At 66.4% G+C, this 57671-nt stretch carries 51 protein-coding genes (1 of these 51 running past the window's edge); 26 read left to right on the top strand and 25 right to left on the bottom strand.

The window, feature by feature from the left end:
• On the top strand, positions 1-467 hold the 3' end of the coding sequence (locus tag ABD301_RS10720; RefSeq protein ID WP_344309435.1) for an amidohydrolase family protein. It extends 514 nt beyond the left edge of the window; 467 of the gene's 981 nt are visible here — the last part of the coding sequence; its start codon lies off the left edge, out of view; the stop codon is at positions 465-467.
• Here the strand turns inward: ABD301_RS10720 and ABD301_RS10715 are convergent.
• The 3 genes from ABD301_RS10715 to ABD301_RS10705 form a co-directional block, all read right to left on the bottom strand.
• Complete coding sequence (locus tag ABD301_RS10715) at positions 464-1435, bottom strand: aldo/keto reductase (protein WP_344309433.1); 972 nt, start codon at positions 1433-1435, stop codon at positions 464-466. The two genes, ABD301_RS10720 and ABD301_RS10715, sit on opposite strands and share 4 nt — an antisense overlap.
• An 87-nt stretch (positions 1436-1522) precedes the next feature.
• Complete coding sequence (pdxR, locus tag ABD301_RS10710) at positions 1523-2863, bottom strand: MocR-like pyridoxine biosynthesis transcription factor PdxR (RefSeq protein WP_344309430.1); 1341 nt, start codon at positions 2861-2863, stop codon at positions 1523-1525.
• A 17-nt stretch (positions 2864-2880) separates the two neighbouring features.
• Positions 2881-3330 carry a carboxymuconolactone decarboxylase family protein gene (locus ABD301_RS10705; RefSeq protein ID WP_344309428.1) on the bottom strand — a complete coding sequence of 150 codons (450 nt, stop codon included), beginning with the start codon at positions 3328-3330 and terminating at the stop codon, positions 2881-2883.
• Positions 3331-3411: 81 nt separating this feature from the next.
• Here ABD301_RS10705 and ABD301_RS10700 point away from each other — a divergent pair, with 81 nt between their 5' ends.
• On the top strand, positions 3412-4266 hold the full coding sequence (locus tag ABD301_RS10700) for a sigma-70 family RNA polymerase sigma factor (RefSeq protein ID WP_344309426.1): 855 nt from the start codon (positions 3412-3414) through the stop codon (positions 4264-4266).
• Here ABD301_RS10700 and ABD301_RS10695 read toward each other — a convergent pair.
• Together ABD301_RS10695 and ABD301_RS10690 are read right to left on the bottom strand one after the other, a co-directional pair.
• Complete coding sequence (locus tag ABD301_RS10695) at positions 4250-5101, bottom strand: alpha/beta fold hydrolase (protein WP_344309423.1); 852 nt, start codon at positions 5099-5101, stop codon at positions 4250-4252. The two genes, ABD301_RS10700 and ABD301_RS10695, sit on opposite strands and share 17 nt — an antisense overlap.
• Positions 5098-5991, bottom strand: a complete 894-nt coding sequence (locus tag ABD301_RS10690; protein ID WP_344309421.1) for an alpha/beta fold hydrolase — start codon at positions 5989-5991, stop codon at positions 5098-5100. Before ABD301_RS10690 ends, ABD301_RS10695 begins: the two co-directional genes overlap by 4 nt.
• A gap of 92 nt (positions 5992-6083) precedes the next feature.
• Here ABD301_RS10690 and ABD301_RS10685 point away from each other — a divergent pair, with 92 nt between their 5' ends.
• Complete coding sequence (locus ABD301_RS10685) at positions 6084-6686, top strand: TetR/AcrR family transcriptional regulator (protein ID WP_344310016.1); 603 nt, start codon at positions 6084-6086, stop codon at positions 6684-6686.
• Here ABD301_RS10685 and ABD301_RS10680 read toward each other — a convergent pair.
• On the bottom strand, positions 6677-7405 hold the full coding sequence (locus tag ABD301_RS10680; protein WP_344309419.1) for a glycoside hydrolase family 16 protein: 729 nt from the start codon (positions 7403-7405) through the stop codon (positions 6677-6679). The genes ABD301_RS10685 and ABD301_RS10680 overlap by 10 nt on opposite strands.
• Before the next feature lie 189 nt (positions 7406-7594).
• On the opposite strand from ABD301_RS10680, the gene ABD301_RS10675 reads away from it, so the two are divergent.
• Positions 7595-7969: a hypothetical protein gene (locus ABD301_RS10675; RefSeq protein ID WP_344309417.1), complete on the top strand. Its 375-nt coding sequence runs from the start codon at positions 7595-7597 to the stop codon at positions 7967-7969.
• 43 nt (positions 7970-8012) lie between these two features.
• Here ABD301_RS10675 and ABD301_RS10670 read toward each other — a convergent pair whose 3' ends face one another.
• Positions 8013-8417, bottom strand: a complete 405-nt coding sequence (locus tag ABD301_RS10670; RefSeq protein WP_344309415.1) for an OsmC family protein — start codon at positions 8415-8417, stop codon at positions 8013-8015.
• A gap of 59 nt (positions 8418-8476) precedes the next feature.
• Between ABD301_RS10670 and ABD301_RS10665 the strand changes: the two genes are divergently transcribed.
• From ABD301_RS10665 to ABD301_RS10655, 3 genes are read left to right on the top strand one after another with little or no spacing between them, the layout of a single operon-like run.
• Entirely contained in the window at positions 8477-9322 is an 846-nt protein-coding gene (locus ABD301_RS10665; RefSeq protein WP_344309413.1) for a DUF6597 domain-containing transcriptional factor, read from the top strand.
• Between the two features lie 54 nt (positions 9323-9376).
• Positions 9377-10672, top strand: coding sequence for an FAD-binding oxidoreductase (locus tag ABD301_RS10660; RefSeq protein ID WP_344309411.1), 1296 nt, complete (start codon positions 9377-9379; stop codon positions 10670-10672).
• Between the two features lie 19 nt (positions 10673-10691).
• The gene (locus ABD301_RS10655) at positions 10692-11297 is read left to right on the top strand and encodes a dihydrofolate reductase family protein (protein ID WP_344309409.1); all 606 of its coding nucleotides are present in this window, start codon (positions 10692-10694) and stop codon (positions 11295-11297) included.
• Here ABD301_RS10655 and ABD301_RS10650 read toward each other — a convergent pair.
• Positions 11287-11634: a VOC family protein gene (locus ABD301_RS10650; RefSeq protein ID WP_344309407.1), complete on the bottom strand. Its 348-nt coding sequence runs from the start codon at positions 11632-11634 to the stop codon at positions 11287-11289. The two genes, ABD301_RS10655 and ABD301_RS10650, sit on opposite strands and share 11 nt — an antisense overlap.
• Positions 11635-11841: 207 nt before the next feature.
• Here ABD301_RS10650 and ABD301_RS10645 point away from each other — a divergent pair, with 207 nt between their 5' ends.
• Complete coding sequence (locus ABD301_RS10645; RefSeq protein ID WP_344309405.1) at positions 11842-12249, top strand: hypothetical protein; 408 nt, start codon at positions 11842-11844, stop codon at positions 12247-12249.
• Between the two features lie 83 nt (positions 12250-12332).
• A complete protein-coding gene (locus tag ABD301_RS10640) occupies positions 12333-12704 on the top strand; it encodes a hypothetical protein (RefSeq protein WP_344309403.1) in 372 nt (123 codons plus the stop codon).
• Here ABD301_RS10640 and ABD301_RS10635 read toward each other — a convergent pair.
• Both ABD301_RS10635 and ABD301_RS10630 read right to left on the bottom strand, forming a co-directional pair.
• A complete protein-coding gene (locus ABD301_RS10635) occupies positions 12665-13696 on the bottom strand; it encodes a polyprenyl synthetase family protein (protein ID WP_344309401.1) in 1032 nt (343 codons plus the stop codon). The two genes, ABD301_RS10640 and ABD301_RS10635, sit on opposite strands and share 40 nt — an antisense overlap.
• 195 nt (positions 13697-13891) lie before the next feature.
• Positions 13892-14299 (bottom strand): hypothetical protein, encoded by a 408-nt coding sequence (locus tag ABD301_RS10630; protein ID WP_344309399.1) that lies wholly within the window; start codon positions 14297-14299, stop codon positions 13892-13894.
• A 144-nt stretch (positions 14300-14443) separates the two neighbouring features.
• On the opposite strand from ABD301_RS10630, the gene ABD301_RS10625 reads away from it, so the two are divergent.
• The 4 genes from ABD301_RS10625 to ABD301_RS10610 all read left to right on the top strand — a co-directional run bounded on the left by ABD301_RS10625 (position 14444) and on the right by ABD301_RS10610 (position 20558).
• Positions 14444-15469, top strand: a complete 1026-nt coding sequence (locus ABD301_RS10625; protein ID WP_344309396.1) for an LLM class flavin-dependent oxidoreductase — start codon at positions 14444-14446, stop codon at positions 15467-15469.
• 142 nt (positions 15470-15611) lie between these two features.
• Positions 15612-18074 (top strand): hypothetical protein, encoded by a 2463-nt coding sequence (locus ABD301_RS10620; RefSeq protein ID WP_344309394.1) that lies wholly within the window; start codon positions 15612-15614, stop codon positions 18072-18074.
• Positions 18071-19804 (top strand): FG-GAP repeat domain-containing protein, encoded by a 1734-nt coding sequence (locus ABD301_RS10615; RefSeq protein WP_344309392.1) that lies wholly within the window; start codon positions 18071-18073, stop codon positions 19802-19804. Before ABD301_RS10620 ends, ABD301_RS10615 begins: the two co-directional genes overlap by 4 nt.
• 148 nt (positions 19805-19952) lie before the next feature.
• The gene (locus ABD301_RS10610; protein ID WP_344309389.1) at positions 19953-20558 is read left to right on the top strand and encodes a methyltransferase family protein; all 606 of its coding nucleotides are present in this window, start codon (positions 19953-19955) and stop codon (positions 20556-20558) included.
• Between the two features lies 1 nt (position 20559).
• Here ABD301_RS10610 and bla read toward each other — a convergent pair whose 3' ends face one another.
• Positions 20560-21435, bottom strand: a complete 876-nt coding sequence (bla, locus tag ABD301_RS10605) for a class A beta-lactamase (protein ID WP_344309387.1) — start codon at positions 21433-21435, stop codon at positions 20560-20562.
• Between the two features lie 104 nt (positions 21436-21539).
• Between bla and ABD301_RS10600 the strand changes: the two genes are divergently transcribed.
• The 3 genes from ABD301_RS10600 to ABD301_RS10590 are packed head-to-tail and all read left to right on the top strand — an operon-like array spanning position 21540 to position 25078.
• Positions 21540-22460 (top strand): LysR family transcriptional regulator, encoded by a 921-nt coding sequence (locus ABD301_RS10600; RefSeq protein ID WP_344309385.1) that lies wholly within the window; start codon positions 21540-21542, stop codon positions 22458-22460.
• Positions 22457-23365 (top strand): serine hydrolase, encoded by a 909-nt coding sequence (locus ABD301_RS10595; RefSeq protein ID WP_344309383.1) that lies wholly within the window; start codon positions 22457-22459, stop codon positions 23363-23365. The genes ABD301_RS10600 and ABD301_RS10595 overlap by 4 nt, the downstream gene beginning before the upstream one ends.
• A 51-nt stretch (positions 23366-23416) precedes the next feature.
• Complete coding sequence (locus ABD301_RS10590) at positions 23417-25078, top strand: restriction endonuclease (protein ID WP_344310014.1); 1662 nt, start codon at positions 23417-23419, stop codon at positions 25076-25078.
• 110 nt (positions 25079-25188) lie between these two features.
• On the opposite strand, the gene ABD301_RS10585 is transcribed toward ABD301_RS10590, so the two are convergent.
• Both ABD301_RS10585 and ABD301_RS10580 read right to left on the bottom strand, forming a co-directional pair.
• Positions 25189-26049 carry an RpnC/YadD family protein gene (locus ABD301_RS10585; RefSeq protein ID WP_344309381.1) on the bottom strand — a complete coding sequence of 287 codons (861 nt, stop codon included), beginning with the start codon at positions 26047-26049 and terminating at the stop codon, positions 25189-25191.
• A 62-nt stretch (positions 26050-26111) separates the two neighbouring features.
• Positions 26112-31586 carry an ATP-binding protein gene (locus tag ABD301_RS10580; protein ID WP_344309379.1) on the bottom strand — a complete coding sequence of 1825 codons (5475 nt, stop codon included), beginning with the start codon at positions 31584-31586 and terminating at the stop codon, positions 26112-26114.
• 264 nt (positions 31587-31850) lie between these two features.
• On the opposite strand from ABD301_RS10580, the gene ABD301_RS10575 reads away from it, so the two are divergent.
• Complete coding sequence (locus tag ABD301_RS10575) at positions 31851-33353, top strand: serine/threonine-protein kinase (protein WP_344309377.1); 1503 nt, start codon at positions 31851-31853, stop codon at positions 33351-33353.
• Between the two features lie 2 nt (positions 33354-33355).
• Positions 33356-34822 carry a serine/threonine-protein kinase gene (locus ABD301_RS10570; RefSeq protein WP_344309375.1) on the top strand — a complete coding sequence of 489 codons (1467 nt, stop codon included), beginning with the start codon at positions 33356-33358 and terminating at the stop codon, positions 34820-34822.
• Positions 34823-35083: 261 nt separating this feature from the next.
• Here ABD301_RS10570 and ABD301_RS10565 read toward each other — a convergent pair whose 3' ends face one another.
• Positions 35084-36325 (bottom strand): HNH endonuclease, encoded by a 1242-nt coding sequence (locus ABD301_RS10565; protein WP_344309373.1) that lies wholly within the window; start codon positions 36323-36325, stop codon positions 35084-35086.
• 477 nt (positions 36326-36802) lie between these two features.
• Between ABD301_RS10565 and ABD301_RS10560 the strand changes: the two genes are divergently transcribed.
• Positions 36803-38434 carry an NRAMP family divalent metal transporter gene (locus ABD301_RS10560; RefSeq protein ID WP_344309371.1) on the top strand — a complete coding sequence of 544 codons (1632 nt, stop codon included), beginning with the start codon at positions 36803-36805 and terminating at the stop codon, positions 38432-38434.
• 2 nt (positions 38435-38436) lie between these two features.
• Here the strand turns inward: ABD301_RS10560 and ABD301_RS10555 are convergent, their stop codons facing one another.
• The 3 genes from ABD301_RS10555 to ABD301_RS10545 all read right to left on the bottom strand — a co-directional run bounded on the left by ABD301_RS10555 (position 38437) and on the right by ABD301_RS10545 (position 40232).
• Positions 38437-39387: a VWA domain-containing protein gene (locus ABD301_RS10555; protein ID WP_344309369.1), complete on the bottom strand. Its 951-nt coding sequence runs from the start codon at positions 39385-39387 to the stop codon at positions 38437-38439.
• 73 nt (positions 39388-39460) lie between these two features.
• Positions 39461-39868, bottom strand: a complete 408-nt coding sequence (locus ABD301_RS10550) for a twin-arginine translocase TatA/TatE family subunit (protein ID WP_344309367.1) — start codon at positions 39866-39868, stop codon at positions 39461-39463.
• Positions 39869-39890: 22 nt separating this feature from the next.
• Positions 39891-40232 (bottom strand): ArsR/SmtB family transcription factor, encoded by a 342-nt coding sequence (locus tag ABD301_RS10545; protein ID WP_279582557.1) that lies wholly within the window; start codon positions 40230-40232, stop codon positions 39891-39893.
• A 115-nt stretch (positions 40233-40347) separates the two neighbouring features.
• On the opposite strand from ABD301_RS10545, the gene mgtA reads away from it, so the two are divergent.
• Entirely contained in the window at positions 40348-42843 is a 2496-nt protein-coding gene (gene mgtA, locus ABD301_RS10540) for a magnesium-translocating P-type ATPase (RefSeq protein ID WP_344309364.1), read from the top strand.
• A gap of 3 nt (positions 42844-42846) precedes the next feature.
• Here the strand turns inward: mgtA and ABD301_RS10535 are convergent, their stop codons facing one another.
• Entirely contained in the window at positions 42847-43746 is a 900-nt protein-coding gene (locus ABD301_RS10535) for a WD40 repeat domain-containing protein (RefSeq protein WP_163572605.1), read from the bottom strand.
• Positions 43747-44658 (bottom strand): WD40 repeat domain-containing protein, encoded by a 912-nt coding sequence (locus ABD301_RS10530; protein ID WP_344309361.1) that lies wholly within the window; start codon positions 44656-44658, stop codon positions 43747-43749.
• 166 nt (positions 44659-44824) lie between these two features.
• On the opposite strand from ABD301_RS10530, the gene ABD301_RS10525 reads away from it, so the two are divergent.
• Together ABD301_RS10525 and ABD301_RS10520 are read left to right on the top strand one after the other, a co-directional pair.
• Positions 44825-46078 (top strand): hypothetical protein, encoded by a 1254-nt coding sequence (locus ABD301_RS10525; protein WP_344309359.1) that lies wholly within the window; start codon positions 44825-44827, stop codon positions 46076-46078.
• Positions 46078-46788: a hypothetical protein gene (locus ABD301_RS10520; protein WP_344309357.1), complete on the top strand. Its 711-nt coding sequence runs from the start codon at positions 46078-46080 to the stop codon at positions 46786-46788. The genes ABD301_RS10525 and ABD301_RS10520 overlap by 1 nt, the downstream gene beginning before the upstream one ends.
• On the opposite strand, the gene ABD301_RS10515 is transcribed toward ABD301_RS10520, so the two are convergent.
• The 5 genes from ABD301_RS10515 to ABD301_RS10495 all read right to left on the bottom strand — a co-directional run bounded on the left by ABD301_RS10515 (position 46767) and on the right by ABD301_RS10495 (position 51054).
• Complete coding sequence (locus tag ABD301_RS10515) at positions 46767-47321, bottom strand: dihydrofolate reductase family protein (RefSeq protein WP_344309355.1); 555 nt, start codon at positions 47319-47321, stop codon at positions 46767-46769. The two genes, ABD301_RS10520 and ABD301_RS10515, sit on opposite strands and share 22 nt — an antisense overlap.
• Before the next feature lie 87 nt (positions 47322-47408).
• Positions 47409-48098: an AraC family transcriptional regulator gene (locus tag ABD301_RS10510; protein WP_344309353.1), complete on the bottom strand. Its 690-nt coding sequence runs from the start codon at positions 48096-48098 to the stop codon at positions 47409-47411.
• An 84-nt stretch (positions 48099-48182) separates the two neighbouring features.
• Entirely contained in the window at positions 48183-49145 is a 963-nt protein-coding gene (pip, locus tag ABD301_RS10505; RefSeq protein WP_344309351.1) for a prolyl aminopeptidase, read from the bottom strand.
• Between the two features lie 125 nt (positions 49146-49270).
• Complete coding sequence (locus tag ABD301_RS10500; protein WP_163572600.1) at positions 49271-49918, bottom strand: response regulator transcription factor; 648 nt, start codon at positions 49916-49918, stop codon at positions 49271-49273.
• Complete coding sequence (locus tag ABD301_RS10495; protein ID WP_344309348.1) at positions 49915-51054, bottom strand: sensor histidine kinase; 1140 nt, start codon at positions 51052-51054, stop codon at positions 49915-49917. The genes ABD301_RS10500 and ABD301_RS10495 overlap by 4 nt, the downstream gene beginning before the upstream one ends.
• An 84-nt stretch (positions 51055-51138) precedes the next feature.
• On the opposite strand from ABD301_RS10495, the gene ABD301_RS10490 reads away from it, so the two are divergent.
• Genes ABD301_RS10490 through ABD301_RS10475 form a run of 4 tightly spaced genes read left to right on the top strand, consistent with a single transcriptional unit; the run spans position 51139 to position 54382 of the window.
• Positions 51139-51927, top strand: coding sequence for an N-formylglutamate amidohydrolase (locus ABD301_RS10490; protein WP_163572599.1), 789 nt, complete (start codon positions 51139-51141; stop codon positions 51925-51927).
• Between the two features lie 51 nt (positions 51928-51978).
• Positions 51979-52422, top strand: a complete 444-nt coding sequence (locus ABD301_RS10485; RefSeq protein ID WP_163572598.1) for a MarR family winged helix-turn-helix transcriptional regulator — start codon at positions 51979-51981, stop codon at positions 52420-52422.
• Complete coding sequence (locus ABD301_RS10480; protein ID WP_344309344.1) at positions 52419-53813, top strand: MFS transporter; 1395 nt, start codon at positions 52419-52421, stop codon at positions 53811-53813. The genes ABD301_RS10485 and ABD301_RS10480 overlap by 4 nt, the downstream gene beginning before the upstream one ends.
• Positions 53814-53830: 17 nt before the next feature.
• Positions 53831-54382 carry a cysteine hydrolase family protein gene (locus tag ABD301_RS10475; protein WP_344309342.1) on the top strand — a complete coding sequence of 184 codons (552 nt, stop codon included), beginning with the start codon at positions 53831-53833 and terminating at the stop codon, positions 54380-54382.
• 30 nt (positions 54383-54412) lie between these two features.
• On the opposite strand, the gene ABD301_RS10470 is transcribed toward ABD301_RS10475, so the two are convergent.
• Positions 54413-57382 carry a S8 family serine peptidase gene (locus ABD301_RS10470; protein WP_344309340.1) on the bottom strand — a complete coding sequence of 990 codons (2970 nt, stop codon included), beginning with the start codon at positions 57380-57382 and terminating at the stop codon, positions 54413-54415.
• Between the last annotated feature and the right edge of the window lie 289 nt (positions 57383-57671).

Below are 57671 nucleotides of genomic sequence, written 5' to 3'. Positions count from 1 at the left end.
GCGACGCGTCGTACCGCGGCTTCGACCCCATGACGGACCTCGCGCTGGCGACCTTCGGCTGGGGATGGCACCTGGATGCCGCCACCGCCGCGCTTCGGCTGATTCTGCGGGGCACCTTCGACCGGCATCCGGACCTGCGGGTGGTGCTTGGCCACTGGGGCGAGATGCTGCTGTTCTGGTTGGACCGCGCCGACAGCCTTTCCCGCATCGCCGGCCTGGAACGGTCAGTGTCGGACTACGTCCGGTCGAACTTCTTCATTACCAGCTCAGGCATGCTCAATCCGGCGCTCCTACGACACGCGTTGTCGGTGACCACTGTTGACCGATTGATTTTCTCTACCGACTATCCGTTCCAGTCTCCCACCCGAGAAGACATCACCACATTCCTCGGGCATTTCGACACCGACGCCGACCGCGACAAATTCTCCTCCGCCAACGCGGCGGCTTTGTACGGCATCAGTTACTAGTCCACAGTGGACAGTCGGGCGATGTCGGTCAGGTCGGCGGCGGTTAGCGGCGGCCGGTCGAGGGTGCCGAGGTTTTCTTCGACCTGCGCGATGGTCCGACAGCCTGGGATCGGTACGGTCTGCCGGCTCCGGGCCAGCGTCCACGCCAGCGCGCCTTGCGCGAGCGTACGCCCACCGCCGGTGAGGATTTCCCGGATCGCGTCCCGGCGGCGCAAGAACTCGGCGTCCGGCCGGCCGTCGTGGAACCAGCGCAGCCACTCCGGCTGCCGGGCCCGGATGTCCGTGCCGCCAATGTGCGTCTGCGCGGTGATTTTGTCGCTCAGCAAGCCCATCGCGAGCGGACTGCGGTTCAGGCTGGCGAGCTCGCGCCGCTCACACAGCGCCAGCATTTGCGGCGCGTCGTCAAGGACGTTGAGCTGATGCTGGACGACCGACGCCTGCGCGTCGGCGAACCTCTCGGCCAGCGCGACCGTGTCCGTACTGCAGCCGTACGCGCGAATTTTGCCTTCAGCCAACAGTTTGTCGCACGTCTCGAGCAGGCCGTCGGCCACTGACACGGCAACATCGAGGTGCAACTGAAGAATGTCGACGTAGTCGGTTCGCAGCCGCCGCAACGATGCCGTGAGCGCGGTCCTGACATATTCCGGTGTCGCGTTCCACGGGCCCATCTCGCGGGTCGCCTCGTCGTACGTGTTGCCCCACTTGGTGGCGATCACCACGTCGTCGCGCCGGCCGGCGAACGCCCGCCCGATCACCGACTCGGCATGCCCGGCGCCGTACACATCGGCGGTGTCGATGAGGTTCGCACCGAGTTCGACGGCCCGGCGCAGCATCCGGACCGACTCGTCGTCGTCCACGTCTCCCCAGCCAAGCGGCTGGCCACCGCTGAAAAACGGGCCGCCGATGGCCCAGGTGCCGACGCCGATGGGACTGACCTCGATGCCGCTGCGGCCGATCTTGCGAGTCACTTGTCGCTCCTTCCGTCAGTGTTACCACCGTATGCCGGCCTGGAACGACAACCCCAGTCCACTTCGGCGGCCGGAAAGGCAGGCCAATCAGCGAGCCGCGGCAAGGATCCTTACGGCGTCCGGAAACGCGCTTTCACCGAGGTTCGCATAGCCGACCACGATCCCAGGCCACGGCTGTGGCCCGCGGTAATAGCGGCCGAGGCCGCTGACCAGCAGCCCAGCGGCCGCAGCCGCGCGTACGAGCGAATCCTCGTCGAGGTCGGCGGGGAAAGTCACCAACAGATGCAGCCCACCGGCGGCGCCGCAGACCTGGGCTTTGGGCAGCTGTGCGGCCAAAGCCGCGACCAAAGCGTCCCGGCGCCGGCGGTAGACGCGGCGGATCCGCACCAGATGCCGGTCGTAACCGCCGCTGTCGATCAGCCGCGCCAACGCCAGCTGCTCGACCACCGAGGGCGCCGTGCCGGTCACCCGCATCGCGTCCGCGAGCCGGTCCACCATGGCCGGTGGCGCCACCAGCCAGCCGACCCGGACCGCCGGAGACAGCGTCTTGCTGACCGATCCCAGATGGATGACCCGATCCGGTGCGTCGCCCTGGATCGCCAGTTGCGGACGCCCGTCGTAGCGATGCTCGCTGTTGTACGCGTCCTCAAGAATCCAGCGACCGCCGTTCGCCCACTCCACCAGTGCGTCCCGACGGGCCGCGGCCAGCGCCACCCCGGTCGGGAATTGGTGCGCCGGCCCGACAATCGCCGCCGACGCGGTGGCCGGCAGCTCATTCGTACGAACGCCAGCCTCATCGACCGGCACGGCGACGGTGTCCAGGCCGGCGGCAGCGACGGCCTCGGCGATCCGCGGCCAGCCCGGATCTTCCACCGCCACCACCGACGCGCCATCGGCCGCGAGCATCCCCGACATGAGTGAAATACCGTGCGTGACGCCTGCGCAGACCAAAATGGCGTCGGGATCGGCGCGGACACCTTTCACCCGCCCGAGATAGGCCGACAGCGTCTCGCGCAGTTCGGTGGCGCCGCGCGGATCGGGCTGGCCCAGGGCGGTCGCCGGCGCCGCCCGGACCGCGTCCCGGACGGCCGTCGCCCAGGTCGCGCGCGGGAAGTCGGACAGCCCCGGATAGCCCGGCCGCAGGTCGTACCGGACAGTCGACGATGGACGGTCCGGCGGCCGGGCGGATCCGCCGAAGACCACCCGCGTCCCGGAGCCGACCACCGCCTCCGCCCAGCCCTCGCCGACCAGTTGTTCGTACGCCATCGACACCGCCCAGCGCGAACAGCCAAGGTCGGCGGCCAGGGTCCGGGTCGCCGGCAGCCGCTCGCCGGGACGCAGCCGGCCTCGCGCGATGGCGTCCCGCAGGGCGGCGGCGATCCGTTGGTGCAGCGGGCCGGGACCGGCGAGGTCAAGGGCGAGATCCACCCCGTGAATCTATGCGGTCACCAGGTCTTGCCGGCCTGCTCCCTGATCGAACGGTTGATCCGGTTGAAGAAGTTGGTCATCGCGATGTGCAGGATGATCGCGGACAGCTGGGCCTGGTCGAAATGCGTGGCGACGCTGTCCCAGATCTCGTCCGTCACCCCCGCCTCGCCGTCCTGGATGCGGGTAGCGGCCTCGGCCAGCGCGAGCGCGGCCCGCTCCGGCTCGGTGTAGAGCGACGTCTCGCGCCAAGTGACCACGTTATGCAGCCGTTCGTCCGTCTCTCCGCGCTTCTTCGCGGCTAGTACGCCGGCGAAAACGCAGGGGCTGCAGCCGTTGATCTGGCTGGCCCGCAAATGCACCAGCTCCAGCACCAGCGGGTCGACGCCGCCGGCGTGAATCGCCTTGTGCAAATGCTGGATCGCGGTGGTCAGATCGGGATTCACCGGGCTGTTCATCCGTGCTTCCATCGAAACGCTCCTCATCGGTTACCTGAGCCCGTTCGGGCCCGTCATCACCCATGACGGAGCGGAATCGAGGAAGGTAACACCATGCCCGACAGCCCTGCCGAACCGATCGCGGCCGCGTTCCAGGCGCACCGCGATCGGCTGCGCGCGGTCGCGTACCGCATGCTCGGCTCGTACGCCGACGCCGAAGACGTGGTCCAGGAAGCCTGGCTGCGGCTCTCCCGGCAGGACACCGCGACCATCCACAACCTGGCCGGCTGGCTGACCACGGTCGTCGGCCGGATCAGCCTCGATGTCCTGCGGTCCCGGCAGTCGCACCCCGAGTCGTCGTACGACGACCAGGTGCCCGAGATGGTCGAGGAATCCGCGGAAGAGGACGTGGCGATGGCCGACTCGGTCGGGCTCGCGCTGCTGGTCGTGCTGGAGTCGCTCGGGCCAACTGAGCGGCTGGCGTTCGTGTTGCATGACCTGTTCGCGGTGCCGTTCGACGAGATCGGCCAGATCATCGGAAAGTCCAGCGACGCGGTGAAAATGCTCGCCAGCCGGGCCCGCCGCAAGGTGCGGTCGACCGAGCGGCCGCGGCTGGTCGGACGGGAGCAGCGAGAGGTCGTCGAGGCCTTCCTGACGGCGGCCCGCCGGGGGGACTTCGAGGGGCTGCTGCGCGTACTGGATCCCGACGTACGACTGACCGTCGACGGTCCCGACGGCGAGGTCGTCGTCCTGGGCGCCACCAAGGTCGCCGCCGGCGCGCGACTGGGCGCCGCTGCGGCCGTACGTTGGCAGCCGACGCTCGTCGACGGCCGTCCCGGGGTCCTGTCCTGGCGCGAGGACGGCACCCCGCTCTCGGCGATGGCGTTCACCGTCGTCGACGGGCGGATTTACGCCATCTCGGTGGTGACCGATCCAGCGAAGCTCGGGTCGCTCAGCGAAAGAAACTGAGAGCGCGCTGGGCGACCAGTTGGGGTGCTTCGGTGGCCGGGAAGTGCCCGACGCGCGGGATCAGTTCGACCCGAACATTCCGCGCGCGCGGGCCAAGTCCGGCCATCATGCTCGGCGGCAGCAGCGGATCGCGATCGCCGGACAGGACGAGCGTGGGCACCGTCAACCGGGCCCAGCGATACTGGCCGGCCAACGCGAGCGGGATTTCCCGGCCGAGCAGGCTCCGGTAGTAGCGGACCGTCGCGCGTACTCGCGCGGGTTCGTCGAACTGGGCCAGGAACATCGCCCAGTCGTCAGGGGTGAGCGCGTCGGTACGGTAAATCCAGTGCCGCAGCGCCCACCGCGCGATGCTCCCGACGATCGGGAAGGTGTTGCCCGGGATGTGCCACAGCCGTCGCCCGTTCGCGAAAACTCCAGGCGTCGGGCGAAGAAACGGATGAGCGGTGTTGATCGCGATATAGCGGCTGACGCGGTCAGGATGGCGCATCGCAAGGAGGTAGCCGGCCACGCCACCGCAGTCGTGGCCGACCAGGCCGAACCGGTGCACGCCGAGGCGGTCGAGCAAGCCGAGGACATCGTCAGCACTGTCGGCCGGCCCGTATCCAGCCGGTGGGGCGTCGGTCCAGCCGAGGCCGCGCAGGTCCGGGCAGATCACCCGATAATGGTCGGCGAGGGTGGGGATCACGTGCCGCCACTGCCACCAGTGCTGGGGCCAGCCGTGCAGCAGCACCAACGGCTCGCCCTGACCTGCGAGGGCGACGTGCGTACGCAGCCCGTTGACATCGACGAACCGGTGTTCGACGCCCGGCAGCGCGGGCAACGCCCGTCCGGTCACCGTTCCCCCGCATCGGACGCCTGGGTCTGGTCGACGAAACGGGCGATGGCGGAAACCAGCCGGGCCGGCTGGTCCTCGGGCGAGAACGTACGCGCGCCCGGGATCCACTCCAGGCGGGCATCCGGGAAGTCGTTCTTCAGCCTTTCCGCGTGCGACATGGGAAAGAAGCAGTCACGCTGTGACCACGCGATGAGCACCGGCCGGTCGAACTTCGCAAACTGACGGGCGGCGGCCAGCGTGTGACGCTTGTCCAGGCCCCGCAGCAACCGGCGCAAATCCGCCCGGACGCCGCCCGATACGCAGGCCGGCAGCGCGTACGAGTCACTGGCTGACCTGGGCACGCGTCGAGCGCTGAGCAGGCCGTACGCAAGCGGGAACCGACGCAACGGGCGCAATCGCAGGGCGTTGAGCAGCAGCATCGCCGCTGGCACGGACGCGAGCACCTTGAGATAGCCGAACGCCTTCGGCGGGAAGTTGTCGTACGCGTCACTCGACGTGAGCACCAGTCGTTTGAGCAGCTCGGGACGGGTAGTGGCGACGATCTGACAGATGGCGCCACCGGTGTCGTTGCCGACCAGCGTCACCGGACCGACGCCGAGCGCCTCGATCGCCTCGGCGACGAGCCCGGCCAACCCCGGCGGGGTCAGGTCCGCGGCCGGCATCGCGGTGGCATGCGAACCAAACGGAAGGTCCAGCACCACGCAGCGAAAATCAGCTGCCAGCGACGGTACGATCCGCCGCCAGAGATTGGCGTTGACCAGCAGGCCGTGCACGAACACGACCGGTTCACCTTCCCCTGCTTCGAAAACCGTTAGTCGCGCACCTCGCACCGCGAGCTCGCGCCGCTTGCCGAGTGCTGGGTCGCGCCACCACGCTGGTGAGTCGGTCATCTCGCACGTCCTTGGTCGAGGGAGAATACGTACAGCTGACAAGATAACAAACAGGCTGCCTGTTTTATAGATGGAGGTGACAGGAACCGGTGATGGGTCGCCAAGCCGAGAAGTCCGAGACCACCCGGGCCGCGCTGGTCGCGGCGGCGCGCGAGCTGTTCGCCGAGCGCGGCTACGCGGGCGTGGGCACGATGGAGATCGTCAACCGGGCGGGCAGTTCGCGCGGCGCCATGTACCACCATTTCAAGGACAAGCAAGAGCTGTTCCGCGCGGTGTACGAGCAGATCCAGCAGGAACTGATCCAGCGGGTGACCCAGGAGATGGCCGGCATCGGCGACGCCGGACCGCTGGCCGCGTTCCAGGTCGGTCTGCACGCGTTCCTGCTCGCCTGCCTCGATCCGGACAAGTCACGGATCGGCTTGGTCGAGGCCCCGGCCGTACTGGGCTGGCAGCAGTGGCGAGAACTGGACCAGCAGTACGCCCTGGGGATAGTGACAGCGGGCTTGCAGCTGGGCGTCCAGGCCGGCGCCCTGCGCTGCGACATACCGATCCGGGTCCTCGCCCATCTCGTCCTCGCCGCCCTTGGCGAAGCCGGTCTGCTTATCGCCAGCGCCGAAGACCCAGACGCCGAGCGGCTCGAGGCCGAACGCGCCGTGCTCGCCCTCCTCGACGGACTGCGTACCGATCAGGGGTAGTACGGGGTGTAAGTGACCGAGGAAACCTTGAGATAGCGGGCGCCGTCAGCGGTGGCCCATGTCGAGGAGTCCGGGTTGCCTGGCCAGTCGCCGCCGACGGCCGTGTCGATGATGAAGTGCATGCCGACACCGGAAGCGGTGGAATACCACTTGGTGCCCTTGAAAACTCCATCCACCGAGAAATCGATGTGATCGGGCCACCAGGTGGCCGAATAGGTGTGGAAGTTGTTCGTCCACCCGCCGGAATTGTCCGACGTCCACTGGGCTTGGGCGTTGTTGGGATCATGGAACGTCTGATAAACGGTGGTGGGATTCGACCCGACGATCTCGGCCGCGTCCATCTCGGGCAGCCACGGGTTCAGATAGGCCGCCCACACCGCCGGCAGCAATCCCTGACCGTTGGGCATACTGGCGGTGAAACTGTAAGTGCCGTAGCCATAAAGGGCGCTGGACTCCACTCGACCGGAGTAGTAGACCCCGCCGCCCGCGTTATATGTCTTGATAATCAACGTGGAACCCTCGTACCAGACACAGCTGGGCGTGTACGTCTCAAGCTCGTTGTTGGGCGTCCACCTCTGGTTGATGACGTTCCACGAGGTGACGGTCTGCGGCGCGCCCCAGGAACTGGCCTGCGCCGGCACTTGTCCGACGAGAAGCACGAGACACACGGCCAAGGTCGTACAGATGATCCGGCTCGACTTCGCAACTGTGCCTGACATCGGACCTCCGATACTCGGACGGCTTGCCGCGCGGTCAGCCAAACATGTGAACGTACGCCGGTAAATACCCGGCGGCAGATTAGACGGTACGACCGTAGGTCAGCATTCGATGGAGCCCGAAAAGGTTGTCGAACCGGATTCAGGATGAATACCTTCCCAGAGGCGGAAAACCCGCCACTGGGAGGAATCATGATTTCAGCGAGGAACTTCGCCGTCGCCGCGGCCGGCCTGGCGCTGGCCCTGTCACCGGCATTCGCGCCGGCCGCCTCGGCGGCCCCGGCCGATGCCATTCGGACAAGCTGCCATAATGCGGACGTCATCTGCAACACCTCCGACGTTTCTTTCGGAGGCGGCCGGATTTCCATCGACGTGGACGTGAATGGCACCGGCACGGCCCATTGGTGGCTCTACAACGACAGCCAAGGCGGCGTGGCCTGCCAGACCGACTTCTCAGCGCTGGCCCCCGCCGCGTCCTGGACCTGCGATGTCGGCGCTGGCACCTACCGCCTGGGCGTACGCGGGACCGGCAACACGACCGACACGCGCGGCGACCTACGCTGGTAGAGCCGTCGGCGCGACTTGTGGCATGACTGCTAAACGGCAAATATCAGACAATCAAGTCGACGGGCATCCCTGGTTCGACGGTACGGCTGACGGTGCACGTACGCTCCACGGCCCGGTGGACGAGAGTCCTCAACGTGGCCGCATCGGCTTCACTCAAGGAAGAAACGTCCAGTTCGAAGCGGGTGCTGGCGGCGGTCAACCGATCGGCCTCCTCGTCTTTCGTCCCCTCGACGACAACCTCGATCGACGCGTCGTCACCGAGCCGGCGGGAGACGATGTGGTCGGCCGAGAGGCCCGCGCAAGCACCCAAGGCGGCCATCAGCAGCTCCACCGGCGAGAAGTCGGCGCCATCCTGCGAGCGGCCGATGGTGATCTCGGCGCCGCGGGCGTTGGTCGCGACGAACTTCGCGGGCGCGGTGCGGTGAACACGAACAGGTGTAGGACTCATCTCAACTCCCCGATAGCGTGCCGGCCTGCGATGACCATATCTGTGCGAGGCTCTCGGTAATGGAGTCGTACGTCGAACGTCCGCCGCTGCCGGAATTGGCGGCAGTGGTCCGGACAGTCTGGACGCAGCGCACCGGCGCGGCCGCGTACGTGCAACGGCACCTGCCCACGGGTGGGGTCGAAATCCACTTCCCGATCGGCGGCCAGCCCCGGCTGATCGGCCCGCTGACCGGTCCGATGATCGAGGTCATTCCGGCGTACACCACCATCGTGGGCGTGCGGTTCCATCCAGGAACCGCGCCGCCCTTTCCGGCAGTCCTGGACGATCTGGTCGACCAGCGCGTCGCTCTGGTGGACCTGTGGGGAAATGCGGTGGATCGTCTGGTGGAGGCGATGGCCTTGGCCGGGACCCCTGAGCGCGCGCTTATGTTTTTGCAAACCCATCTCATACGGGAGTTCCGGCGTACGGCCCGCGTGGACCTGCTGGTGAGTGAAGCCGTACGGGCGCTGATGCCCTGGCAGCCGGTCAACATCGACGCCCTGGCCGCCCACCTCGCGCTGTCCGCGAGCCAACTGCGTCGCCGCTGCCTGCATGCGGTCGGAGTGAGTCCGAAGGTTCTTCAGCGGACGCTGCGATTTCAGGGATTTCTGGCGCTCGCCCAGGCCGGCGCCACCGCCACCGGCCGGCGCGGCTGGGACGGCGTGGCGGGGCTGGCGATTGACGCCGGGTACGCCGACCAGGCACACCTGAGCCGGGAATGTGTCCGGCTGACCGGCCGCACCCCCAGTCAACTGCTGGGCGGCGGCCTGGACGGCAGCGTCGATCGCTGCGCCTGCGGCCACGACCACTCCGCCTCCTACCTGCCCTTCCTCGCCACCCGGGCCAGGCCGCTCCGACGAGTCTGACCGTGCGCGATTCGTTCAAGACCAGGTCGCCAGGCTGCTCGTACGTTCGAACCTGTGCTCGACCTCATGGTGTTCAGCCCGGACTCGCCCGGCTACGACACGATCCGTCGCACGGTGAACCCCGCCTACCAGCACGTACGCCCCCGACTAGTGGCTATGTGCCGCTCGGTCCAGGACGTCGTCAACGCCATCGCCTACGCGGCAGCCACTGGTGACCGGATCGCCGTTCGCAGCGGCGGCCACTGCTTCGCGGGCCGCTCGTCGACGGACGGGATCGTGCTCGACGTGTCCGGCATCGCCGACATCTCGATGGCGAATGACCAGGTCGCCACCATCGGGGCCGGTGCCCGCCTCGGCCAGGTGTACGCGGCGCTGCATGCGTACGGGCGGACCCTGCCGGCCGGGTGCGGCCAAACGGTCGGCATCGCCGGCCTCACCCTGGGCGGCGGGATTGGCTTGCTCGGACGCAAATATGGCCTGACCTGCGATCGGCTCGTCGGCGCCCAGGTCGTACTCGCGGACGGCAGCGTGGTGGAATGCGACCACCACCGCGAACCGGACCTGTTCTGGGGTTTGCGAGGCGCCGGCGGCGGCCAGTTCGGCGTCGTCACCGCACTGCGGTTCGACACCGCCCCTTCGCCGCTGACGACCCGGATACAAGCGCGCTGGTCGGGCATTGCCGTCGACAAGCTGGTCGCGGCCTGGCAAACCTGGGCACCGGACGCCCCGGACGACATCACCGTCAACCTCACTGTCGAGTCCGAACCCGGCGTACCGGTCCACGCCACTATTTTCGGAGCCGCGACTCTGGACGAGCAATCGACCCGGGAGCTGTTGCGGGAATTCACTGATCTTGCGGGCGCGCCGAGCAGCCTCGCATTGCGTACGGGTTTACCTTATCCGCTGCTGAAAAACAGCTTCGCCGATCCGCGGGAAATCCCTGAACGAGTCGTACAAAGAAAGTCGGAGTTCTTTTCCCACTCGATGTCCGGCAACACGCTGGCCGCGCTTCTGGCCCCACTCGACGATGCACCCAGCGCGGGTCGACGGCAGCTCGCGTTCACCGCGATGGGCGGGGCGTACAACAGGATCGCCGAGGACGCGACCGCGTTCGCCCATCGAAGCGAACGCTTTCTGCTCGAACACCTCGGCGAAGCCGCCGATTCGTGGGTCGACCACTCATGGACGACCGCTCACACCGACGGATCCGGGCGGGTCTATCCCAACTTTCCCGATCTCTCGCTCGAAAACTGGGCCGAGGCATATCACGCGGGAAACTACGCCCGACTGGCAGCGATCAAGAATATCTATGACCCGCAACGATTTTTCGATTTCCCGCAAGCCATCTAATCACCAGCGAAGGACAGCCATGAGCAAGGTCTTCAGCTCCCACGCCGTCTCGGTCGACGGCTATATCAGCGGTCGCAAACCCGACGGCGAGCACACTTTCGGCCGCGGCCTTGGTGAAGCGTCGATGCTTTTCAACTGGTACAACGACGGGGACACCCCGAGCAAGGTGTTCGACGGGTTCAGGCTCAGTGCGCCCAGCGCCCAGTTCTTCGACCTCATCGCGGACCGGGTGGGCGCGGCGGTGGCGGGCCGCACCACGTACGAGCACTCCGGTCATTGGGGCGGCGACAGTCCGCACCCGACGGCGCCGCTCATCCTCGTCAGCCACCGCTCGGCGCCCAAGCTCAGCTCGAAGCAGACCCTCATCACCACCGGCATCGAGGACGCCATCGCCGCCGCCAAGAAAGTCGCCGGCGACAAGGACGTCGCGCTTATGGGCGGCGGCTTGCTGACATCCGCCCTGGAAGCGGACCTCGTCGACGAGGTGATCCTGCACCAGGTGCCGATCCTGCTGGGCGGCGGCCACAGCTTCTTCCAGGAACTTCCCAAACACGTACGCCTCCGCCTGCTGGAGGTCATCGCGGCACCTGGCGTCACTCACCTGCACTACGAGGTCATTCGGTAGCCGGCGACTGGGCGAGGGACAGGCTGTTCCCGTCCGGATCCAGGACGACGACATGGCGTACGCCGTTACCGTAGGTCTCCGCCGGTTCGTGCTCAATGCCGTGGGCGGCGAGCCGGGCCAGAATGTCGTCGAGGTCGGTGACACCCAGCGTCACCATCGCGCCGCCCACCCGCTCGGCCCGTACGTCCCGGTCGTCGACCACGATGTACGCGTTCTCCCCTACCTGCCACAGATACTCCTCGCCGATGACCACGTCCGCCGGGCGCCCGAAGAACACCCCGAACCACTCGATCGCCTTCGCACTGTCACGCACTGCCATGATGCTGTACAGGTCCATGCCAGTTATCTTTCCCTACTTCGATGCGCTCACGAGTCGAAAGGTCCTCCAGTCGGACAAGTTTCAGCCAAGGTAGTCGGCGTACTCCTGACGGAGTAGCGAAAACCGTCCGCGCACGGAGGACGCGAGCCGCGAACGCGCCCTGACAGCATCGGGCCTGGGCGCGTTCCGATGGCGCGATCTTGGTTCAGGCGGAGGGAAATCGGCATGACCTCGGTTCGGCGCGCTGGAGCGATCTGCTACCTCCTGTGGGGAGTCCTGCACATCTACATAGGATTCATGCTGCTGAGCAAGCTGCTGTCAGGTGGTATCCACCAGGGTAGGGAAATCGCTTGGGGCCAGATGTACTACTCGTTCGTGGTGATTTTCGGGACGCTGGTGGCTGTCGTCGCGATCGGACTGAACTGGCGCGGCGATCCCGCCGGCTACTGGATCAACTTGGCCGTCGTCCTCAGCACGGACAGCGTCTTCGCGGTGATCATGATGGCTCCCGGATACATCACCCTCGGACAGGGCATTTCCGGTCCGATTCTGGCCGTACCGGCCATCGCGCTCACCAGCGTCGCCACGGCCTGCCGGTCGACCTCGAAATTGTCCCTGCCACCGAGCAGATAGTCGATGCGCCCACTGACATTCATCATGCGAACACGTGACAACGATCAATTGTCACGGGCCGGCACATTGGTCAAGATTAATCTATGTCAATACTTAGCATGATTGGTGCCGCCTGCGCGGCTATGTCCCTTGCCGTCACACCGGCGGCCGCTATAGGCCCGCAGGACACCATCCGGGAAATGCCCTGCAACGCTGATGGCTATTTGCGGCTGGCCGGAGACAACCTTCTCGGAGACCACTGCTACGCGTACGCGGGCACCCTCGACACCACTTATCCGGCCCACGCCCTGCGGCGGGCCAATCATTGGTACAGCGGCAACAACGCTGGCCATTTCGCGTTCAGCAGCCCCAACTGCTCGGGGTGCTACATCTATTTCCCCAAGTTCTCCAACGGCCAGGTCGATCCGAGCGACTATTACGCGCTGGGCACTATCACCTCGATCACCATCGACTGACGGGTGACGATCAGACAGAACAGGCTGTGGATCTCCTGACGGGCTTCCTCCGTCAGGTTCGCTTGTTCCAGATGGTCCAACGCGAGGCTCAGATGATGCCGGGATAGCCTTTCGGCAACAGACTTTCCACCGGCCTCTTCGATAAGGCCACTCACTCGTTCGAGGAACTCGTCGTCCCGCTGCGCGGTTTCCCATATCGCGGCGAGCGTACGGCCGGCCGGCGACTCCGATCCAAGGGCGGCGAGTACGGGAAGCGTGCGCAGCCTCTGCCGCAGGTCCCCTCGCGTCTTCTTACCGGTGACTGCGAGGTCGCCCCAAATATCCTCAACGTCATTGGCCGCCTGCCAGGCGACGCCAAGATGATTTCCGGCGGCTCGCAGCGCATGGACGGTCGACGAGGAGGCGCCGGCCAGTATCGCACCGAGGCCAAGCGCGCACTGGACCAACGAACTGGATTTGTCCGCGGCGACCCGCAGGTAGTCATCCACGGTGACCTCCAGCCGGTCCGCCAAGGTCAGTTCTCTCGCCTCTCCGGCGATGAGCCGGGCAACCGTCTCATCGACCAGATCCGCGGCCTGACGACTTTCACCGGCCACGTCCCGTAGCGCCGCATACGCGGCCGCGAGCAGCGCATCGCCGGCCAGCAGGGCGAAATTCACTCCGAACAGCGACCAGGCGGTCGGCCGGCCGCGGCGCACTGGGTCCGCGTCGACGATGTCATCATGGAGCAGAGTCCAATTGTGCACGAGCTCGACCGCGACAGCTCCGGGCAACACAGCCCTTTCGGTGCCGCCAACACCCCGCGCCGCCGCTAACAACAATGCCGAGCGTACGCATTTTCCGCTCCCGGCTTCGCCCTCGGGCGCAGCCGTACCGTCCGGCCTGGACCAGCCAAAATGGTATTGGCAAATGCGCGCGAGAGGCGGCTCCAGGCCGCCGACAACGCGACGTAAATCCGGCTCGACAAGGGCTCGAGCGGCGCCTGTCTCCATGGGCTTCGCAGGTGTGGGCAAGGTCATCGAACTCCGGTTAGGTTCTTCGCATTGCGGTTCGACAGTAGATGCGGGTTTATGAAGCGTCTAGTGACATTTATCAGCAACCAAAGCGAACTCGACGTTTCGCTTATCCGTTGCCGGAGGCGCGCTGCGAGCGAAAACGTCGAGTTCGCGGTGCGGAGGGGGAAGAAATTAGGGGGCGTTGACCGGGTCGGTGCAGACCTGGTTGTTCCCGCCGCCGACGCCGTCGTCCCAGCCGCAGGCCTGCATTGTGTTGGTGGCCAGCACCTCGGAGGTGTTGATCGGGCCTTCCCCGGCTCCGTCGCCCTGCACCACGGCGCGGTGGTTGACCGCAACGACGATGTGCATCCCGATAAACCAGCCCTGTTCGGTGAGCTCTGCGTGCACGGTGTGGTTGTCGTTGTTGTACCAAAGTTTGGCGACCATGAACCGGCCGAGCTTGGTGCTCGGTTTCTGCGCCAGCAGAGTGAACCCGGCCGGAGCCTTCGGGCTCGCGGTGCCGGCCTGCGCGGCGGTCGCGTTGAAGCCGAGGGCGCCGAACAACGCAAGTACGGCGATCGAATACCAGAGCTTTCGCATCTATCCTCTTTCTCAGCGAGGTGACTGGGGCGATGGCGAACGAATGCACAGAAAAGGATGACAGGACGACATTCCGGCCAGCAAGCTCTTCGAATGTCGTCGAAAAGCCAGAAGTGTGGATCACCTGAGAAAGGGACGACAATCGTGGAGTTCTGGATCGCGGACGTACCGATTCCGGGCCGCACAGCGGTGGCCGCGGAGCGCGCCGAGCTGGCTGGTTGGGACGGCTTGGTGCTGCCTGACACCCAGTGTGTCGCCGGCGACCCCTTCGTTGAGTTGGCATTGGCCGCCCGGCAGACCACGCGTCTTCACCTCGCCACCTGCGTGACGAACCCGATCACCCGGCATCCTTCGGTGGCGGCTTCGACGGCCGCCACTGTCCAGCTCGAGTCCGGCGGCCGCATGCATTTGGGCATGGGCCGAGGAGATTCCTCGCTCGCCCACATCGGTGTCCCGGCCGCCTCGGTCACGGCTTTGGGGGCGTACGTCGACACGGTACGGACGTATCTGGCCGGCGATGAGGTCGCGGTCGCCGGCGCCCCGGCCAGCAAGATCCGCTGGCTGCCACGACCGGGAATGCCGACCGTGCCGGTGGAAATCGCCGCCACCGGGCCAAGAGTCATCCAGATGGCGGCAACGGCCGCCGATGGGGTCTGGTTCGCCGCCGGCGCCGATCCCGGCCGGCTCGCCGGCTTGGTCGAGTTGGTTCAGCGGACCAGGGAGGCCGCCGGTCGTACGCGAACACCGTTCGCGATCGCCGCGACCGTCGCGGTGGCCTGCCTGCCGGATCCCAGCGCCGCGCGCGACCTCATCCGCGGCACGACCGCGTCGTTCGCCCGATTCAGCGCGATGCACGGCGAGGTCACCGCCGATGCGCCGACCGAGCATCGAGAGGCACTCGCCACGTTGGGCCGCGATTACGACATGAACCAGCACGGATGGACAGCCGCCCCGCACACCACCGCATTGTCGGACCAGTTCATCGACCGATTCTCGGTGGCCGGCAGCACCACCACGGTGATCGCACGGCTGGCCGACATCCTGGCTACCGGAATCCAGCGGCTCATCGTCCTGCCGCGCTCCCTGGACTCCGATTCAGACCTCGCCGAGCGCAGCGTGGCCGCCCTATCCGCGGAAGTGCTACCCGCATTGCGGGAGCTTGCCCTTTAAGACTGGGGAACCACGGTGAATCCGCGGCGAATACTGGCTCGCCGTACGACCGACCCTTGCGCAAGCCGAACCACCGCCCTAGCATCCATCTGTCATTTGGGAGATAGCTTCGATATCTCGAAGACTTGCAGCAGGAGGCAGCATGTCCTCTCAGTTGTCCCGCCGGCACCTGCTCCGCCTCACCGCGGGAGGGGTAGCCGGCGGAGCACTCGCCGCCGCCGGTCCCATCGGCGCCCCACCCGCGGCCGCCGACACGGTGGTCCCGATCCCGGCCGCCGCTGAACCCGATATCCAGTCCGCGCTGACCTGGTGGCCGCCGGCCCGGCAGGTGTGGACACCACTGGGCTGGAAAGGGCATCTGTTTCGATTCAACCAGTTCTACAACGGCACGGTTGTCTGTGAGCCGGGCGCGGTCCTTGCCGGCCCGAAACCCGATGTCGTGCCGTACCAGGGAAAAAACTTCCAAGTCACCGTCACCATGCCGAACCCGGACGGCAGTTTCGCTCCGTTTCCGACGGTCGACGGCGAGGACCTCTGGAACTTCGACCTCGGCCTGCGAAAACAGGGCTGGACGGCCGAAAACGACACTCCGCTGCTCTGGACCGACTTTCCGCGCCAGGAAGGCCTGGTGCTGCGCCAGTCGGTGTTCGCGCACGTCAAAGGCGGCCAGCCGGTACAGACCGCGATCGAACCAATCTATGCCTGGATCCGATTCGCCATCAACCACGTCGACGAGCGGGCGGCGCCGGGTTCCTTCTCCTTCGCGCTCCGGCTGAGCAAGGCGTTTTACAAGCTCAACGGGCAGTTCAACCAGCAGGAGGGGGTGCCGATGGTGGTACGGCCAGGCGTCGCCGCGCTGGACGGACCACTGCGAACAGACCGGATCTACAATCCGTCCGGCAAGCCACTGAATGTGCCGATCTACGACTCCGCCGGGAATGTCCGGCTGATGGTCTCCACCCCCGAGCACGGCACGATCGCCCTGACCCCGAACAGCACCCACTCCGGCGTGTACGACCTGGTGCTCGGCCTCCCGGTCAAGGTCGGCACCTACGTCGACATTCTGGTGCCGATGCTGCCGCAGCCGGTCGACGAGGCGAACCGCGAGCTCGCGCTTGGCCGCGACGGCGCACTGGCCGAATGCGAGAAATTCTGGCAGCCGACCGAGGCGACCGTCGCCGGCATCGCTACCCCTGAGCCGTACGTCACCGACTTCTTCCGCCGTGCTCCCGAACTTGCCCAGATCGTCGCGGAGAAGAGCACGGACACCCAGCTGTTCACGTTCCTGTCCGGCTCGTACGCGTACGACGTGCTGTGGAGCACGCCGACGTCGATGATTAGCCACATGTTCCTGGACCTGCTCGGATATCACGACGTTGTCGAGCAGCACATCGAGATTTACAAGGCAACACAAGGAAGTCGTACGCCGCCAGGCCCGGTCTTCGACGGCAGGTCGTGGCCGGGCTATCTGGCCACCCCAGCGTCCCTGCAGGCGATCGACTGGATGAGCGACCATGGCGCGATCCTGGAAATTCTCAGCTCCCACGCGCTGCTCACCAACCGACAGGCATTTATCGACCGCTGGCTGGATCCGATCGTGAAAGCCTGTGATTTCATCAAACAGGCCTGCGCACTGACCAACCACAACGGGGTGCAGGGACTGGTCCCGCCCGCGGTCAACACCGACGAAGGCATTGTCACCCAAGGATTCGGCAGCCAGGCTTGGACGTACAAGGGCCTGCGGTCGGCGATACGACTGCTGCAGCGGGTCAATCATCCGCGGGCCGCCGAGTTCGACACCTTCGCGACCGGATTCCAGCAGACCTTCGGCACCGCGATCCGTGCTCTCGCGGCGAAATCCGCCACCTGGACCGACCAGGACGGGCAGCCCCAGCCGGTTCTGCCGGCGAGTTTCACTGGCGAACGCGGCTCCTTTCCAGAGCTGGTCATGTTCGACACCGGCGCATTGATGTCCGTCTGGGCGGGCCTGCTGCCGGCCGATGACCCGCTGATGCGGTCGTACGTGGAGTTCTTCCGGGTCGGGCCGAACACCCAACTTTTCGATTCCGCCCACCACAACGCCCTCGACCGGGTGGTGCTCGACCACGAACAGTCCTCCGCGGAACCCTGCTACAGCTGGAATCTCTTTCACACCTGGCAACGGGGCGACCGGACCCGCTATCTGGAAGGCATGTACGGGCTGTTCGCCGGCGCGATCTCGCAGGACACGTACATTTCCTGCGAACATCGCAACGCCATCTACGGCAACCTGTTCGCCGCGCCGCTGATCACCTGGGCGGCTCGGCACGCTGTCATCGACGACGAAATCGTCGACGGCGACCTGCATTTGCTCCGGCTCTGCCCGCTGGCCTGGGTTTCCACCCAGACAACGATTTTCGACCGGATACCGACCCGCTTCGGGCCGGTCAGCCTACGATTCACACTGTCGGCCGACCGCGGAACCCTCACCGTCACCTTCGCCAGCCAATGGCACCATCGGCCGGGCCACCTCGTGCTGCATCCGCCACCCGTGCCCGGTCTGCAGTCGGTGGTCGTCAACGGGCAGACGTACGGCAGCGACCAGCCGATCGGACTTGCGTTGTGACCGGCCGGACGCGGACCGCGGCGCTGATCGCGGCGGCGATTTTGGCTTTGTCCGTACCAGCGACGGGCGCCTCGGCGAGTGGGCCGCTGCCGCCGCGGCATCGGCTTGAACTCTCGGCCACGAACCATCGTCCCACCGCCAAGGCCGCCGTTTCGCAGGCCGGCGCGAGCGTGGTCGCCGGGCATCCCGACGCGATCAGCGATCAACTGTGGATTTATCCCCATAATGGCGCGACCAGCGGTAACCCGTGGACGAGCAGGACCGTGGCCGGCGGCCAGTGGCGGTTCGCGGACGTGCTGCTGGTCGGTGATGTGACCGGCGACGGTCACCCGGACGTCGTCGCCCGCGACCCGGCCGTCGACAACGGCACGTTGTGGATATATCCGAACAACGGCTCCACCACAGGAAATCCCTGGACCAGCCGATTTTCCGCCGGCACCGGCTGGAATATCGCCAACGCGATCATGCTGGCAGACGTGACCGGCGACGGGCACCCAGATATCGTGGCCCGCGACCCAGCCGTCGACAACGGCACCCTGTGGATATATCCCCACAACGGCTCCACCACCGCAAACCCGTGGACCAGCCGGTTCTGGGCCGGCACCGGCTGGAACCTCGCCACCGCGCTCATGCTCGGCGATGTGACCGGCGACGGCCACCCGGAGATCGTGGCTCGCGACGCGACAGGCAGTTTGTGGATATACCCCAACAGTGGCGCACTCACCAGCAATCCGTGGACGTCGTCAAGGTATCCGGCTGGTACCGGCTGGAATCTGGCCGACACGCTCATGCTCGGCGATGTGACCGGCGACGGTCGCCCTGACGTAGTCGCTCGCGACCGTACCGGCGCACTGTGGATTTACCCGGGAAATGGCTCCACGGCCGGAAATCCGTGGACGACCAGCCGGGTCGCGGCCGGCATCGGCTGGCAACTGGCCGACCGGCTCATCCTCGCCGATGTGACCGGCGACGGTCACCTGGACATCGTCGCGCGCCCCGGCGGCGATCTCTGGCTCTACCCGTACAACGGCTCGGCGAACGGAAATCCTTGGACCTCGCGAATTTCTGCCGGTACGAGTTGGGGCGCGATTGACGACCTCGCGATCGGCGATGTCACCAACGACGGCCATCTCGACTTGGTCGCTCGCGATCCCAGCCTCGACAACGGCACGCTTTTCGTTTACCCAGGCGATGGTTCGGTCACCGCGAACCCGTGGACGGCCGCACCGGTGGCGGCCGGCACCGGCTGGGATCTCGCCACCGCGCTGGCGGTCGGCGATCTCACTGGAGACGGCCATCGTGACGTACTTGCCCGCGACGCCAGCGGAAACCTGTGGATCTACCCGAACAATGGCGGCACGACCGGCAATCCCTTCACGGTCGCCCGCCAGTGGGCCGGTACGGGCTGGAACACCGCGAAAACGCTGGCGCTGGGCGATGTGGACGGCGACGGTGTCGCGGATCTCATCGACCAGGAACAGGACGGCTCGATGTGGATTTACCTGGCGGCGACGCCCAACACGCCGGTACGCGTCGACGGCGACTGGACGGCCACCAATGCGGTTGCTGTCGCGGACGTGGACGGCACCGGCAAGCCAAATCTGATCACTCGCGACACCAGCGGCTCGCTGTGGATCTACGCCAACAACGGCTCATCCACCACGAATCCGTGGACAACTCGGCGTACGGCCGGCACCACCTGGCAATACGCCGGCCCGGTGTTGCTCTGACCGGACGCCAAAGATTGTCTACTAACAGTACAAAATAACCGTCGCGATCGCGGGCACGACCCAGAGGTCAACACGTCTCACTGTCACGCCGATGCCATGCCGTCGTCGCGCCGCTGCCATCGGCTGCGCGGCGGTCTAAGCTCCCGTTATGCGAGTAGTGCTGACAATCATCACCGCGGCCAGCCTCGCCGTGCTGGTGCTCGTCTGGTGGGCGGCTCCCTGGTACTTCGCCACCAAGAGCGACGAGACCACTCGGTCCCGAGTGCTGCACGTCTTCAAAACTTCCTTTCCGGAACCGTGGCTGTTGATCGTGATTCCGGCATACGTGGTGGTTCTCGCGCTGATACCGGGGGCCGTGTGGCACTCGGTGCAGTTCTGGAATCCTGCCTTGGCCACGGCCGGCACGGCCTGCGTTGTCCTGTCGGTGGCCTTGATGTGCTGGGCTCGCTGGACCCTGGGGACGATGTGGGCGGCTCGGCCGCTGGTGCAGGACCACCACGAGCTGTGCACCAGCGGTCCGTACCGTTTCGTCCGCCACCCGATTTACACGGGATTGCTCGGGATCATCGTCGGCGTCACCCCGCTGGCCGGTTTCGGATCTCTGCTCGCGGCCTGTCTTTTCCTGTTCGTGTTCGTCTATATCCGCGTCAGACGGGAAGACCGGATGATGATCAGGACTTTTGGCGAACGCTATGAGACCTATCGCCGGCAGGTGCCCGCGGTGATTCCCTTCACCCGCTGGCGGCGAGTTTGACTCATTCGCCGGGCGCGAGCGTACGGGCGACCACCGCGGCGGCACTGGCGACGAGCGGCTCGTCCCAGCCGGCATCCTGAGTAAATTTGGTCGTCAGCACGGCGATCACGATCGGTGTCCCATGCGTCGTCCACACAACGCCGACATCGTTGGCCGTGCCGTAGTCGCCGGAGCCGGTCTTGTCGCCGATCACCCAACCCGACGGCAGGCCGGCGTGGAACCGGTTCGCGCTGGTGGTGTTGGCCTTCAGCCAACCGGTCAGCCGTTCGCGGTGTTCGGGACACAACCCTTCCCCGAGGACCAGCCGGCGATAGTCGCCGGCGAACGCGGCTGGTGTCGTCGTGTCGCGCAGGTCGCCTGGGATCGAGGTGTTCAGGGTGGGCTCGTTGCGGTCCAGCCGGGTGTACGGGTCGCCGAGCGACCGAGCGACCTGGGTGACGGCGGAAGGCCCGCCGATCAGCCGCAGCAGCAGGTTGGCGGCGGTGTTGTCGCTGTAGTCGATGGCCGCCGCGCAGAGGTCGGAGACGCTCATGCCCGTACCAACATGGTCCTTGGTGATCGGCGAACCGTCGATCACGTCCTTCTGCGTGTACGTGATGACCCGTTTGAGGAACTCGCCGTCGTGGTCGCGCCGCAGGATGGCGGTCACCGCCAGGGTCTTGAAGGTCGAGCACATCGGGAAACGCTCGCCCGCGCGGTAGGCGACGGTGGCGCCCGTACGTGTGTTGGTCGCCCACACACCAAGGCGTGCGCCGTGCTGACTTTCCAGCGCCTGCAGCTCACTGTTCGTCGTCTTGTCGCCGCGCACCAGCAGCGCGGGGGCGAGCACGCCGACGGCGGACAGGGCAAGCAGCGAACGGCGGGTGATATCTGGCATCTGGCACTCCATTTCAGCGGTTGTCTGTTTTGAGCCAACCAGCGCGCGCCTGTCCATGTCCAAGAGACATATTTGAACTACCTATATCTTTTTGATATGAGTAGGTGGTGGACCTGTTCGCGCACCTGGAGGCATACGTCGCCGTCGCCGAAGAACGGTCCTTCTCCCGCGCCGCCGACTTGCTCCATATCGCCCAGCCAGTGCTCAGCCGCCGGATCAAGGTCCTGGAGAAACACTTCGGCGGCACCCTTTTTGACCGTACGCACCGGCAGATCACCAGCACCGAACTCGGCGTCCTGCTGCTGCCTCACGCAAAGGACGTGCTCAGCCGAGCGGACCGGCTGACCCAGGTCGCGCGGGAGGCGCTGGCCCCGACCGCGTACACGCTGGGGGTGCCGACGGACTGCGATCCGGCGGCGCTCGCGCGGGTGCTGCGAGCGGCCGCCGAGCGGGGCATCACGGTCGGCGTACGAGAGCTGCCAGCGGCTGAGCGAGATGCTGGCTCACTGGCGTTTGCACTGCTCAGGGTGCCACCAGAACGAGCGCGATTGCGGGTGCCGATGGGCCTTTCGGGGGCTGTTCCGGCGAGCCGGCGAGTGCACCTGGAGAGCCTGCGGCCGCGTCGCGGCGACTCCGCAGTGGCGCCGCCGATCCTGGTCACCGCCGAGGACACGGCCAGTTTCGCGATCGACCGGATCCGTACGGCGGCCGCCCGGGCCGGCCTGCCAGCGGCGCGCGTACGCACCGTCGGGGCGACCGGGAGCGCGGTCGCCCAGGCACTGGCCGGTCACGCACTGCTGCTATGCCCTGAGCCGTACGCGCGACGGCACGGCCTGCCGTGGTCGCCGCTGGCCGACCCGTCGCTGGACCGCGGCTACGATCTGGCGGGTCGCGACACCGACTGGCTGGAGCCGCTGCTCGCCGAGGCCGTCGGCGCCGTACGCACCGCTGTCCCGCGGCCGGCCGCAGTGCACAAACCGGTCGACACAGACGACCGGCGAACCCGGCTGGCGGCCAGCGGATGACCCACCCGGCGTATGTGGCGACCACCGCAGAACTGCTGTCCGTCGCCGAGTCGATCGCCCGGCACTGGCACCAGGTCGGCGCCGACGGGCACCTGCTCGCCCGCAACCTCGACACCGGCGCGGAGCTGGGCTTCGACGTGGACACCCCGGTGCCGCTGGCCTCGGTGGTCAAGGTCCCGCTGGCGCTGGTCGTCCTGGACGCGGTCGCCGCCGGGACACTCGACGCGGCCATGCCGCTGACCGTCGATCCGGCTACCAAAAGCGTCGGGCCAACCGGCATCGCGGCCTTCCGCTATCCGGCCACGGTGGCCGTCGGCGACCTCGTCCACCAGATGCTGACCGTCAGCGACAACGCCGCCGGGGACGCGCTTTTTGACCTGATGGGCGTGTCCGCGATCGACCAGCGGCTGCGTGACTGGGATTGTCCGGGCGTACGAGTGCGACATCGGATGAACCGGATGTACGAGTGTGCCGCCGGGGCCGCCAACAACGACTTCGGGCTCGCCCTGCAGCTGGCCATCCGCGACGAGCTGTCCATCGAGACCCTCGACCCGGCGCACGCGAACACCGGCAGCGCGGCCGCTTTGGTGACATTGCTGGAACGGATCTGGCTGGACCGGATCTCCCAGCCGTCCGCCACCGCCGAGGTGCGCCGGATAATGGGTCTGCAGGTTTTCCATCAGCGGCTTTCCAGCGACCTGCGCTCGGACACTCTGCACGTCAGCGGCAAGACCGGCACTTTTCTGCACCTGCGCCACGAAATCGGCGTCATCGCGGCCGAGTCCGGCGACCGGGTCGCGATCGCCGCACTCACCCGGTCCCGCCGCCCAGCCACCCTCGCCGCCGACATCGACCTCGCCATCGGCACAGCCGCAAGAGCCGCCTTCGAAGCCCTCCGCCCCTGACCCGTACGCCCACCAGCTGGTCAACCTACAGTTATCGGACAACTCTTGTGGGTGACGTACGGATCTGCTGAAGTAACAAGCATGGCGCGCAGATCACTACTGGCGGAGGTCATCCGGGCCCAAGAGCAACGTCGTCGCGCGCAGGAGCGGACGCAGCGGGAGTGGGGCATTGCGCAACGGCGTGCAGAGCAGGAGATGCAGCGGGCGGAGCGCGACGCTACCCGGCAAGCCGCTGCCGATGGCCGGGAGCGGGAACGCCTGCTGCACGAGGACGGCACGGCGAGCGCCGAGCGATTGTCTCGGGAGGTTGAGCAGCGAATGGCCGCACTCAACGGCCTGTTGGTAGCCGCACTGGGAAGCCAGCAAGGATTGTCCTTTGCCGCGATGCGCCAGCGGCCGCGGGCGGCCACGTTCAGCCCCAGACCCGATCTGTTGCCATCTCCACCACCGCAGTGGGAGCAGTTTGCTCCCCTCAGCCCAGCTCCGACCGGACTTTCCGCAAGGTTCGGTGGAAAAACACGATACGAACAACAGATAGCGTTGGCGCAGCACAATTACGCCCAGGCCATGGCCAATTATCAGCGCGCTGAGGGAGACCGCCAAGCGCGCCTCGCCCAGGCTCGGGCGAATTTCGAAAACGCAGCTAATGCCGAGCGGGCGGAGGTGGCACGGCATAACGCTGAGGTCGACGCGTTGGAGACCGGATTCCAGGCCGGCGAAACCGAAGTAGTGGAGGACTGCTTTAGTCTGCTGCTCGCGCGGTCCGGCTACCCTGCGGACTTTCCCGACGATCGCCGGGTGGCATATCGACCAGAGCCACGCGAACTGTGGGTCGAGGTCGAATTGCCTGACCGTACGGTAGTGCCCGAGGAACGCGGATTCCGTTACGTGAAAACCCGAAAACAGATCGACACACTGCCCCGGCCGGAGCGAGAGGTGAAGCAAACATACGCCTCCGTCGTCGCACAAACCGCGCTGCGAACACTCTATGAGTGCTTCTCGGTCGATGCGCGGGGCCTGGTGGACACGGTCGTTTTCAACGGTCACCTCAGCACTCGGGATCCCGCCACCGGCTCGCCGATCCATCCGTGCCTGGTGAGTGTGAGCGCCAACCGCGAGACGTTCGATGGGTTCGAACTGGCTCACCTGGATCCAGTTGCCTGCCTGAAACACCTCAACGCGTTGGTGTCATCCCATCCGTACGACCTCGAGTCCGTCGAACCGGTGGTGGATTTCGACAAGGCCAAGTTCAAGTTCACCGACGAGTTCGATGCCGCCGCGGAACTGGACGGCCGCTACGACCTGCTGAAGATGGATCCCTACAAGTTCGAGCAACTGATCCGGCAGCTGTTTGAAAAGATCGGGATGAAGTCGTGGGTCACCCAACCATCTCGTGACGACGGCATCGACGGCGTGGCGATCAACGAGGATCCGATTCTCGGCGGGGTTTGCGTTATCCAGGCCAAACGCTACAAACGCGTGGTGGAGGCCGACGCCGTCCGCGCACTGTGGGGCGCGATGGAGGACAAGCAGGCGACCACCGGCATTCTGGTCACAACCTCGTGGTTCGGCAGTACGGGCCGGCAGTTCGCGGCCAACCACCGAGAGCGGCTCCGATTGATCGAAGGTGCCGAGCTGAAGCATCTGCTAGCCGAGCACCTCCAGCTCGACGTCCGGATCGGTCTGGATCGGCCACCGCCTCGACGCCGGTAGCCGACTTCACCCGAGTCTGGGCGCAGGACACCAACCTCGGGGCTGTGTCTGGGCGCCGCAGGATGGCTCGGTCCACTCGCTGGCTCTCATGCCCAGGGCCGGCACAGTTCTCAACCCTCCAGCGCGTCCAGGCCCGGTGCCATGCTGGCGGCCCGAAATGCCTGCTCCGCATCGCCGTTGGCCAGCCGACCGGCAATGCGGTCGATCCGCGGATCATCACCAAAGCGCGAGCGCAACATGATGCTGAGGATCTTCGCCTCACCGCGGGCCTCACCGCGGGCTTCGCCACGGGCTTCGCCATGGGCTTCGCCGTCCGCGTACGCCTGGATAATGCCAGGCGACGGCGGAAACTCGCTCAGGTCGAACGGCATCCGACTCTCCCTCCCGATCGCGACGACCTCATGGAGCGGCAAGTATACCCGCGCGAGGGTCTCCGCAATTTCCATCAGTGTCTTGGTCGTCGGCTCGCCCGACTTCGCGATCGTCTCCAGTACGTCGCGCAACAACTGCCGCCGGCCGGCCGGCGTCGACCTCGCCAAGACAGCCAACGGCGCGGTGGCCGGCCGGATCAACAATTCGGCCGGATCGCAGTCCCGGAGCCGGTGGACCCGGAAGCGCACCGACAGCGAGTCGCGGCGGAAATCCTCCTCGACTTCGCCGCCGCCGAGCAACAGGATGTGTTGCTCGATCCGAAACCGCGGAAAGCGCTGCCATATCCGAGCGAGATATTCCACCATGCGTGCGCCGGAGTCACGGTCGGCGCGCCTGAAGAACTCGATGTGCGCGAGCTCCATCTCGCTGACGCGTACCAGAAGATCGACCCGTTGACCGTGGGCCGGCAACTCCTCCGACTCGGCGACGATGTCCGCTGGTGTGCCGAGGCCCATCCAGGCGCAAATGCCGCCCAGATGGTCGGCCGTCAGCCGCTTCAAGGCGTTGTCGTAAATCGGCCCCGGCTGTTGGTCCGCCATGTGCCACCTCCTGCTAATGACGCTAGGAAGTGGGTCTGACAAAAATTCGCCGCGGGGCAGAATCAGGTCAGGCGGGCCTCGATGGCTTCGATGATGCGGGGACGCAGCTCCGAAGCGCGGATGACGGCGTCCACCGAGCCGACCTCGACGGCGCGTTGGATGTTGTGGATGCGGTCAAACTCGGCGGCCACCTCGCCGAGCTTTTCGGCGCGTACGGACGACCGCAGTTCGTCCAGCTCCGCCGTCAGAGCGGCACGGTCAGCGCCGGTGGCGGCGCCCACTCGAGCCTCCACCTCGTGGACTCGAGGGTCATTGGCCGTACGAGCGTTGACCTCGCCGGAGAACACCGCCGCGGCGGCCGGGGCGCCGCCGAGAACGGACGCGAAGGAGCCTTCCAGGGCCAACACGGTCATGCTCGGGTTAAGCGCCTTCGAGAACACCACGAAAGCGCCGCCGTGGTAGCGCGAAATCACGCAGAACACGATCGGGCCACGGAAATTCACGATCGCACGGCCGATTTCCGCGCCATATTCCAGTTGCAGCCGGCGCATCGACTCCGGCGAGCCGTCAAAACCGGAGAGGTTCGCCAGCACCACCAACGGCCGGTTGCCGCTCGCCGCGTTGATCGCTCGCGCGGCTTTTTTGGACGAGCGTGGGAAAAGCGTGCCCGCGGTGTACGTGTCGGGGCCGTCGGTGGGTGGGAAACCGCGGCGCGGCACGGCCCGCGACTCGATGCCCAGCAGGCAGACCGGCAGGCCGCCGAGGTGCACGTCCTGGACGGCGGCGGTGTCCGCGTCGGCCATGCCCGCCCAGCGCTCCAGCACCGGGTGGTCCTGGTCCGCGACGGCCCGCATCACGGTCCGAATGTCGAACGGCTTCTTGCGGTCCGGGTTCGCCTGGGCGGAAAGGATTTCTCCGACCGTAGCGAAATCGCTGTCCGGCACCGAATGCGGGAAGTCCGAGATATCCCGGTCGGACGGGTCGATCGTACGAGCGCGCCGCGGCCGGTCCTCGCCGGGCACGACATAGCTGTGGTCGTAGTGCGCCATCAGCACGTCCCGCGCGGCGGCGAGGTTCGGCGCCCAGTACTGAGCCTGGCCGTTCGGGCCCATCACCCGGTCGTAGCCGCCGATGCCGAAGTTGTCCTCGGCCGACACACCACCGGAGAAGTCGAGCGCCTGCTTGCCGGTCAGCACCATCGCCGACTCCGGCGTCATCACCAGGACGCCCTTGGTGTGCATCAGCATCGTCGCTTCGGCGTTCCAGTACGGCTGCGCGCCGACGTTGATGCCGGCCACCACGATGTTGATCTCGCCGCCGTCCTGGGTGAATTCGACGATCCGCTTCAGCGCGGCCGCCACCCAGTCCATGTTCTCGGTGCCGGACTCCATCGAGATCCGGGCGCCGGCGGACACCGCGTACCACTCCAGCGGCACCCGCATCTGCTCGGCGAGGTTCAACGCGGCGATGACCCGGCGGCACTCCGCTTCGGACAGCGCGCCGAGTGCCTTGGTCGGGTCGCCGAGCAGCACGACTCGGGTGACGCCTTCGGGGTGCCGCTCGGTCTGGGTGGTGACGACACCGGCGACGATCGCCGCGGTGTTGCGGCCCTTGGGCCGGTCGACCGGCACCAGCACGTGGGCGTCGTCGAGGTCGTGTTCGGTGAAGGTGCCGAGCAGCGAGGTCAGCTCGTACGGGTAAACCGTGTTGCGGCTGCTCGCCCGCAGCACCTTCTGCCGGTAGCCGTCGAGCGGCTCGACCAGCGCGTCGGACGGCGCGTCGATGCTCAGGTGGCCGATGCCGTTGAGATCGAAGGCGACTCGTACGGCGACCTTCACCAACTCACCGGTCTCCGGCATCCGCCGGCGGGCGATGAACAGGATCTCCTCCAGCCCGGCGCCGGCGGTGGTCGCCAGCACGCGCTGGGCGATCGACTTCAGCTCAGTGCCGGTGATCCCGCTCGGCGGCCACACGTAGACCACGATTCGGTTGGTCGGGAAGCGGTTCTTCGCCGGCCGCCGCGACTGCGCGCGACGGATCGAGTCGACGCAGGTGGCGATGGTGTCTTCCGCGGTCGGCAGGGCGACCAGCCGGCCGTCGTGTTCACGCAGCTCGGTCAGGTCCCTGACCTGCGCGAACGCGACAAGTCGGTCGTCCGACGGATTCTCCCGCGCGACGCACTGAAAGAGGTAGACGTCCTCGTCCGAGGACGGCAGCCGGGTCAGGTCGAAGTTGCGCAGCCGCTCCAGCTGCATCCGCTCCGCGATGTACGGGTGCAGGCCGCGGATCAGCCGATCCTCGGTCATCCCCGCCGGCGACGGCCGGAAGGTGAAGTGGTGGTGCATCACCGCGCCGCCGCTGCCGGCGACCGTGGTGGTGAGCCGGCGGACCTGCCGGGGCAGCGGGTGCGCGCTGACGACCTCCTGCAGCGCCGCACCCATCGCGTCGAAACCGTCCGGCTGGTTCTCCCACGCGAGGTAGATGTCGGCGTCGACGTCCTCCTCGGACGTACGAGCGACTTCGGCGAGCCCGCGCAGCGCGTCGCCGAGCGCATCGAACCCCACCGCGCTGGACACCAACCGGAGGTTGGCTCGCTCGGCGACCACGAACATGCAGTCCGCCGCGTCGCTCGTACGCACGTTGACCAGGCCTTTGTTGCCGTAGTAGCGACGGGTCAGCACTTCCAGCATCGGTGCGTGGTCCAGCCCGCCGCGGCCGAGCCGCTGACCGAGCAGCCGCACCAGCGGTTCGGTGCTGCCGACCATCGCGGCGATCCGCTCGGCGCGGTCCGGCGCCTGCGGGTTCGCGTCGAGATAGCGCAGGTGGTTGCGTACGTCCGCGTAAACGCGAGCACGGGTACGACGAAGGAGCGGCTGCCCGAACCAGCCGAAAACGACGCCGCGAGCGAGGTCGGCGACCACCGGGAAACGCACCTGCGAGGCCGCGACCAGGCGTTCCAGCGCGAGGCCCGACGGCTCCCGGAGCGCCTCGCTGGGCGGCGCTTCGCGCAACCACTCCCGCAGCAGGGTGCTCACGACGGTGGCGTCGGAGGCCGCGCGCTGCTGCGCGAGGAAGATCCGGAACACCGCCTCTTCCAGCTCGGGCGTACGGTCCAGATCGGTGACGCCGTAGTGCCCGAGGGCCTTCGCGAGCCGGGTCTTGAACCGCTCCGACAGCCCCGCGCGGTCGACGTCCAGGCTCTGCAAATACGTGTGGAAGTATTCGCGGTCGCTGTGCACATGGAAGTCTTCGTCACCGATCTCCTCGCCGGCCGGCTTGTTGCGGCTCAGGTCGGCGAGGTCAGCGAACATCGACAGCAGCTCGACCTCTTCGGCGAGCGGACGCTGGCCCGCGTCGACCAGCTCCTTGCGAGCTGTGAGGTAGCCGGCGAGCACCCGGCGCTCGTCATGTGGATCGACGTCGAAGCCGAGCAGCAACCCGCTGAGGTCCCGCAGTCCGCGAGCGGCCCTTTCCCGAGCCGGTACGTCGGCCCGCTCGACCGGCAGGTCCAGCTCGACGGCCTCGGTGGCGGCCGGCGCGTCATCGTCGCTCTCGGTGACCAACCGCTCGAGCCGCAGCAGCGGCGCGCCGGCCTCGACCTGGCTGCCGACCGAGACCGAGCACTCTTTCAGCCGCGCGCGAAACGGCGCCCGCAGCACCGTCTCCATCTTCATGCTCTCCAGCACCAGCAGCGGCGCGCCCGCCTCGACCTCGGCGCCGACCGCCAACGGGGTGGCCACGACCAGCGCCGGAGCCGGTGAGCGTACGACGCCGCCCTCGTCCCGGCTGACCCGGTGCGTGACGCCGTCGACCTCGACCAGGTGGACGACTCCATGAGTGCCGGTGACCAGCCGGAACCGGGTGCCGTTGACGGTGATCTGGCCGGTGTGCCGGTCGAACCGGTCCAGCCACACGTCCGCGGTGTGCGCCGGCGTACCAACGCCGGTGTCGATGCCGACCCGGAAGCGGTGCGCGCCCACCCGCGCGACCCGGACCCGGTAGCCGGCGCCGCGCAGCTTCAGGTCCAGCGGCCGGCCGCTCTGGTGCTGCACCTGCGGACGGCCGCCGGCCGCGGTCGACAGCAGCCGCTGCCGCTCGACGCGTTCGTCTTCCTCGTACGCCTCGATGGCGGCCGCGGCCAGCGCGACCGCGGAGTGCCGGTGCGAGACCAGCCGGCCCTCGCCGCGTACCCGGTCGATCCAGCCGGTGTCCGCGCTGGCGTCGATCACCTCGGGCTGGTCGAGCAGGTCGAGCACGAAACTCTTGTTGGTCGCGCCGCCCTCGATGATCACCGTGGTCTGCGCCATCGCCCGGCGCAGCCGGCCGAGCGCCTCGTCGCGGTCGCTGCCGTACGCGATGATCTTCGCGATCATCGAGTCGAAGTCGGCCGGGATGGTGTCGCCCTCGCTGACCCCGGTGTCGACCCGGATGCCCGGCCCGGCCGGCAGGTCGAGCCGGGCGATCCGGCCGGGTGACGGCGCGAAGTCGCGGTCCGGGTCCTCGGCGTTCAGCCGGGCCTCGATGGCATGCCCGCGTTCGGCTGGCTGCGCGCCGGTCAGCCGCCCGCCGGACGCCACGTGCAACTGGAGTTTGACCAGGTCAACGCCGGTTGTCGATTCGGTGATCGGGTGCTCGACCTGGAGCCGGGTGTTGACCTCCAGGAAGGCGAACAGCTTGTCGCCGGGGTGGTAGAGGAACTCGACGGTGGCCGCGCCCGAATAGCCGACCGCGACCGCCAGACGCTCCGCGGAGGTCTTCAGTTCCAGCGTCTGGGTGGGGCTGAGCACCGGCGACGACGACTCCTCGATCACCTTCTGGTTGCGCCGCTGCACCGAGCAGTCGCGGACGCCCAGCGCCCACGCGGTGCCCTGGCCGTCCGCGATCACCTGCACCTCGACGTGCCGGGCGCCGGTGACCAGCCGCTCCAGGAACACCACCCCGCTGCCGAACGCCCGGGCGGCCTCCTGGCTGGTGCGCTCGTACGCGTCGACCAGCTCGACCTCGTTCGTGATGACCCGGATGCCGCGCCCGCCGCCGCCCGCGGTCGCCTTGAGCATCAGCGGATAGCCGATCTCGCCGGCCGCCCGTACGGCCGCGGCCAGGTCCTCGACCGCGCCGCGGCTCCACGGCGCCACCGGCACACCGACCTCTTCGGCGAGCAGCTTCGCGCCGATCTTGTCGCCGAGCTTGCGCATCGCGTCCGCACTCGGGCCGACGAACGTGACGCCGATCTTGTCGCACAGCTGCGCGAAAGCCGGGTCCTCGGCGACGAAACCCCAGCCCACCCAGGCGGCATCCGCGCCGGTCTCGACCAGGGCTCGCTCCAGGACCGCGAGGTCGAGGTAGGGCCGCGCCGAGGCCGGGCCGAGGTCGTACGCGATGTCGGCCTCGCGGACGAACGTGGCCGTGCGGTCCACGTCGGTGTACAGCGCGACCGTCTCGATCGGGGTCCCGGTCTCGGCAGTGAGATCCCGGACGGCGTGGATGAGCCGCATCGCGGCCTCACCTCGGTTGACGATGGCGACCCGACTGAACACCTAGCAAGCCCCTTCTTGTAGCCGACACACAAACGACAGGCCGCTCATGCGGACCTCTGCGCGTACACACTTCCCTCTTCCGGCTGGTAGGGGAATGTCGTAAGGGGAGCATGCCACCAGCCCACGTTTGTGGAAAACGTACAAGAGCGAGTGGCCACCTGCGGCTGACCTGCGGATCCCTCCGGCGCTGACCCGACAGACCGTACGGCGGCCCGTTGTGACGTTCGCTATGCCCCCGGTAACGGTTCGGTCACTCAGTGGCGGATGCCGACTAAAGTTTCCACAAATCAGCGGCACGGGGAAGGTGGCACCGCGGTGGAGCCCGGGCTGGTGGTAGGCGGACGGTATCGGCTGGCCAGCCGGCTCGGTCGAGGCGGCATGGGCGAGGTGTGGGCCAGCCACGACGAGCTGCTGGACCGGCCGGTCGCGGTCAAAATCCTGTTGGCGGTGTTGGACGACGATCCGGAGCTAGCCGCCCGACTGCGGCAGGAGGCGCGTACGGCCGCCGCCCTGCGGCACCCGGCCATCACCGTCGTGCACGATGTCGGCGACCACGACGGCCACCCGTATTTCGTGATGGAGTTGCTGACCGGTCGCACTTTCGCCGCTCTACGCAGCGAAAACGGCGGTACCCTGCCGATCGAGCGGGCATTGGCCTTGATGGCGCAGGTCGCTGACGGGCTGGCGTACGCGCACAACCGCGGGGTGGTGCACCGCGACATCAAACCGGAGAACCTGATCTCGGATTCCGGCGGGGTGAAAATCTGCGACTTCGGAATAGCGCACTACGCGCAGGCTTCGGCCCGCTTCACCAAGACCGGCCACACAGTGGGCACCGCACCATTTATGGCTCCCGAACAGTGGCGCGCCGATCCGGTCGACGCCCGTACCGACCTCTACGCGTTCGGCGTCACCTTGTATTTGCTGGTGGCCGCCGAAACACCGTTCGCCGGTCCGTCATTCCCGGCTTTCGCCCACCAACACCTGGAAATCCCACCGCCGCGACTGTCTGGTGTGCCCGCCAACCTCGCCGACCTGGTGGATCGCCTGCTGGCCAAGAAGGCCGCCGACCGGCCCGCCAGCGCGAGTGAGGTCGCCGAGACCCTGCGCGCCATCCGGGACAATTTCGCTGGGGCCGTAGGCCCGCAGGCTCCGACCGTTCACAAGCGCCGGTCCGACCGACCATCCGCCGGTCAGACGACACTCACCAACACCAGGGCCGCCATGCTACGAGCGGGAATTCGGTCCGGCATCCGCGCTTTTATGCTGTTCGTGGTGGTGCTCTGCGTGTCTCTGCCATTCCTGGCACCCAGTGACTCGTGGCTGGCCTTTGGTCCATGGCCAGTCATGTTGCTGACCGGAGTGCTGATTGGCGTCGTCGCAGGGTGCGTTGTCGGCACGCTCGCCGGCTTGTTGTCAGGTTCTATGGGAGAAACTGATACGGTCACGTTGGACAACGACCAGCTGACCGTCACCCAGCGGGTAAGACGAAAGGTGAACGGCAAGGTCGTGGAGATTTCCCCGCGTACTTTCTCGGTCCGCTGGGACGCACTGGAACACCTTGCCATCGAAGGAAAGACACACACCACCACACTCGTCGGCCGCTTCCGGCCAGCCAACGAGCCACCCCTGGCCTGGGCCGTGGAACACGGCCTCCAACGCCGCGAGGATGGCAGCTACGCCATTTACGGCCCGACTGACCGTGACCTGGAGAAAGTGGACGTCGGGCGGCTCCGCGACGCCCTCCCCCGATACTTCGGGAGCTGACGATGCGGGCTGGGGACGTGTTGGGCGGTCGCTACCGACTGGACCGGCGGCTCGGCCGCGGTGGCATGGGTGAGGTGTGGGCCGCCCACGACCAGGACCTGGATCGACCGGTAGCGGCCAAAATCCTGCTGACCGCGCTGGACGACGATCCGGAGCTGACGGCCCGGCTGCGACAGGAGGCGCGTACGGCCGCCGCTCTCCAGCACCCGGGAATCACCGTCGTCCATGACATCGGCGACCACGACGGCCACCCGTACTTCGTGATGGAACTGCTCACCGGCCGCACCTTCGCCGCCCTACGTACCGAAAAGGGTGGCGCCCTGCCGGTCGAGCTGGCACTGGAGTTGATGGCGCAGGCCGCCGAGGCATTGGCGTACGCGCACGACCGCGGGGTCGTCCACCGCGACGTCAAACCGGAAAACCTGATCTCGCTGTCGGGCGGTGACGTCAAAATCTGCGACTTCGGAATAGCGCAGTATGCCGAGGCGTCCGCACGTTTCACCAAAACCGGCCACACCGTCGGCACCGCGCCCTTCATGGCTCCCGAACAATGGCGCGGAGACCCGGTGCACCAGCGCACCGATCTCTACGCCTTCGGCGCCACCCTGCATTTGTTGCTAGCCGGCGAGCCGCCTTTCGCCGGCCCGTCCTATCCCGCTTTCGCCCACCAACATCTGGACAGCCCACCACCCCGACTTTCCGGCGTACCCACCGAACTCGCCGACCTCGTCCAGTGCCTGCTGGCCAAGGAAGCCGGCGACCGGCCCGGCACCGCGAAGGGCGTCCGCACCGCTTTGCTTGCCATTCGGGACAATCTCGCCACCGTCGTACCACCGAGTGCCCCCACTATCACCCGGCGCAAGCCAGCTCGACTCCCCGCCAGCCCAATAACGGTCACAAACACCAGGCAGGACATGGTCACAACCAATTCCGAGGAGATGGCCAAGTTCACGACCTGGCTCGGGGTCGGGATAGCCATCCTGTTCTTCGGTGGCCCTCATCCATTCACGGATTGGTGGGCCCTGGTCGGTCGAGGATTCCTCAGAATGATAGTCGGTTATGGGTCCGGGTTCGTTCTCGGCGCAGTGGGCGGCTGGTTCATGCCGCTGTGGAGCAGACCGGACGCGATCACTCTGGACGCCGAGAAACTGACTGTCACTTACCGAACAGTTAGCTCTGACGACGGCAAGCCCGTCGTCACGGTGGCTCGGACCTTCACGGTCCGCTGGGACGCGCTCGAACATATCGCGGTGGACGGCACTGGCGACAGTGCCGCGCTGGTTGCCCGGTTTCAACCAGCAGACAAACCCAAGAATGCCTGGCTCCAAGAAAATCACGTCAAGCGCCGCGAGGACGGTGACTACGTCCTCTATCCTCCCGGCCCGTACATAAAGTTCCCGCGAAACCTGAAAGTCGATCACCTCCGCGCGGTGCTCCCCCAGTACGCCGGCCACTTCGACACCGACTGACCCGGACAGCCGCCTCCGCACCCACGAGATGGGCATCTTCAAACGCTACTTCACCCTCATCGCCAGCGGCCGCAACCCACCGAAATCCGTGTCAACGACCCCAGCCGCGCCAGGATCAAGCCCAGCGCACTCATCCGCCTTCGCTACCAGGGCGACGTCCTTTCGCGGCCAGGTGATCCCCTGCCTCGCAGGATCTTGCGCACGAGGGCAGGGTTGCGGGCCGCCGGGTGTGGTGCTGCCCGGCGGCCAGGTGGATATTTTCTATGCGGCGAGTTGGTTGATGCCGCGGATGGGTCTTCGTTCGCGGTCAACGTACGCTGGCGGCAGGAATTCAACAATTCCGTCAACAATGCGTACATCCCAACCACCGTGGTGCACTAAACGATGGCACCGGTCGCACAGGAGCACGCAATTTTCAAGGCAAGTAGCCCCACCATCAGCCCAGTGCTGCACGTGGTGCCCCCTCGTCCAGCGGGGTGGTCGGCCGCATCTGGCGCAGCCTTTGTCTCGTGCTATGAGTGCTTTGCGTAGGGCTGGTGTGATGAGTCGTTCGTTGCGTCCGACATCCAGCGGTACGCTGTCGCTGCCCAGCACGATCGGGATGATGTCCGCGTCACACGCGAGCCGGCGGACGCCTTCTGGGGAGATGGGTGCGCCGCTGTGTGGGTAGGCGACTCCGAGCCGTTCCCGCAGCATGTCCCAGCTCATGGTGATGGTGAGATGCGGCCGCTCGGCACCCTGAATCGGGAGTTTCCCGGAGTCCGCGATCAGATTCAACGCTTCCGCTAACGCGTCCCCGTTGCGCTCGGACACTGACCGCTGATCAGGGGTGCCATTCTCAGCGGGGCGGGGTTTGGCCAGTGGGCTCAGAATCTCACTGAACAAAGTGCCGGTTTCACCGTCGAACGAGCCACTGAAGTTCAGCCGTCCATCTGTCCCGGTGTGCAAGGACAGTTCGCGGCGTGGTTTCTCGTTTTCGTGTTCAGAGGGCGCGGGTCCGTCAGGGTCCAGGTGGTCATGGATGCGTCGCCCGACTTTGGCCAGGCCTGGTGCGGTGTACCGTTTCGCGTACTCCACCAGCGACGCTTCGGCTTCCTCGCGATCCTTGATGGTCACCCTAGCCGGGAGCCTGTTAACAACCCCAACAATCGTGTCCATCTGTGAATCGGCGAGCTCACCGCGACGCATCGCCTCACTCGCTATGCTGAGTGTGGGCGCGAGGGTTTCACCGGTCAGGGCTTGGCTGGGGCACAGGTTCAGGGCCCGTTTGTAACGCCGGGACGCCTCCGTGGGGGACAGTCGAAGGAGATCCTGCAGCATCCCCAGGGTGTTGCGGTGCCCGAGCGTCTTGCCGACGTTTCCCCGGTGGATCGCCGCGACAATGTCCAGCACTTCGACCTGCAGTAGCCGGACCGCTTTTTCTTTCTCCTGTAGCAGCTCACCGAGCTCGTCCGGGTCACACCTCCAGAGCTCTGGAGCAGTGAGGTCATCGCCGGCGGCCATGACATTAATTCTACCGCCGGCACCGACATTTTGGTCGCGTACGGGTGATCAGGAATTGCATACTTTCACAATAACCCCAACGAAACATAGAGCGCGCGCGTTCAAAGTGCGGGATTATCCCATGATCAAGAGAAAAGACGCCCCATCCATCACACCGGCCACAGGCGTGAGCCGGTCACCCAACAGACACCGGGCCAAACAGCGCCTCCCCAGGTGGGGTGGCTCACTTGCGCAAGTAGTTGACAGTTGGGGTCACTGGGGTGCACTCTTGGGCCCGGCGGCATCTGCGGCCATGCGGTTTTCGTAGCAGGACGCGAGCGCGAGGAGGTGGGTCGACGTGAGTTCCGACGACGGACATAGTACGGCCCTGCCATCGCGTCTTTTCCCTTGCTGATCTGAACTTTTCCTTTTGCGTTGCTAACCCGCGCCCATCACTGGGCGAGGGTCGCATCGCCATGCCGTGAGGCAGGTTTCGCCATGTCCAACACCACTTTGACCAAGACGGCTTTGACCAAAACCGCACCTGCGGTGCTGGACACCGCGCACACCGGCGATATTCGCGGCGCGTTCGGCACCATCCGGCAGGACGACGACGCACCTCGTCGTACGATCGCGGCGAAATTCAAGACGCTGATAGCGATCGTCGGCCCCGGGCTGATCGTGATGGTCGGCGACAACGATGCCGGCGCGTTCGGCACGTACACGCAGGCCGGCCAGAACTACGGCACCCGACTGTTGTGGACTTTGCTGTTGCTGATCCCGGTTTTGTACGTCAACCAGGAAATGGTGCTGCGACTCGGCGCGGTCACCGGGGTGGGGCACGCGCGGCTGATTTTGGAGCGGTTCGGGAAGTTCTGGGGCGCGTTCAGCGTGATCGACCTCTTTGCGCTGAACGCGTTGACCATCGTCACCGAATTCATCGGCATCAGCCTTGGCTTGTCATACCTGGGAATCCCGACCGTGCCGGGAGTGATTGTCGCGGCACTGGTGATCATGGCCGCGGTCAGCACCGGCTCGTTCCGCCGGTTCGAACGAGCTTGCCTGGTGCTGGTGGCCGGCAGCCTGTTGCTGGTGCCGATTGTGCTGATGGCGCACCCGCCGGTCGGCCAGATCGCCCGCGACTTCGTGCTGCCCGGACTGCCCGGTGGCGCCGAACTGTCCACGGTGATGCTGCTGATCATCGCCATCGTCGGTACGACCGTGGCGCCCTGGCAGCTGTTTTTCCAGCAGTCGTACGTGATCGACAAGCGGATCACGCCGCGGTTCATCCGGTACGAGAAGGCCGACCTGTGGATCGGCATCGTCGTGGTGATCGTTGGCGGGGTCGCGATGATGGCGTTCAGCGCGGCGGTTTTCGCCGGTCACCGGGAATTCGGGAACTTCACCGACGCCGGCGCGGTCGCGACCGGACTCGGACATTACGTCTCCCGTACGGCCGGAGTGCTGTTCGCGATCGCCCTGATCGACGCCTCGATTATCGGTGCCGCCGCGGTCGGTCTTTCGACCTCTTACGCGGTGGCGGACGTGACCGGCATGAAACACTCCCTGCATCGCCGGCCGACCGAGGCCAAGGGCTTCTACGCGGTTTTCGGGCTGCTGATGGCGATCGCGGCGGCGATCGTGGTGATTCCGGGCAGCCCGCTGGGACTGCTGACCGAGGGCGTGCAAACACTGGCCGGGGTGCTGCTGCCGTCCGCGTCGGTGTTCCTTCTGCTGCTGTGCAACGACAAAGCCGTCCTGGGGCCTTGGGTGAACGGCCGCAAGCTGAATATTTTCACCACTTTGGTGATCGCGGTCTTGGTGATGCTTTCGGTCGTACTAACCGCGAGCGTGCTCTTTCCGTCCATCACCAGCGGCCAGATCCTGGGCATTCTGATCGGTGGCTCGTTGGCGGGATTGGCGATTGGTGCGGTGTCGCTGTTTCGCCGGCGCGCTCGTGCGGCGATCGATCGTACGAGCCGGAGCACCTGGCGGATGCCGCCGCTGGCACAGCTGGATCGCCCGGAGCCCTCGACCGGGCGGCGGCTCGGTCTCGCGGTGCTGCGCGGCTATCTCCTGATCGCGGTGGCACTGGTGGTCGTACGCATCGTGCAGCTCGCCATCGGATGACCCTACGGCAGCCGCGGCGCCCACATCAGGCTCATCGCGGCGGCCGCGAATCCACACAACAGAGCCAAACCTGCGTACCACTGGGTGACTTCCTGGGATTCGGTGTGGTAGCCGACCGAGCTGCCCAGATCGGCGTAGGCGCTTTTCAAGGCGTCGCTGCTGGCGGCCTCGTAATAGCGGCCATCGGTTTGGGTAGCGACCTTCTGCAACGCGTCGCGGTCGACCGGCACCGAGACTTGCTGCCCGGAGAGCTCAACTGTGCCGTCCAGAGTGCCGAAAGCGATCGTCGACACGGGCACGCGGGCTTTCTTCGCGGCCGCCGCGGCTTGGGCGTTCGGCCGTCCGTAGGTGGTGTATCCGTCCGACATCAACACGATCCGAGCCGGCGGCGCCCCCGAGGCGCCGTCGGCCGGGACACTCGCTATCGCGTCCAGACACGTGAAAATCGCCTCGCCGATGGCCGTTGACTCCTGCAGCTGCAGCGCGTCGATCGCGGCGAGCACCACACCGCGGTCCTTTCCCGGCGACACCTTCACCTCGGCGGTCTTCGCGAACGCGACCAGCCCGAGGTTGTAGTTGGCCGGCAGCTCCTTCACGAACAGTTTCGCCGCCTGCTGGGCCGCGACGATCCGGTTCGGGGTGACGTCGGTTGCCTTCATCGACAGCGAAACGTCAATCGCCAGCATGATCGTGGCCCGCTCCAACGGCACCTTCACGTCCACCGACGGCTTCGCCATCCCGGTGGCCATCGCCAGCAACACCAACAAAAACGCGGTCGCCGTCAGGTGGCGCCGCCAGCCAGGTGTCTTGGGCACCAGTCTGGTCAGCAGGTCCACGTTGCTGAACCGCACCCCGGCCACCTTGCCCCGCAGCTGCGTCCACACGTACGCACCGGCCGTCGCGAGAACCGGCAGGACCAGGAGCAGCCACCACGGGCTCAGGAACCGAATCACTTCAGGCAGCCTGACTCATGCCACGTTGATTGCGCAAGTGTTTGACTATTACCTGAACCCGGCTTGGGACTTGTCAGGTGCTTTCCGGGTCAATGGCCGCCTTCGTGAGCGGCACAGTCTTCGTAAGCGGCACAGTCTTCGTGGGCGGCAGGGTCTTGGTCAGGTCCAGCTCGGCACTGACCGTCGCCGTTGCCTCGTTGACCTCGCTGAAAGCGTCCTTCAACGGCCCCAGCAAAGCCTGTTGGTCGACATCGGACAGCAGGTGTTTGCGGACGAACGTGCGCGGATTCAGGTCGCTCACGTCCAGGTCCGTGCCCAGCTCGTTCTGCAGCTGCTGGGTCGCGCCCTGAGCCATCTCACGCATGGTGCGCAGCATCCGCGCCGCGCTCTGGATCAGCCCCGGCAACCGCTGCGGGCCGACCACCAGCATCGCCACCACCAGCAGCAGGATGATCTTCGTCAGGTCCAGGTTATCCAGCACGCGCACTCACCTTCGGGACAGCTCAGACAGCGGATCGGCGACGTTTCACCGGAGTGGCGGACTGGCTCGCGACCGCGCGTTCCACGATATCGACCAGATGCGGGTTGTCGACGAAGTAATGCTGGTGACGGCCATTTCGGCGGGCCCCGACCAGGCCGGCGAGCTTGAGTTTGGCCAGGTGTTGGCTGGTGGTGGCGACCGTCTGGCCGATCTCGGCGGCAAGCGTACCAACGTCCTTCTCGCCGTCGGCGAGAAGCCAGATGATGTGCGTCCGGGCAGTGGCCGCGAGCATGCCGAAGATGGCCGCCGCATCCTGCAGGGTGTCGGCGGGCAGGGGTGGATGGTCGCCGGTGGGTGCGGGCACAGCCGTCCTTTCTGCGGTTCGTACGACAAGAGTGAAGCAGCGGCAACGCTTGCGCAAGTGTCTAACTGTCACGGTGCGAACGGGTCCGTAGGCTCTTCACCGTGAGGACCATGCCGTGACCCGCGTTGTACCGCTCTTCGGCCACTCCGCCAGCTCGCTCCGGGGCCTGACCGAGACCGAGGCCACCGAGCGACTGCACGCGTACGGCGAGAACACCCTCGACGCGGACCTGGCACCTTCGGTCCCCATGCGTGCCCGCTCAGCGCTGGCCAGCCCGTTCGTTGGGCTGCTAGCTGGCCTCGGGGCGGTGTTCGCGCTGCTGGGCGACCTGCGTGGTGCGATCACGGTCGCGGTGATGGTGTCGCTGAGCGTGGCGCTGCGGTGGTGGCAACAGGCCCGGTCGGAGCGTGCGGTGCGGGGCCTGAAGGACAGCGTGACCACGACCGCGACGGTACGCCGGCGGGCCACTGCCGACGCCCGTCCGATGGACCGGGAGGTGCCGTTCGACGACGTGGTTCCCGGAGATGTCGTCAAGCTGATGCCTGGCGATCTCGTACCAGCGGACGTACGGCTGCTGTCGGCGACGAACCTGCTGGTGGACCAGTCGGCCCTGTCCGGCGAGACGCTTCCGGTCCATAAGGACGCCCCAGACGACACGTCGTCGGTCTGCTTCGCCGGCACGTCGGTGGTCGGCGGCACCGGCACCGGGCTGGTGATCGCGACCGGGCCGCGCACCCGGTTCGGTGCGATGGCGCGTACGCCCCGGAGCACCGCCCGCGAGTCGAGTTTCGACCGGGGCGTCCGAGCGGTCGGCTGGACGCTGCTCAGATTCATGTTCGTACTGGCGCCGTTTGTGCTGGTGGTGAACGGGATCGTGACGGCGAACTGGGCGCAGGCGCTGCTGTTCGCGGTGGCGGTCGCGGTCGGGCTGACCCCGGAGATGCTGCCGGTGATCGTCACCAGCAACCTGGCCCGTGGCGCGGTGTTGCTGGCGCATCGGCAGGTGATCGTGAAGCGGCTCGGTGCGATCCAGGACCTCGGCGCAATGGACGTGCTGTGCGTGGACAAGACGGGCACGCTGACCGAGGACCGCATCGCGTACGTCCAAGGCTTCGACACCGCCGGGCAGGCCGATGAGGAGGTCGTCGACTACGCCGGGCTGGCCTGCCATTTCCAGGATGTCGCGGACAACCGGCTGGACGAGGCGATCGCGGCCCGGTCCGGGGCGGTCCCCGACGCGCTCTACCGCAAGGTCGACGAAGTGCCCTTCGACCACGTCCGACGCCGCTCGACCATCGTTGTCCAGCGAAGTCGCGATGAGCACCTGCTCATCACCAAAGGCGCTCCGGACGAGGTGCTGGCTCGTTGTACGGCCGAGCCGAACGGCAATCTGACCGACGAGCGCCGACACGCGCTCACTGAACTGGCCACCGGATTCGAGAAGCGCAGCGTACGACTGCTGGCTATCGCCACTGGGCACGTCCCGGCGCGACTCGAGCACTACACCGCCCGCGACGAACGCGACCTGACGCTGCGCGGCTTCCTCGGGTTCGTCGACCCGATCGCACCCGGCGCCGCGGCCGCGGTGGCCACCCTCCGGGAGCACGGCGTCGCGGTCAAGATGCTCACCGGCGACAACCCGTACGCGGCCGCCCAGGTCTGCGAGCAGGTCGGCCTGGATCCCGGTGAGGTGGTGCTCGGAGACCGGGTCGAGGCAACCACCGACGCCGAGCTGCCGGCGCTGGTGACCGGCGCCAGCGTCTTCGCTCGCCTTACCCCGCCCCAAAAAGCGCGGGTCGTCGCCGCTCTGCGCGAAGCCAGCCACACCGTGGGGTTCATCGGCGACGGCGTCAACGACACCGCTGCCCTGCGTACGGCCGATGTCGGCATCTCGGTGACCACCGCGACCGACGCGGCCAAGGATGCCGCCGACGTGATCCTCGCCCAGCGCGACCTGAGCGTCCTCGCCGCCGGTGTCACCGAAGGCCGCCGTACGCTCGGCAACACGCTCAAATACGTCCACGCGACCGCCAGCTCCAACTTCGGGAACGTGCTGAGCCTGCTGGTTGCCAGTGTCTTTCTGCCTTTCCTGCCCATGTTGCCCATTCAGCTCGTGGTGCAGAACCTGCTCTACGACACGGCGCAACTGGCACTGCCGTGGGACCGCGTCGACGAGAGCTACCTGCGCGCGCCGCGGCGGTGGGACGCCGCCGGACTGGCCCGTTTCATGCTGGTGTTCGGGCCGGTTAGCTCGCTGTTCGACGTGGCGACCTTCGGGGTGTTGGCGTGGGTGCTCGGCACCACTACGCCGGCTTTCCAGGCGGGGTGGTTCCTGGAAAGCCTCGCGTCGCAGGTGCTGGTCGTCCTCGTTCTGCGTACCCGCGCGACCAACCTGCGTGCCCACCGCCCGTCCGGCCCGGTGCTGGCGGCCGCGTCCATCGTGCTGCTGACCGGCCTGCTCATCCCGCTGTCCCCGCTGGCCGGCGCGCTGCACATGGGCGCCCTACCAACCGCGTATTTCGGCTGGCTGCCGCTCATTCTGCTCTCGTACGTCCTCACCGTGCAGGCCGTGAAAATCGTCTACGTGCGCCGGTCTCGCGGCTGGATGTGAACGTTAGTCGAGGTCCCAGAGCCGGCCATCGCCGTCCGCGCCGACGGTGATGACCGCGTTGTCACCGCAGAATGTCACGTCAGCCGCTTTACCTTCATGGGCTTTTACTGTCCAGATGCATTCCAGCGAAGTGCTGTCCCACACCCGTACGAAACCATCGGCGGCCACCGAGGCAAACCTGTCACCACTGGGCGACAAAGCCAGCCCCAGCACCTGGCCGGTGTGGCCTTGCAGCGGCGGGAGCCGCTCACCGGTTTCCGTGTCGAAGACGTCCATCGCCGTAATTCCATTGTCTATCGCGAAAATGACCCGCCGACCGTCCGGGAGAATCAAACCAGCACTATCGGCTTCCGCCAGCATTTCCGGGTCATCGTGAGCGAGTTTGATTTCGCGTACGAGCGATCCATCGGCAACCGAGAAATACATCAGCCGCTCCCCACAGCGGCTAATGATCCACTCCCCGTTGGGATGCAGCACGGACGGCGACCCACCCGGTTCTTTGTCCTGGGTCCACAACGGCTCCGTCAGCTCACCGTCGAGATCCCACAGGTCGAGCTGAAGGTACGCGGTGAGGATGCGGCGATTATCCGGCAGCAGAAGGAAATACAGGGTGTCATCGGAGATTCCGAAAGCGGCCTCCTCGACGCCGCTTTCCAGATCGTGCACCCGTACGACCGCGCCAAAAGAACCATTCCCGCTCAGCAACCGTCGACCGTCCGGATGAATGAGTAACTGGTTGCAGTCTTCGGTGTATTCAGTCTCGAAACTGCGCAGCAACTCCCCAGTCGCAACATCATAGACGGCGAACAAACTGTAATCAGTCGTGACGACCGTACGAAGATCCGGCGACACCGCGACCGCCTGTCGCCCATGTCCCTCAAAAGTGACCCTCGGGCTCGACACCTAGACCACGTCCCACAGCCGGCCATCGCCGTCCGCGCCGACGGTGATGACCGCCTCGTTACCGCAGAACGTCACATCAGCGGCCTTGCCTTCATGGGCTTTTGCCGTCCAGACGCATTCCAGCGAAATGCTGTCCCACACTCGTACGAAACCGTCGTCAGCCACCGAAGCGAACCTGTCACCATCGGGCGACAAAGCCAAAGCCTGCACCTGACCGGCATGACCTTCCAACGGCGAGAACCGCTCTCCAGTCTCGATATCGAAAACCTCTAGAACCGGCACTCCATTGCCCACCGCGAAAACGGCCCGCCGAGCATCCGGAAGCAACAACGCGCCGTGATCGACCTCCTCCAGCATGCCCGGGTCGTCGTGGGCAACCTTGAGCTCCCGTACGAGCGATCCATCAGCCACCGAGAAATAGGCGATCCGATCGTCGTCCCGGTTGATGATCCACTCGCCGTTCGGGTGCAGCATCGGCTCCAGGCAACTCGCGCAGTCGTCTTGAGTCCACAACGGCCCCAGCAATCCGTTGTCAAGGTCCCACATATCGAGCTGACAATAGCCGGTGAGCACACGACGACTATCCGGCAACAGAAAGAAACCCAGAGTGTCGTCGTTGATGCCGAAGTGGTCCAGCTCGGTGCCGCTTTCCAGGTCGTGGATGCGCACGACCGCGCCGTCGTATCCGCGCCCGGTCAGCAACCGGCGCCCGTCCGGATGAATGAGCACTTTGTTGATGTCTTCTGGAAACTCGGTCTCGAAACTGTGCCGCAGCGCGCCGGTCGAAGCGTCATAGACGGCGACCAGGTTGTCGTCGGTCGTCACGACCGTACGAAGGTCCTGCGACACCGCCACCGCCTGCTGCCCATGGCTTGCAAAAATGACCCTCGGGGTCTGCTCGTTCGTGGACATGCGGGGCAGCGTAATGGCGGCCTTCGGGCGTACGCCTGCACTTTCAGCCGTTCATAAGGCCACCCCTGTCAGCGGCTGCCCTAAAGGCTGGTCTTCCAGGCACTTCGCGATCTCCGGCGCGGCGATAGCCTGGGCAGCACAGGTCCCCGGCGGCGGAGGTTCAACGGTGCGCATTCCGGACGAGCGCGCCTTGGAGCCGGGTGGCGGACACCGCGCAGCACCGGCCCGCTCTCGCAGCGGTGGGCTCACCGACCAGGTGGTCGGCCTGCAGCGGTCGGCTGGCAACGCGGCCGTTGTCCAGTTGATACGGGAAAACCGCAGCGTTCAGCGCGACCCGACCGGCACCGTGGACGACACCGAGTTCCAGAAGAACGTCAGCGCCGGCGACTGGTCGAAGGGCATCGGATTCCTCACCGGCCTCGACGACACCGCGGTTGTCGCCACCGTGAGCAAACTGAAGCCGGGCGACCGGGAAAAGCTCCGGCAGGCCGCGCACAGCGCATCGTCGGCCCGGCTGATCCGGGTGCTCGACGGCGTGGCCGGCAAGAGCGTCAAGGTCAGCCAGGGTGAGCAGGTCGGCGGCAACACCTTCGGCATTCGCGGCGCGTACAGCTGGCAGATCACTCCAGATTCGATCGTCGTCAACGTCGGGATGCAGTTCAAACCGGACGCCGGCGTCACCGTGCCGTCGGGTGCCTGGTTCGGCTACATCCGCTCGACGTGGAACCACTACAGCGCGGTCAACCAGGCCGACCCGACACAGAAGAAGCAAATCGTCTTCAACCCGTACGAGGGCGCCGGCCACGTCATCCAGGTGACCAACGGCGAGGGCCGCGCCAACGCCGGGCATTACTACGTCGGCGACAGCCGGGCGGCCCAGTCGGTGCCGCACGAGTTCGGCCACCTGATCGGCCTGGAGGACGAGTACGAGCGGGACGCGGCGGATTTCCAACGGGTCACCGATGCCCCCGCGCCGGCCACCGCGGCCCCGGTCGAGCAGGCCCAGGCGGCCGCTCGTGGCCTGCGAGAAGCCTTGCACGCCAAGGAAAGTTTCTTCGAGAAACACAAGACCGCGGAGCACCGGCGAATGGGCATGGTGAATGCCGTGCTGGCCGCGAACAACATCGTGCCGGACTACCAGCGGGCCGAGAACGCCCTCACCCACCAGGTCGCGAAGCAGTATCAGAGCCTCTTCTCGGTCGAACTCAGCGCGGACGTCATGGCCCAGGTCGACTCGGACGACAAGGATATCTCCGACTGGCGTGAGCAGCTCGTCGGATCGTTCCAGTACACCACCACCTCGATCATGGGCGATATGTCCGACCATTCGCACCCGGTCGAGCCCCGGCACGTACGAGCCTTCGCCGCTTGTGTCCAGCAAGCACTCGGCGGCACGTGGGCGCCTTCGATGGACCACTGATGCCGCTGCTCACCTACCGCCAGTCCGGCGGCACGCCACCGCCGGACGCCGAGGCACTGGAGGTGCACGCCGACGGCACGTACCGGCTGTGGCGGACCATCGACCGGGCCTCCCGGCCACCGAGCCCGGTCGGGAGATTCGCAGGCCGTCTCGACGAGCCGCAACACTCGGCCGTACGAGCCGCCGTGGACGCCTGCGGGCACGCCGAACCGGTGTCACTGACACCGCCCAGAGGCGCCGCCAAGGACCGGGTCACGATCGGTGCGCGCTCGTCGGAATGGGGCGACGATCAAGGACCACCAGCCCCCTGGGACGCGCTGGCCACTCTCCTGCATGAGCTGCTCGGAACCCTCACCGCTAGCCCTTCCGCCGCGATCACCCTCCGCCAGCACGATGGTGAATTGGCCCTCGTACGACTTGGGCCCGACGACTTGGAGCTGGACCTGTCCGGCGCGAACGTACGAGCGGTGAGCTGGCAGGACGGCTCACCGGTCGACGAATGGAAGGCTCCGGTCGGTGGACCGCGGTCGGCGGTGACCGGCGCGGGCTGGACTTTCCCGTTGCCCTTCGGTCATCCGTTCAGCGGGACTGTCACGGCACACGCCGATGACGTACTCGCCTTCGACGGCGAGTTCTGGCGCGCCTGCTCGGTGTCCGTACGAGACTCTGACCGGATCTTGCGTCCTGTTCAGGCTGCCGGGCTTCGGTAGCTGAGGATCACGACGCCGCTGTCGAGGCTGGTCGAGTCGATGAGTTCGAAGCTGCCGGACGAACCAGGACGATAGAGCAGGTCGCCGGCCGTCCCGGTGCCGACGAAGATCGGGTGCATCCATAGCCGCAGCTCGTCGAGTAGTCCCGCGGCCATAAGTGCGTGGGACAGGGCGCCAAAACCGTACTGCACGATGTCGTTGCCGGATTGCTGCTTGAGTTCGCGGATGGTCTCGATCGGGTCATGGTCGATGACGGTCGTGTTGTGCCATTGCGGATCGGTAAGGGTCGCCGAGACAACGTATTTGGGGAGTGCGTTCATACGCTCGCTGAGCGGGTCGCCGGAGCGGGCTGACCACACCGGGGCGAACAGGTCGTACGTGTGCCGGCCCATCAACACCGCGTCGCATCGCTCCAGCAGCTTTGTCTGCACCTGATTGCCTTGGTCGCTGAAGCCGCCGGGCGATGGCCAGTTCTGCGGGTTTTGGATGACACCGTCGAGGGTGACATAGGTGGAATTGATGATCTGACGCACGAGGTCGCTCCGCCTTTCTATTCAACAAGCCCCATGGCCAGGACCGTATCGGCTTACGCGAGGACTGGTCTTGTACCGAAACGCAGGTCATAAGTCCAGGAACACGCCTCCTCGCAGCACCTCCGCCGGTGTGTGGCCGATCAGCTGTCGTAGGGATCGGGTCAGGTGCGGTTGATCGTGATACCCAGTACCGAAAACCACGTCCACGATGGGCGTACCCGCGCGCAACAGGCGGGCTGCGTGTCGCGCTCGCTCGATCACCTGCAGCTTGCGACGCGACAGGCCGACAGCCCGCGCGAACCGGCTTTGTGCGGTTCGTTCCGGCATGGTGCGGGCCGCGTCGCCGTACCGCAGATCCTCGATAAGCGGATCCAGTATCAGTAGGCCAGCTTTCCCGAGACGGTCGACGAAGACATCGACGTTCTGTGGTGTTGGCATCTCCCATGCCTGCCCGCCCAACAGGATCCGGCCGTCGGGCAGGGTTGGCAGCACCACGTCCCGGAGATTGCTCAGCCTGGCGGGAGAAAACAGCGGCAGGTACGCCCCGAGGCGAAAATCGGCTCCGAAGTATTCCGCGTCACGTGGGCACGACAATGTCGAAGCCTTTGTCGCCGGGCCGCGCAGGTGCACCGTCGTGGTGCCGCCAATACGTGCGAAACCTATCCCCGGGTTGACCGAGGCGATAGAGCTGAAGTCGGTCGGGCTGTCGCACTCGGCGGCCCAGACCCGGACCAGCGGCCCGGCCGGTCCGGCGATGACTCGATTTCTGAGTCCCATTTACCGAGTGAAGCAGAAATTTCCTCGAAATTAAGTAGAATCGGGAGATTTATTGAGCAGCATCGCAGATTGCTTTCCGTTGCGCTATTGCTGGGCGAATCGATTGAGCGCATTGATGACATTCTCGCGCATGGCGTCACTGCCGGTGTGTCCCGAGTCGCCGACGACGATCAGCTCCGCATCCGGCCACCTTTTGGTGAGTTCCCACGCGGTTCCGATGGGGCAGCCCATGTCGAGCCGGCCGTGGACCAGTACGCCGGGGATGCCGGCCAGGCGGTCAGCGTTGCGGATCAGGGCGCCCTCTTCGAGCCACGCGCCGTTGCTGAAGTAGTGCGAGCAGATCCGCACGAAGGCCAGTTGGGCGGCGGCTGGCCGCCCGGTGTAGACGTTCAGCGATCCGCTTGGCTCCGCTGACACTACGGCGTCCTCCCAGGTCAGCCAGTCGATGGCCGCCTTCGCTCGTACGTCGGCGCTGGGGTTTTCCATCAGCCGCGCGTACGCCGCCACCAGGTCGCCGTCGCGCTCGGCCTCGGGGACTCCGTCCCGAAATTTGTCCCAGGCTTCAGGGAAAAACCGGCCGACGCCGCGATACAGCCAGTCGATTTCCGAGCGACGAGCGGTGGTCAGGGACACCAGGACGATCTCCGACACCCGGTCCGGATACCGCTGGGCGTAGGCGAGGATCAGCGCGGGTCCCCAAGAACCACCGAAGAGCATCCAGCGTTCGATGCCCAGGTGCGTACGCAGCAACTCCATGTCCGCGATCAAATGATGCGTCGTGTTGTAGCGCATGCTGGTAGCCGGATCGCTCGCGTGCGGCGTACTGCGTCCACAGCCGCGTTGGTCGAAGCGGATGATCCGGTAGCGGCTCGGGTCGAACGCGGACGGACGCGGCGTCGGCGAGAACCCGCCTCCGGGGCCGCCGTGGACGTTCAGCGCTGGTTTGCCTTTCGGGTTGCCGCTCACCTCCCAGTAGACGCGGTTGCCGTCGCCGACGTCGAGCATTCCGTGGTCGTACGGCTCACCTGCGGGGTAGAGCTCGGGCATGTCCGAAACCTTTCTCAACGAGAGACACAACAGCGCGGACATACGTTACGCGACCACCATCGCGTCATCACCGGACTAACCCCGCACCCATCACCAAGAAATACTCGACACTGCGGTGGTCGGGCTCAGTCCAGCAGGCCAGCGTCGTGCACCAGGATGGCGGCTTGTACGCGATTTGTCAGGCCCAGCTTCGAAAGGGAGCGGCTCACGTGAGTTTTCACGGTCGCCTCGCTCATCGAAAGCGTGCGTCCGATCTCGTGATTGGACAGCCCTCGGGCGACCGCTCGGATGACCGTGGTTTCCCGGTCGGTCAGTGCGGCCAGCTGGGCGCGAGCCGGGGCGGATTTCTGGGGAGTACGGGCGAATTCCTCGATGAGTCGTTTGGTCACCGCCGGGGCGAGCATCGCACTGCCGGCGGCGACGGTGCGTACGGCGCCGGCCAGCTCCTGCGGTGGGGTGTCTTTCAGCAGGAAGCCAACCGCGCCAGCGCGCAGGGCGGCATGGACGTATTCGTCGAGATCGAAGGTGGTCAGCATGATGACCTTCGGCGCACCCGGCAGCCGGCCGATTTCGCCGGCCGCTGTCAGGCCGTCCATGACCGGCATGCGTACGTCCATAAGGACCACATCGACACGGTGCCGACGGCACGCTTGGCTTGCTTCGGAGCCGTTCGAGGCCTCCGCGACCACCTCGATGTCCGGGGCCGGGTCGAGGATGAGCCGCAGGCCCGCGCGTACGAGCGCCTCGTCGTCGACGATCAGGACGCGGATCATGCTGGCTCTCCGGAGGTTGGGATGCGTGCGGACACCACGAAACCGCCATCCAGGCGGCGCTGGCTGGCGAAGTCGCCATGCAGCAGGTCGATCCGCTCCTGGATGCCGACCAGCCCGAGCCCGCTGCCCGGCAGCGAGTGGACGGCCGCCGTCGGCGGCTCGTTGCGTACCGACACTTCAAGCGTGGATGGCAGGTAGCGCAACGAAATCTCGGCGGCCGCGCCGGTGGCGTGCTTGTGTACGTTCGTCAGCGCCTCCTGGACAAGCCGGTACGCCGTGCGTTCCACCGCGTCCGGCAACGGTCGTGGGACACCCTCGACGGTGCGGGTAACGGGCAACCCCGCCCTCTCCACCAGGCGATCCAGGTCGGCCAGCGTCGGCGGCGGTTCGACCGCGGCGTCGCCCTCGCGCAACACGCCGAGCACCTGGCGCAGCTGGGTCAGCGCCTCGCGGCCGGTGGTCCGGATCAGCTCCGCCTCGGCCGCCAGCTTCGGCTCTGTCAGGTGCATCTCGAGACCTCCGGCGTGCAGCACCATCAGCGAAACCTGGTGCGCCACCACGTCGTGCATCTCGCGGGCGATCCGAGCTCGTTCGGCGATCCGGGCCCGCTCGATCTCGATCTCGTGTGACCGCTGCAGCTGTTCGGTCCGCTCGCGCAGGCCTTCGACCACCTGCCGGCGGGCCTGTACGAGCAGCCCAACAGCGAACCCGAGGACGGCGAAAACCAGGTTGCTGGCGGCCGCGGTCAGGACCTCCGAGCCGCCGGTCACGTACGTCACGACGATGACCAGCGCGACCGCCACGCAACAGAACCAGACGAGATGCTTCCGGCGTACCAACCGGCTGCCGGCGACGTAAGCCGCGGCCAGCACCGGTGGCAGCAGCGACTGAGTCACGTAAAACACCGACGCCACCAGGAAGAGCGGCCACGGATGCCGGTGCGCGATCCAGACAGCACCGGCGCAGAGAACGGCGACGATGACGGTGATCGCGGTTTGCGGTGGCGTCGAGAAAGTGAGCCACAAAGGCAGCAGGGTCGGCCGCTGCTGACCGATCGCGGTCACCGCACAGAGCACCAGCACACCGATCGCGAGCCCGGCCAGGTCCACCGGCGCCAGCCATCGCCCTTTCGTCATGTGCCCAGCGTATCGGCGCCGCCGCCGGCCGGCCTCCGGCAAGAGTCGACGGCGGCGCGTTCAAGGCGGTCTGACAATGGAGCGATGAGTTTCCGTATCGTTCCCGGCGCGGCGCAGTCCCCGGTGATCCTGCACGTACCGCATGGATCTCGGACGCTGCCCGCGTACGTCCGCAAGCACATCCTCCTCGACGACACCGCGTTGGCCGTCGAGCTGGACCGGATGACCGACGCGCACACCGGGCTCATCGCGTCCGGCGCGGCGAAGAACACCCGGCCATGGATTTTTCACAACGAATTGTCACGACTGGTCATCGACCCGGAAAGGTTTCCGGACGAACGCGAGGAAATGCGCACGGTTGGCATGGGAGCGGTTTACCTGCGCACGTCGCACTGTCAGCCCCTGCGGCCAGAAAATCCCGACCACATCGAGGAATTACTCAACCGCTACTACCATCCTTACGCGGCGGCCATGACCGAATTGGTGGACGACCGGTTAGCCGCGACCGGCCGCGCGGTCATTATCGACGTGCATTCCTACCCCAGCGAGCCATTGCCGTACGAATTGCACGCGACCGGCAACCGGCCGGCGATCTGCCTCGGTGTCGACGAGTTCCACACTCCCGGGCAGCTGCGTTTTGCCGCGACAGAAGCATTTTCCGCACTCGGCGACCTCGACGTGAACACGCCTTTCAGTGGCGCGTACGTCCCACTCAAGCACTATCGCGAAGTCCCTGCTGTCACCGCGCTCATGATCGAGATCCGCCGGGACATCTACCTGACCGAGCCCGGCGGAGCTCCGACCGAGGGAATCAACGCGGTCGTACGCGCACTGGCCCGCCTCGTCACCCTGACTGATGAGTCGACAGGCTGAACTGATCAGCTCGAACTGGACAGTCTGACCTGAAGGTTCTAGGGTGAGGGCATGGACAAGATCACCGAGGGCACGTCGGCCGTACGAGCCGCGCGCGATGTGCGAGTGGTGTTCAGCCGGTTGCGGCGGCGGCTCAAGGAGATGTACGACACCGAGGGGCTGTCGCCGTCACAGACAGCCGTGCTCAGCAGGCTGGACAAAACCGGCCCAGCGTCGGCCAGCGCCTTGGCAGCGGCCGAGGGCGTACGCCCGCAGTCGATGGCGGCGACGCTCGCGGCGCTGGACCAGCGCGACCTGATCGACCGCCAGCCAGATCCCCATGACGGGCGGCGGCAGGTCATCTCGGTCAGCGAGGCCGGCCTCGCGTACATCAATGACCGGCGACAGGCCAGCGAGGAATGGTTGGCTCGCTCGCTGCAATCCCAGCTGACAGAGCAGGAGCGACAGACCATCATCACCGCCTGCGCACTGTTGGAAACGCTGATACAGCAATGAAAGCCGACACTTTCGATCGACGACTACTCGCGCCGATGATCCTGGGCTCGGTGCTGAATCCGGTCAATTCCTCGATCATCGCGGTGTCGCTGATCCCGATCGGTGCCGCTTTCGGCGCTCCACCTTCACAAACCGCGTGGCTGGTCGCGTCTCTCTATCTGGCGACCGCGATAGGGCAGCCAGTGGTCGGCCGGCTGGTGGATCTGTTCGGGCCGCGGTGGCTTTTCCTCGCCGGCACCGCACTGACTGGGCTCGCCGGCGTGGTCGGCACGTTCGCGCCGAACCTGCCGGTCCTGGTGATCGCGAGGGTGTTGCTCGGTTTTGGTACGTGCGCTGGATATCCGGCCGCGATGTACCTGATTCGCAGCGAGGCGACGCGGACTGGCCGGGACAGTCCGGCGGGCGTGCTGACGACGCTCGCGATCGCCACCCAAACCGTCGCCGTCATCGGCCCCAGCCTCGGCGGACTGCTGATCGGCCTCGGCGGCTGGCGAACCACCCTCGCGATCAACATCCCACTGGCGGCCGTCGGCCTGATTGTCGGCGCGGTTCGGCTGCCAAAGAACGACCGAGCCGCGAGCGTACGTTCGTTGGCTGTGCTGGATCTGCCGGGCATGGCGCTTTTCGCGACCATGCTGGTGGCGCTGCTACTTTTCCTGCTCAGCCCGCAACTCGCGCACTGGTATTTGCCGCTGATCGCGGCGACCGCGGCGGCTGGCCTGGTCATCCGGGAATTGCGCACTCAAAACCCGTTCCTGGACGTACGAGTGCTCGGCGGTAACCTGCCGCTGCTGGTGACCTACATCCGCAGCATGCTCGCTTACGTGGTGGCTTATGCGGTGCTTTTTGGCTACACGCAATGGATGGAAGAAGGGCGCGGGCTGAGCCCGTCGCAGGCCGGACTGGCCCAGCTGCCACTGTTCCTGACCGGGATCCTGGTCTCGGTGACGACCGGCCGGCGTCCGGAAATTCGCGGCAAGCTGCTGGTGGGAGCCACTGCCCAGATCGTGGCGTGCGTTTTGTTGCTGCTGCTGCAACCCACCAGCCCGATCTGGCTGCTGGTCATTGTCGCCGTTGTTTTCGGCCTCCCGCAGGGCCTCAACAGCCTTGCCCTGCAGAATGCCGTCTATCACCAAGCCGACCCGGACCGGCTGGCTTCCTCCGCCGGCCTGCTCCGCACTTTCGCTTACCTCGGCGCGATGATCGCCTCGGCCGCCGCCGGAGCCTTCTATCCACACCGCGCCGACACCGCCGGCCTGCACGGCCTCGGTTGGTTCATGCTCGTGCTCGCGGTCCTGTTCCTCGTGGTGACCGCGGCGGACCGGACGCTGGCACGCGTCGGCCGGCCACCCGTCGAGCAACCGGCACCTACTGAAATCGCCGCCAAATAACGGAAAGTGAAGGACTCATGACCACATCCGCCCTGCTCGTGATGGACGTACAGAAAGCCATCACCGCTCACGTCTCCGACCGCACCTACCTGCCCCGACTCGCGCGAGCGGTCGGATCCGCCCGGGAGGCCGGCATTCCCGTCATCCATGTCGTGATCGGTTTTCGCACCGGCCATCCGGAAGCGCACGCACGTAACAAGATATTCGCCGCGGTGCCGCCAACTGCCTTCACCGAGGCCGATCCGCACGCCGCCATCGATCAGTCTGTGGCGCCGCGGCCTGGCGAAATCGTGGTCACCAAAAAGCGGGTCAGCGCTTTCACCGGCAGCGACCTGGAAGTGGTGCTGCGCTCGGCCGGCATCGAGCATCTGGTGCTGACCGGCATCGCCACCAGCGGTGTCGTGCTGTCCACCCTGCGCCAGGCCGCCGACCTCGACTACCAGCTCACCGTCCTGTCCGACGGTTGCTTCGACCCTGACCCGGAAGTCCACCAGGTATTGGTGGGAAAAGTCTTCCCGCGTCAAGCCGAGGTGACCACCGTCGACGACTGGATAGCAGCAGCTGGGTAAGGCGCCGAGACGCCTTACCCAGGAGTCAAGCTAAACCCCGCCTACCGTGTACGCGTACGGAAGTGCGGCGATTTGCTGCACTCCGTTGCGTACGCTCGTGTTGCTCACCACGTAAAGCGTACCCTGCACTGCCGTCCCTGGCGCGGCCACCGGAACGACATTCGCGGTGAACAGCGCGGTCATACCGGCCGCCAGGTAAATCGGCGTGCTGACCGCGCCGCCGGTGACATCGCCGGTGGCGCTCGTCAGCCGGAACGACCGGCCCACCCCGGCCGGGTTGGTGACCCGCAAACTCACCGGTTTGCTACTGCCAGCGGCAATAGTCGCGGTCGGATTGGTGGGCAGTGCGTACACACCGACCGCGGATCCGTTGTATCCGACCGTTCCCTTCACCGTCTGGGTGAATTCGTTGCCACTGGTCGTCAGGTTGAGAACCACGTCGATTTCCCAGCGACCGGCGATCGGCTTGGCCTGCACCAGACCGGCGTCCGCGGTGGGCTTGTCCGACCCGACGCCCTGCAGCGTGGTCGCGGGCGTGGTGTCCCGGGCGACGATCTTTCCGTTCGGGTCGATCAGGTAGAACGACAGCGGGTTGTCGACGCTCGCGTCAGCGGTGTGGAAAGTGACGTCGAGCTCGTTCTTTCCCGTTGGTACGTCCAGATTGTACGTGCTGATCTGACCCACGCCACGACCGACACTGCTGGTGATCGTCGTCTTGAAACTGCCGCCATTGGTGGGAATCAGCGTCCGACGCAGCACCGGCAGCGAGGTCTGCCCGCCATTGCTGCCGGCGAACTGCACCGACTCCGGGTGGTCGCCGGGAGCGCTCGGCAGCTTGACGTTCAGCGGCACGGTGACGCTGCCGTGACTGGGAATCGTGACCGGCGCCGAAGCTTTCGCGGTGGTGTAGTGCTGTCCGGTGGCCCGGAAGGAAACGTTGCCGCGATAACTACCCGGCACGTTCGGCAGCTCCTGCAGGTGCGAGCGGCCGTTGGCCCACAATACCTTCACCGTCCAGGTGCCCTTGGTCGGCGCGGCTACCTCGACGTGCTGGATGTTCGGCACGGTACCAAAAGTGCCCGGACGCGCAGCGACTTTGCCGTAGTCGTAGGAGATCTGCGACAGCCGGCCCTTCGGATCGATCAGGGTGAAGGAAAGGATCGTCGAGTTGGTCGGATCCGGGATCACCAGATCCGCGTTCAACCGATCCAGACCAGCGGGCACGGTGAAGGTGATCGGCGCGGCGGCCTGCGCTCCGGCGGCCGGCACCGGCAGACTCGGGTCCGGTGCGCTGACCGGCTCGGTGACGGTGTTGCCGAGCTGGCTGGCGGTGTCCAGCGCACGGTACGTGCCGGCGACCCGCGCCGGCTGGCTGCCGGTGTTGTAAAGGCTGACCTGCTGCGCACTGCTCGTACCAGCCTCGCCGGTGACGGCGATTTGCGAGGTGGAGGCGACCAAACTGGACGAGTCCGAGGTGTTGTTGGCGGCACCGCCCGGAACCTGCTGAGCGGCCCGTACGGCGGCATAGACATTCAGCAGTCCAGCACCCTGCAAATCGGCTGGCGCGCCGACATCCTGTGCGGTGCTGGTGAGGACCTGCTTGATCAGCGCCGGCGTCGGTTTGGCGCCACCGTGGGAATCCGCGTAAGCCTGGATGATGTCGGCGACCGCGCCGGACACCAGCGGGCACGACTGGCTGGTGCCACCGAATGCCTCAGTGAGCGTGTTGGTCGGGCAGTCGGTGCCGGCCGGGCTGCAGGCCGCCTCGCCGCCGTAGCCGGGCGCCACCAGGTCGACGACCCGGTTGTTCGGCGCGGTGCCACCAGAGGAAAGCGGCGTGATGTCGTTGTTGATCCAGTTGTCATAGCCGTACGCCTGCGCGTTGAGCCGGAGCGTGTTGGTGGCCCCGACCGCGATCACCTGCGGATCGGTGGCCGGCGACGACACCGTGCCGGAAACGCCGCTGTCGCCGGAGGAAACGACGACCGTGACACCGGCCGCGACGGCCGCGTCATTCGCGCCGTAGAACAGCGAATACCGGCCGGGCGCCTGGGTGTAGCCGTACGACTCGGACATCACGTCGGCGTGTTCGACCACGACCGCGTGGTCGATCCCGGCGACCGCCTGCGACTCCGAGGTCGTCTGGCCCTCGCCGTTCTGCGACTCCGGGGTGTCGATGTTGTTGGTGTCGACCAACGAGGCGTCCGGCGCGACGCCCTTGATGCGGAACGTACAACCGGCCGGCAGCCCGGAATACGGCAGCTCTTTCGAGTAGTCGTAAACAACCAGGCCCTGTCCGGCGATCGAGGACGCGTCGCCGTAATATTCGCCGTCGCTGTCGTCCTTGGTGTAGTCCGCGGCGTCGATCACCACGTGCGAGCCGTCCGGCCGGACGAAGTTCGGGTTGCCGGCGAGGTCGTCGATGCCGTCGTTCGCGACGATCACGCCCTTGCCGGTAGCGATCGCGGACGCCTGGTCCGGGTCGTTCTTGTTGCCGGTTTCCACGTGCAGGACCGAAAGCGCCTCCGGTTCCAGGAACGGCTTGGCCGGATCCTTCGGGCACAGTTTCGAGCTCAGCTGTGCGGTTTGCTGTTTCGAAACGACCTTCGACGGTACGAGCAACGGCAGGTCCGGGACCACCCGTTGGACGGCCGGATTACGGCGGACGCGATCGACCTCGGCGGCCGACAGGTGCGCGGCGACGGCGTTGACGGCGACAAGCTGCGTCACATCCGTACCGCCGTGGGCCTTGATGTCCTGCACGATCGAGGTCTGATCGGATCGCGTGGTGGACGTACGCTGCGTCCCCTGCGCCCTCAGTTTCAGGTTCGGGTGCTGGTCTTTGAGCACCACGATCACCGCGCCACCGGCGTCTGCGCCATCCACCGCGGGCGCCGGCGACGGCGCGGCGGTGGCGGCAGTCCAGATCCCGCCGGTGAAGGTAAAGGCAACAGCCAACGCGAGCGCCGAACCGGTCGCGAGCAGGCGGCGTCTATCCACAGGAGCTCCTACCGAATCAGGAAAATGCAGGGGTGAACCGGAACCGGGGTTTTGGCTTGACCGCACCGAAGCAACGCCGACTCGGTGGAACCACGAATCAGCGCCACTTCGGAATTCAACCTAAGCCGGTGACTGTGAGACCACAAGCTTCTTAAGCAGCCCTTGAGCCGTACGAGCACACAAATGGCCGACTGCGGACAGCGTGACCGTGTTTGGGTAGAGTTTTGTCCGGTTCGCACCACGCAGGCTCGACGTCGAGTGCGGGACAAAAACCCACACTCGACGACAC

This window comes from Fodinicola feengrottensis, assembly GCF_039530045.1.
GTDB lineage: Bacteria > Actinomycetota > Actinomycetes > Mycobacteriales > HKI-0501 > Fodinicola > Fodinicola feengrottensis.
Note: the sequence above shows the minus strand (reverse complement) of the source record. Positions and strands in the feature narration are given on the sequence as shown.

What these genes read in the sequence shown, in the direction of transcription:
- ABD301_RS10705 (WP_344309428.1), bottom strand. Translation starts at nt 3,330, where the DNA reads ATGGAAGCACGGATGAACAGCCCGGTGAATCCCGATCTGACCACCGCG.
- ABD301_RS10700 (WP_344309426.1), top strand. Translation starts at nt 3,412, where the DNA reads ATGCCCGACAGCCCTGCCGAACCGATCGCGGCCGCGTTCCAGGCGCAC.
- ABD301_RS10690 (WP_344309421.1), bottom strand. Translation starts at nt 5,991, where the DNA reads ATGACCGACTCACCAGCGTGGTGGCGCGACCCAGCACTCGGCAAGCGG.
- ABD301_RS10685 (WP_344310016.1), top strand. Translation starts at nt 6,084, where the DNA reads ATGGGTCGCCAAGCCGAGAAGTCCGAGACCACCCGGGCCGCGCTGGTC.
- ABD301_RS10680 (WP_344309419.1), bottom strand. Translation starts at nt 7,405, where the DNA reads ATGTCAGGCACAGTTGCGAAGTCGAGCCGGATCATCTGTACGACCTTG.
- ABD301_RS10675 (WP_344309417.1), top strand. Translation starts at nt 7,595, where the DNA reads ATGATTTCAGCGAGGAACTTCGCCGTCGCCGCGGCCGGCCTGGCGCTG.
- ABD301_RS10670 (WP_344309415.1), bottom strand. Translation starts at nt 8,417, where the DNA reads ATGAGTCCTACACCTGTTCGTGTTCACCGCACCGCGCCCGCGAAGTTC.
- ABD301_RS10665 (WP_344309413.1), top strand. Translation starts at nt 8,477, where the DNA reads ATGGAGTCGTACGTCGAACGTCCGCCGCTGCCGGAATTGGCGGCAGTG.
- ABD301_RS10655 (WP_344309409.1), top strand. Translation starts at nt 10,692, where the DNA reads ATGAGCAAGGTCTTCAGCTCCCACGCCGTCTCGGTCGACGGCTATATC.
- ABD301_RS10650 (WP_344309407.1), bottom strand. Translation starts at nt 11,634, where the DNA reads ATGGACCTGTACAGCATCATGGCAGTGCGTGACAGTGCGAAGGCGATC.
- ABD301_RS10645 (WP_344309405.1), top strand. Translation starts at nt 11,842, where the DNA reads ATGACCTCGGTTCGGCGCGCTGGAGCGATCTGCTACCTCCTGTGGGGA.
- ABD301_RS10640 (WP_344309403.1), top strand. Translation starts at nt 12,333, where the DNA reads ATGTCAATACTTAGCATGATTGGTGCCGCCTGCGCGGCTATGTCCCTT.
- ABD301_RS10635 (WP_344309401.1), bottom strand. Translation starts at nt 13,696, where the DNA reads ATGGAGACAGGCGCCGCTCGAGCCCTTGTCGAGCCGGATTTACGTCGC.
- ABD301_RS10630 (WP_344309399.1), bottom strand. Translation starts at nt 14,299, where the DNA reads ATGCGAAAGCTCTGGTATTCGATCGCCGTACTTGCGTTGTTCGGCGCC.
- ABD301_RS10620 (WP_344309394.1), top strand. Translation starts at nt 15,612, where the DNA reads ATGTCCTCTCAGTTGTCCCGCCGGCACCTGCTCCGCCTCACCGCGGGA.
- ABD301_RS10610 (WP_344309389.1), top strand. Translation starts at nt 19,953, where the DNA reads ATGCGAGTAGTGCTGACAATCATCACCGCGGCCAGCCTCGCCGTGCTG.
- bla (WP_344309387.1), bottom strand. Translation starts at nt 21,435, where the DNA reads ATGCCAGATATCACCCGCCGTTCGCTGCTTGCCCTGTCCGCCGTCGGC.
- ABD301_RS10595 (WP_344309383.1), top strand. Translation starts at nt 22,457, where the DNA reads ATGACCCACCCGGCGTATGTGGCGACCACCGCAGAACTGCTGTCCGTC.
- ABD301_RS10585 (WP_344309381.1), bottom strand. Translation starts at nt 26,049, where the DNA reads ATGGCGGACCAACAGCCGGGGCCGATTTACGACAACGCCTTGAAGCGG.
- ABD301_RS10575 (WP_344309377.1), top strand. Translation starts at nt 31,851, where the DNA reads ATGCCGACTAAAGTTTCCACAAATCAGCGGCACGGGGAAGGTGGCACC.
- ABD301_RS10570 (WP_344309375.1), top strand. Translation starts at nt 33,356, where the DNA reads ATGCGGGCTGGGGACGTGTTGGGCGGTCGCTACCGACTGGACCGGCGG.
- ABD301_RS10565 (WP_344309373.1), bottom strand. Translation starts at nt 36,325, where the DNA reads ATGGCCGCCGGCGATGACCTCACTGCTCCAGAGCTCTGGAGGTGTGAC.
- ABD301_RS10560 (WP_344309371.1), top strand. Translation starts at nt 36,803, where the DNA reads ATGTCCAACACCACTTTGACCAAGACGGCTTTGACCAAAACCGCACCT.
- ABD301_RS10530 (WP_344309361.1), bottom strand. Translation starts at nt 44,658, where the DNA reads ATGTCCACGAACGAGCAGACCCCGAGGGTCATTTTTGCAAGCCATGGG.
- ABD301_RS10520 (WP_344309357.1), top strand. Translation starts at nt 46,078, where the DNA reads ATGCCGCTGCTCACCTACCGCCAGTCCGGCGGCACGCCACCGCCGGAC.
- ABD301_RS10510 (WP_344309353.1), bottom strand. Translation starts at nt 48,098, where the DNA reads ATGGGACTCAGAAATCGAGTCATCGCCGGACCGGCCGGGCCGCTGGTC.
- pip (WP_344309351.1), bottom strand. Translation starts at nt 49,145, where the DNA reads ATGCCCGAGCTCTACCCCGCAGGTGAGCCGTACGACCACGGAATGCTC.
- ABD301_RS10500 (WP_163572600.1), bottom strand. Translation starts at nt 49,918, where the DNA reads ATGATCCGCGTCCTGATCGTCGACGACGAGGCGCTCGTACGCGCGGGC.
- ABD301_RS10495 (WP_344309348.1), bottom strand. Translation starts at nt 51,054, where the DNA reads ATGACGAAAGGGCGATGGCTGGCGCCGGTGGACCTGGCCGGGCTCGCG.
- ABD301_RS10490 (WP_163572599.1), top strand. Translation starts at nt 51,139, where the DNA reads ATGAGTTTCCGTATCGTTCCCGGCGCGGCGCAGTCCCCGGTGATCCTG.
- ABD301_RS10485 (WP_163572598.1), top strand. Translation starts at nt 51,979, where the DNA reads ATGGACAAGATCACCGAGGGCACGTCGGCCGTACGAGCCGCGCGCGAT.
- ABD301_RS10480 (WP_344309344.1), top strand. Translation starts at nt 52,419, where the DNA reads ATGAAAGCCGACACTTTCGATCGACGACTACTCGCGCCGATGATCCTG.
- ABD301_RS10475 (WP_344309342.1), top strand. Translation starts at nt 53,831, where the DNA reads ATGACCACATCCGCCCTGCTCGTGATGGACGTACAGAAAGCCATCACC.